Origin of the sequence: Cystobacter fuscus (assembly GCF_002305875.1) — a bacterium.
In the GTDB taxonomy this organism is placed as follows: domain Bacteria; phylum Myxococcota; class Myxococcia; order Myxococcales; family Myxococcaceae; genus Cystobacter; species Cystobacter fuscus_A.
This window is the reverse complement of the sequence record NZ_CP022098.1, coordinates 9,114,868-9,168,927: the sequence shown is the minus strand read 5'-3', so window position 1 is coordinate 9,168,927 and position 54,060 is coordinate 9,114,868. Positions and strand designations below refer to the sequence as shown.

The following is a 54,060-nucleotide window of genomic DNA, read 5'->3' as shown; positions in this document are numbered from 1 at the left end:
TCCCTTCACGGTGAATCTGGCGACGCGCACGAGCGAGGGCAGGGCGGCGCTGGAGGAGCCAGGGCTGGACACGGCGATCTTCCGGCTGACGCGGGCGCGCGCGCGGGCGATGGTGAAGGCCCTGCGGCGCGCGGGGACGACGCCCCTCTTCTTCCTGGACGAGCCGGGATGGGCGGCCTTCTCGCGTGCCGATCCCTGGCACCAGCGGGCCTCGCATGAGCTGCGGCTGCTGGTGGAGACGCTTCAGCGCGAGGGCGCGCTGGTGGGGGTGCACTGCTGCGGCAACACGGACTGGGCGAGCCTGCTGGACGCGGGGCTGGACGTGTTGTCGTTGGACGTCCGGTTGTCGCTGGACGCGGTGCTGGAGGAGACGGGCCCCCTGGCGCGCTTCCTGGACTCGGGGGCGACGCTGAGCCTGGGCATCATCCCCACGGACCTCGCGTCCACCTACGACGTGGGGGAGCTGGTGGACGCGGTCGAGGTGTCACTCGAGGCGGCGCTGCCTCCGGGTCATTCGCTCGAACAGATGGGCGGCCAGATGTTGCTGACGCCCGCGTGCGGCCTGGCCCTGCGCACCGGGGTGGAGGCCGAACGTGTCCTCGAACAGCTCGCGGAGGCGCGGCGTCGGCTCCTGGACGCGAGGGCGGCCCGGCCGTCACCGATCCGCCCCTCGCTCGTGAGCTGAGCTTCAGCGTCCGAGCTGCAGCTCGCGCTCGGCCTGGACCCAGTCCTCGTCATGGTGGCCGTGCTCCCCGCCGCGCGCGAGGAACAGCTCGTAGGCCCGGCGGGAGATCTGCTCCGCGGAGGGGCGACTACGGGTCGGGGCGGGAGCGGCCTGCACCGCGGGGGTCTCCTTCTTCGCGGGGGCGGCTTGCGCCACGGGGGCCACGTTCGTGATGGGCGTCGCGGCGGGGGGCGGGGCCTCCGGCTTCTTGGAGGAGGACTTGTTGGAGTTGTTCGTCTTGGCCTGTGCGCGTGCCATGGGAATCCTCGGGTCGAAAAACGGCTGCCGACAGCATTGGCAGCTCTTCGTGCGCGAGGCATCGATCCCTGGAACGATCGTCATCGATGCGACACGCTCGAGCCGTGCTTGTCGGCTAACCGACAGAGCGGCTCAGGCCGGGAGCACGCCGGCCTCGAGCGCGGCCTCGAGTGCCTTGTGCATGGCGGTGCTCATGCCGAGCGAGGAGGCTTCTTCGGGGGTGCACCAGCGCAGCTCGCGGAAGGCGGGAGCGCGCGTGGGGTGGTTCGAGCCCGTCACGCGCAACAGGCGGAGGGTGAGGCTGCGGTGGGTGAGCTGGCGGCGCACGGTGCCGAGCGCGGCCTCCACCCGCACCGGCGTGCCGAGCGCCTGGGTGAGCTTGCCAGCGGACTCCGAGTCGGGCGTGTCCGCTTCGATCTCCGCGGCGGGCAATTCCCACAAGCCACCGAAGAGTCCCTTCTCTTCTCTCCGGGCGAGCAGGAGTCGACCCTCGTGCGCCCAGACGGCCAGGGCGAGTGTCATCCGTTTGGGGGGGGCGCGCACCTTGGCCGGGGGCAGCTCGTTCACGCGGCCGTGACGCCAGGCGAGACAGTCCTCGCGCACGGGGCACAGGAGGCACAGTGGGTTGTCCGGCCGGCAGACGGTGGCGCCGTGTTCCATGAGGGCCTGGTTGAAGTCTCCGGGCCGCTCGGGGGAGACGAGCTCGGTGGCGAGCGCCCACAGCCGGGCCTCGCGCACGCGGTCTCCCGGGAGGCCCTCCACCTCGAAGAGGCGCGAGAAGACGCGGGCCACGTTGCCATCCACCAGGGGCGCGGGCTCGCCGAAGGCGATGGAGGCCACGGCCCCCGCGGTGTAGCGGCCAAAGCCTCTCAGGGTGAGCAGCTCGGCGGCGGTGGAGGGCAGCTTGCCGCCGTAGCGCGCCACCACGTCCTGGGCGGCCAGGTGCAGGTTGCGCGCGCGCGAGTAGTAGCCGAGCCCCCGCCACGCGGCGAGCACGTCCGGCAGCGGCGCGGTGGCGAGCGCCGCCACGGTGGGGAAGCGCTGGAGGAACCTCTCCCAGTAGGGGATGACGGTGGCCACCTGCGTCTGCTGCAGCATCACCTCGCTGAGCCAGATGGCGTAGGGATCGCGCGTGCGGCGCCAGGGCAGGTCGCGCTTCTGCCGGTCGTACCAGGCGAGCAGGCCCTCGCGCAGGGCTTCGCGGCGCAAGGGCTCGATGAGGAGTGGGGTGGGGGAGGGCGCGCGCTTGCGGGAGGGGCTCATGGGCGCCGGGCGGGATTGGCGATGCGGCGGGCCACGCGATCGAAGAGCCCGGGCACGAGCCGGTTGGCGAGCACCATGACGCGGCCGGGAAGGGTGAGCACCGTCTCGCGGCTGCCCCGGCGGCTGGCGCGCACGAGCGCTCGGGCGACGGTCTCCGCGCTCATGGCATTGAGGGGGATGGTGTCCTGGGCCCAGCCCTCGGCGTTGAGGCGCGCGTCGCGGAACTCCGTCTCGGTGAGACCCGGCGACACGAGCAGCACGCGGATGCCCTCGGTGGCGAGCTCGGCGCGCAGCGACTCGGTGAGCAGGTTCACCGCCGCCTTGGACGAGCCATAGCCGCCGAGCAGGGGCAGGCCACGGTGGCCCAGCACGGAGCTGACATTGATGACCTGCGAGCCGGGGGCGCGCCGGCGCAGCAGCGGCAGGGCGGCGCGGGTGACACGCACCAGGCCGAAGAAGTTCACCTCGAACACCTGGCGCAGCTGCGCCTCGCTGAAGCCCTCGACGGGGCCGTAGAGCCCGAGCCCCGCGTTGTTGACGAGGATGTCCAGCCCGCCGAAGGCCGTCTCCGTCTCGCGCACGAGACGGGCCACGTCCTCCTCACGGGTGATGTCGCAGCACACGGGGAGGGCTCGGACGCCGAGTGCTTCCGCCTCACGCGCGGTGTCGCGAAGGGCCGACTCACGACGCGCGGCGAGCACCAGGTGGGCGCTCTGGGCCGCGTAGACCCGGGCCACCGCCCGGCCGATGCCACTGGAGGCGCCGGTGATGAGGACCACCTTGCCTCGAAAGTCCTGGGTTGCCATGGGGCGCACCTTAACGACTCGTTGAAGGCGGAGAAGGACCTGCCGGGGTGTGCCTGCTCGCCTGTCCTTCTTCTTGGATCAGCGAGGCCTTGGTCTAGGATGCCCAGCGTCCATGCCGCGCGCGTCCTTCACCAACGACTTCTCCTGGTCCAAGAGCCGTCACGAGAAACTCCAGGAGTGCTCCCGGGCGTACTACCTCTATTACTACCGCTCCTGGGGTGGGTGGGAGGCGGGGGCGCCGCCGGAGGTGCGCGAGCTGTACCTGCTCAAGAAGCTGGGCAATCGTTACACGTGGGCGGGCAACATCGTGCACGACGCCCTCAAGGACGCGCTGCTCAACTGGCGCGCGGGGCTCCCGGTGGAGCCGGCGAAGGTGGAGGAGCGGGCGCTCTCGCGCATGCGTGAGGAGTTCCGCCTCTCGCGCGGCAAGGCGTACCGGACCCAGAAGGGCCGCAAGACGTTCAGCGGCCTGATGGAGCACGAGTACGACGAGCCCGTTGCGGACGAGGCCTGGAAGCAGAACGCGGAGACGGTGCGCTCGGCGATCGCCTGGTTCTTCCAGTCGCGCTGGCCGGCACTGGCGCGCTCGCTCAAGCCCGCGCAGTGGCTGGAGGTGGACGCGGGCGCGGACTTCTCCTCCTTCACGCTGGATGGGGTGAAGGTCTTCGCCATTCCGGACTTCGCCTACACGGACGCGGACGGCTTCACGGTGGTGGTGGACTGGAAGACGGGCAAGGCGCGCGAGGGGTACGACGAGCAGGTGCTGGGCTATGCGCTCTACGTGTCCCAGCGCTACCGGGTGCCGCTGGAGAAGGTGCGCGCCTCGCTCGTGTACCTCAACGATGGCCTGGAGCATCAGGTGCAGGTGGACCAGGACGCCATGGAGGGCTTCCGCACCCGCTTCACGCAGAGCGTGGCGCGCATGCGCTCGCTGCTGGCGGAGCCGGCCACCAACACGCCCAGGGAGGAGTCCGCCTTTCCCCAGGCGGAGGACGCCGCCACGTGTGCCCGGTGCGTCTTCCGCCGCCCCTGTGGACGCGAGGCGGCGGTGCGCGCGGCGTAGCGGGGCGGGGGCTTAACGGCCCACCGACAGCCGCCGTACGACCACGCCCGCCGCGTTCATGCCGAACACGGAGGTGACGAAGGCCACGCTGCCGTCGATCTGCGTACGGCGCTCGCAGGTGTGGAAGTCATTGTCGTTGGGGCACACGCAGGAAAAGCCGTCGTCCGCGTCGTAGCGCAGGGACAGCGGCTGGCGCCGCGTCTCGATGGAGTAGACGGCGGTGATGCCCGTGGGCCGGTCCGTGTTCACGCCGTACTTGCGCTTGAGCAGCTTGCGGATGTCCTTGGCGAACGGATCCATGTGCGTCTCGCACAGGTCCTCCACGCGGATGGCGGTGGGATCCAGGCGGCCCGCGGCGCCCATGGAGCTGACCACGGGGATGCCCAGGCTCACGCAGCGGTGGAGCAGGTGCAGCTTGGCCTTCACGTTGTCGATGGCGTCCACCACGTAGTCATAGCTGCCCGGGGAGAGGAGCTGATCGGCCAGCTCGTCCCGGTAGAACTCGCGCAGGGGCCGCACGTCGGCGTCGGGGTTGATCTCCTTGCAGCGCTGGGCCATCAGCTCCGCCTTGGGCTTGCCCACCGTCCTCACGGTGGCGTGCAGCTGCCGGTTGGAGTTGGTGACGCACACGGTGTCGAAGTCGACGAGGGTGAGCTGGCCCACGCCGCTGCGCACGATGCCCTCGGCGGCGTAGCTGCCCACGCCACCCAGGCCGAACACCACCACGCGAGCCTTGGACAGGCGCTCCATGGCCGGGTCCCCCAGCAGGCGGCCGGTGCGATCGAAGCGCCGGTGCAGCTTGAAGGGCTTGGGCTCGGGCGCCTCGGGCGGCACGGTGGGGGCGGGGAGGGTCTCGGGGGCAGGGGGCTGCGGTTCCATGGGGCCTCTATAGCGCGACCGCCTCCCTACAGCGAAGGGGTGGGGAAGGCTTCCCGGAAGAAGCGGCGGGCGTTCTCGGTCGTCCGCTGGGCGAGCACCTCCACCGGCTCGCCGAGCACGCGCGCCATGCCCTCGATGATCCGGGGCAGGTAGCCCGGCTCCGAGCGCTGCCCCCGGTGGGGGGTGGGGGCCTGGTCCGGGGCATCCGTCTCGACCATGAGCCGCTCGGGGGGAATCACCCGCAGGGCGTCCAGGGGCTTGCGCGCCTCGGCCCAGGTGACGGGGCCCGCGAACGAGAAGTGGCAGCCCTTCTGGATGTAGAAGCGCGCCAGGTCCACGCCGCCGCCGTAGCTGTGCATGAGGATGCCGGCCTCGGGCAGGGGCTCGTGCTTGAGCAGCTCGATGAGCGCGGGGTGGGCGCGAAAGCAGTGCATCAGCACGGGCAGCCCGTGCTTGCGCGCGAGCTCCAGGTGCCGCCGCAGCACCGTCACCTGCCGCTCCATCGGGGCACCCGCGGCCGAGGGCCCATCCAACCCGCACTCGCCCACGGCGATGGCGCCGCCGAGCCCGAGCAGTGCGTCCAGGCGCTCCAGGTGGACCTCGTCCTCCTCGGGCGGCAGGTGCGGCAGCATCTGCGGATGGATGCCGAGTCCTATCTGGAGGCGGGGTTCGCTGCGTGACATCTCCCGCAGGGGCTCCCAGTTCTCCGGGCCCACTCCGGGCACGAGGATGCCGTGCAGGCCGGCGGCCCAGGCCCGGGCGATGACTTCGCTCCGGTCCGGATCGAAACGTGACGCGTCGAGATGGCAGTGGGTGTCAATCATCGGAAAGGTCCGTGAGGCATCTGCCCGCTGGCGTTCACCCGCAGACAGCGGCTCGAAAGCCGAAGCCGGTTGCACCTGGCCACTACGCCAAGAGCACCTATCCATGCAGCGGTTTTTGAGAGGACTCGGAAATGGCCAAGCGATATGTCGTCGGTGCGCTCATGGGAGCGCTGATGCTGGTGGTGACAGGATGTCCGTCAGGAGATGACAACCCGGTACCTCCGCCCGGGGACGCGGGTACGCAGCAGCCCGATGACGCGGGTACGACGCCGCCGCCGGGCGACGCGGGTACACAGCAGCCAGACGATGGGGGCACGCAGCAGCCAGGCGACATGACGCTCAACGAGGGCGAGGCCTGCACCACCACCGCGAGCTGCATGGCGGGCCTGTACTGTGCCGAGAGCAAGTGCGCGCCGCTGCACATTGCGGTGACGGTCGGACCAGTGGGCTCGGCGCAGACTCCGTCCTATGCGGTGGTCGTGCCCTTCAACAAGGCCGTCTCGCCGACGCGGCTGAGCGAGGATTCCGCGACCACGAACAAGTTCCCCCGCTGGAATCCCGCGGGCTCGGCGGTGGCCTTCGTGGAGATCGCCGCCGACAACACCGTGTCGCTCGTCTCGCGTGGCATTCCCTTCTCGGCGGCCCAGGCGGCGACCCCGCTCGCCACCGGCGCCGCGGACGCGGCCAACACCACGGACTTCCGCTACATGGAGTGGGAGCCGTCCAGCACCATCGCCTGGAGCCAGTCCTCCGCCACCGCCACCACGGGCATCTGGACCTACGGCGGCTCGGGTCCCGCCGTGTCGACCACTCAAACGGGCGTCTTCCCCTCGTGGGCGTCCGATGGCGCCAGCTTCGTCTACAGCGCGAATGGCCTCGGCCTGTTGAAGCGGGTGCTGGGTGAGACCAGCAGCAGTTCGGTGTCCGGGGTCTCCACGACTGCCGAGCAGCCGTTGCACAACAAGGCCAATGGCGTCGTGCTGTACCTCGATGCCAAGGGTCAGGAGGAGGCGAGCATCCTCACTCCGTTGACCGGGCTCTACACCATCAACACCGCGGCGGCCGCTTCCACGCCGAACGAGATCGCGCTGGCACGTGACGAAGGTGCCGCGAGCGCCACCGGCCAGCTCAAGTCGTACATCGCCAACCACACCTGGGCGCCGGGTGGCACGCATGTCGCCTACGTCCGCGTGTTCTACTTCAAGCCTCTCGTGGGTGACGCCTACCTGTGCAGTGGCGCCAATTGCGGCGGACAGCAGGGCAACGTCGTCTACGTGCGGCGCATCGACCCGGCCACGGGGGCCCCGGCTGGCGACGAGCTGAAGTTCGCCGATGAAGCCACCCTCCCGTCCTTCTCTCCGGACGGGCAGTTCCTCGCCTACGTCTCGGGCGCGCAGCTCAAGGTGCAGAAGATCGATCCGGCGGCCACGACCGCCGAGACGATCAAGGTCGGCACGCTCATCAGCCACAACTGGAGTGGCGAGAATCATCGCGTGCTGAGCAACCGCGGCGACGACCACCGTCCGCGCTGGCAGCCCCGCTAGTTCTCCGCTTCCTCGCGGTGGACACTTCCGGCACCCGCGTCCTGGCGACCCCAGGGGGCGGGTGTCGTGTTTTGAAGGAGAACCTCCCTTGCCTCCGGGCTGCGGCCGGCGTACGCAGGCGGCCCCTTCGCCGCTTCACGGCCACTCATTCCGGGAGGTAGCTGAAATGAAACGTCATGCCGCGCTGTGTCTGCTGATGCTGTCGGGCTGCGCGACCGTCACGGCCTCGCGCTCCAACCAGGCCACGTGCATGTCGGGCAGTCCGGAGTCCCAGACGGGTGAAGGTGGCCAGCCCGGGCCGGTGCGTCTGGAGACGCCCGCGGGGACCTTCCTCGTCCATCCCAACAACGCCGAGGACTTCGGCAAGCTGCTCGCGGGTGAGCCCACCGAGCATCAGTACTTCTCCGTCACGGATCTGCCCTGAGGGGCGTCCGCCGGTCCGCCCTGGGGCGGGAGAGACTCAGCGCGACAGGACGATACGCCGCCCCAGCACCCGCTCCATCTGCGGCGAGGTGACGAGCTTGAGCACCTCGAGGCTGTCGCCCGCCGCCGTGTCGTAGGCCGCCGCGATGAGGTCTCCCAGCGTGAGTTTCGCGGCCGTCGCCTTGCGCTGTGCCGTGCGGCGCATCGTCGGCATGACTCGCCGTCCCTGCCGTTGAACCGCGCCGCGCTTCTGGGTCGTCGTCCTGGCCATGCTCCATCCTCCTTGCTTTGCCCCGTGTTCGATTCCCCGGGGGTCACAAGGTTTCATGCATGCCAGGTGCCAGGCCCTTGCCTACTGGCCACCCACGGGATTTCAAGGGTTTGGAGTCAACGATCGTCTCGTCCTGAGGGCGGGATTCCAAAATTCGTTCACCAATCCCATGGGAATGGCTCGTTTCGTCGAGTCTTTTCATCCACACCCCCGGGGTCCGTGGGGTAAGGCGGACCCATGAACGTCCAGGTGCTCTTCCACGACAACTGCTTCGACGGGGCCGCGAGCGCGGCGGTCTTCAGCCGGTTCTACCGGGAGCGCATCCGCGCCGACGTGCGCTTCAGCTACCGGGGGCTGTCCCATCAGGCGGGGGGAGCGGCCATCGATCCGGCGGTCTTCACGGGCGAGGAAAACGCCATCGTGGACTTCCGCTACAGCCAGGATGCCCGGCTCACCTGGTGGTTCGACCACCACGTCTCCGCCTTCCAGCAGCCGGGGGACGAGGCCCATTTCCGCGCCGACACCGGGGGCCGCAAGTTCCATGACGCGCACCGCAAGAGCTGCACCGTCTACCTGGCGGACGTGGCTCGCGAGCGCTTCGGGTGGGATCCCTCGCCCCTGAAGGAGCTGCTGCACTGGGCGGAGATCATCGATGGGGCGCAGTTTCCCACGCCCCAGATGGCGGTGGCGCTGGAGGAGCCGGCCCTGCGCATCATGACGGTGCTGGAGGCCACCAAGGACGCGGCGCTCATCCCCCAGGTCATCGAGCGGATGCAGACCGAGTCGCTCGCGGCCATCGCCGCCTCGCCGCTCATCGCCGGGCCGCTCGCGCCGCTGCTCGAGCGTCACCAGCGCCACATCGAGCTGGTGCGCGCGCGTGCCCGCTACGAGCGCGGCGTGGTGTCCTTCGATCTCGCGGACGACGGGGTGGACAGCCTCAACAAGTTCATCGCCTACGCCCTCTACCCCGAGGCCCGCTACACGCTGTGGGTGGGGCAGGGGGCCTCGCGCGCCAAGGTGTCGCTCGGCTCCAACCCCTGGCGCCCCGAGACGCGCACGCACGACCTGGCGGCCATCGCCTCGCGCTACGGCGGCGGAGGGCACCCCGTGGTGTCCGCCATCAGCTTCAAGCCCGCGGAACTGCCCCGCGCTCGCGCCGCCTTCCAGGAGATCCTCTCCGAGCTGTCCACTTGAGGGAGGGCGGGCGGCCGGGCGTGTGGGCCGCAGACCTCTTCCCGGGGTCGGGGCGATGCCGTAGCCTGCGCGTCCCCATGTCCTGGCGCGGTCCGCTCGCCCTCTGTCTCCTGCTCCTCGGTGCCTGTCAGCGGACGTCCGCTCCGGCGCCCTCGCCCGTGTCCGATGCGGGCGTGGTCGAGGCCCCCACCACCGCCGCGCCTGCTTCCTCGCTCGCCGAGCCCCTGCTTCCGTGCAAGGCGGACGGGGGGATGCCGCTCGACGCGGCCCTGGGCTACCTCGAGGGCGGCAAGTACGCCGAGGCCCTCTCCTGCGCCGCCCAGGCCTCCGCGCTGGATCCGGACGACGCCACGGCCCACGCCGCGAGGGGCAATGCCCTGGCGGCCCTCGAGCGCACCGCGGAGGCCCAGGTGGCCTATGCGCGAGCGCTGGCGCTCAATCCCGGCCATCTGGACGCCCTGCTCGGCGCGGCCCACCTGTATGCCGTCCAGCTTCCCTCCAGCCGGGAGTTCGACGAGCTGGGGGCGCTCTACGCCGAGCGGGGCCTGTCCCAGGTGGACGAGGTGCCGGAGATGCTTCCCCAGTTCGCGCTCGTGGCGGCCATGGCGCTCAACGACTTGGGGCAGGCCGGCGAGGCGCTCCAGCGCGCCCAGCTCGTGCTCGCGCGCGAGCCCCACCACCCCGAGGCCTCCTACGAGAAGGCCCTGGCCCTCTTCGAGTTGTGCCGCTTCCGCGAGGCGCGCACGGCCTTCACCGGCCTGTTGAATGATCCGGCGCACGGGGCGCACGCGCACTACCACCTCGGGCTGCTGCTGGAGCGCGAGGGCAAGTGGAAGCAGGCGCGCGAGCACTTCGACAAGGCGCGCGCGCTCGCTCCGCGCGACTTCCCCGATCCGCCCCTGCCCACCGAGGCCGAGTTCCGCGAGGAGGTGGCGCGCACGGTGGCGGCGCTGCCCAAGGACATGCGCGAGGACCTGGCTGGAGTCCCGGTGCGCGCCGAGGAGCTGCCCGCGGACGATGATCTGCTCTCGGGCGAGCCGCCCCTGTCGCCGGCGATTCTCGGCCTCTTTCGTGGCCCGCCCCTGAACGAGCCGTGTGATGGTACGGAAACGCCCTGCCGTTCGGTGGCGCTCTATCGACTCAACCTCGCCCGCGCGGTGCGCACTCGGGAGGAACTACGGGAACAAATCAAGGTGACGCTGCTTCACGAGGTGGGACACCTCCGGGGCGAGGACGACCAGGAGCTGGCCGCCCGGGGCCTGGAGTGACGCGCGACATGGCCCGCTCCCCGCTTCCCACCGTGCGCGTGAGCCTCAAGGGCGCCAAGACGCTGCGCCGGGGCTCTCCCTGGGTGTACCGCACCGAGCTGGTGGAGCTGCCCGACACGCAGGACAAGGGCGCGGTGGTGTCCGTGGTGGACCCGCAGGGCAACCCCGTGGGCCAGGCCTTCTACGCCCAGCACTCGCCGCTCGCGCTGCGGCTGCTCACGCGCAAGGGTCCCGCCGAGGAGAAGGTGGACGAGGCCTTCCTGCGCCACCGTCTGGAGCTGGCGCTCGCGCGGCGCGCGCCGCTCAAGGGCCGCGACGGCCTGCGCCTGGTGCACGGCGAGGCGGACCTGTTGCCCGGGCTCTTCGTGGACCGCTATGGCGCGGGCTTGTCGCTGCAGACGCTCTCCGAGGGCATGGACGCGCGCAAGGAGTGGGTGGCGCGCACCCTGGCCGAGCTCACCGGGGCGACGCACGTGGTGTGCCGCGACGACGCCAGCGGCCGGGACTTCGAGGGCCTGCCGCGCGAGGTGCGGCTGCTGCACGGCGAGGGCGAGGCGCGCTTCGGCTACCACGAGGGGGAGAACCTCTTCGAGGTGAACCTGCTCGGGGACATGAAGACGGGGGCCTTCCTGGATCAGGTGGACAACCACCTGCGCGCGGGCCAGCTCGCGCGGGGCGCGGCGCTCGACTTGTTCAGCTACCACGGCGGGTTCGCGCTGGCGCTCAGCCGCTCGTGTGACTCGGTGGTGGCGGTGGAGCAGGACGCGGGGGCCGCCGCGCGCGCGCGGGAGAACGTGGCGCGCAACGGGCGCACCAACGTCACCGTGGAGAACGCCAACGCCTTCGACGTGCTGCGCCGCTACTCCGAGTCCAGCCAGCGCTTCGACACGGTGGTGGTGGATCCTCCGGGGCTCGCCAAGCGGCGCGAGGGCCTGGCCACCGCGCTGCGCGCCTACCACGAGCTCAACCTGCGCGCGCTCAAGTGCCTGCGCCCCGAGGGGCTGCTCGTCACCTGCTCGTGCTCGGGCAAGCTCGGGCGCGAGGACTTCGAGGAGATGGTGCTCTCGGCCGCCGCGGATGCGAAGCGGCCGGTGCAGATCCTCGAGCGCCGGGGCGCGGGGTTGGATCACCCGGTGCTCGGGGGCCTCACGGAGACCGAGTACCTCAAGGTGCTCATCCTCCGCGTGCTGTGAGCGCCCCCGGGGAGGGGCCCGCGCTACAGGCCCATCTCCGCGCGCAGGCGCTTGACCTGCTTGAAGTACTCGGCGCGTGGGAAGGGGACGTTGAGGATGTGGAAGTCCTTCTTGGACAGGCCCACGCAGCCGAAGCAGTAGTTGCAGTCGGAGAGGTTGCGGCAGAGCACCAGGTAGGCGCTGTTGGTGCAGTTCTCGCTCTGCTGGCAGTAGGCGCAGTGGTGGCACTGCTTGCAGTCCACGCTGTGCGAGCAGTTGTGGCACAGCACGCACCGGGTGCAGTGCGTGCACTGGTAGCAGCTGTCGCAGTCGTGGCAGAACATGCAGTTGGCGCACCGCTCGCAGCCCTCGCAGGCGTAGGAGCCCGGGTTGCCGGGGTCCGCCGCCATCTGCCGGGTGAGCTGCTGGAACTGGTCCAGGAACTCGCGCTTGCCCAGTGCGGCCACCACCTCACGTGCCCGGGATTCCGCGAGCGCGTCTGGCACGCCTCCCCGCGACCCATTGTCCTTCACCACGGATGCTCCTTTCCTCGCGCGTCCTCGCCACCGGGGGAGGGCTCCAACCGGGCGAGCCCCCGGAGATCGATGTCATGCGCCACCCGGCGCACCTCCACTGTGCCCGGAAAACCTCGACTGCTCACCGCCACCACGTACCGGTTGCCCACCAACAGGCTCGCCTCCGCCAGGGTTCTCGCCGCGTCGTAGCGTACGAAGCCCACCGCTTCCTTGTCCTTCCAGAAGATGGGGGCGGTGGGATCATTCTGCTCCCGGTCCCTGGCCTCCTCGGCCGCGGCGAGGATGGCCTGCCCCAGCTTGTCCCCCAGCGAGGTGTCCACGATGCGCACCTTCACCTCGCGATCCTCTCCACGCGAGTAGCTGCGCTCGGCCTCGCTGACGGACACGTCGCCGTAGCGCCCCGTGGAGCCCGCGTCCCGGGCGCGTGGCAGTCCCTCCAGCTCCTCGGGCAGGAAGCGCTGGAGCGCTTCGAAGTGCACGCACGGAAAGGAGGCCGGGGCGTCCTCGGCCAGGCCGTCCGCGACTCCGGGTGTCGGCTTTCCACCGTTGGTGCAGGCGGGGCCCGACACGATCGCGAGCAGGAGCAGGGGGCGGAGGAGAGAATAGTCGCGCACGGGAGAATCAAAGGGTATCCCCGTTCCGCGCGCAATGGACCTCTCGAAGCTCAATGCCCCGCAGCGTGAAGCCGTGGTCACCACCGAGGGCCCCCTCCTGGTGCTGGCCGGAGCGGGAAGCGGGAAGACCCGCGTCATCACCCACCGCATCGTCCACCTGCTCGACAAGCGGCCCAATGGGCTGCTCGCCCGCAACATCCTCGCGGTGACCTTCACCAACAAGGCCGCCGCGGAGATGAAGGAGCGCCTGGTCCACATGGCCGGGCCCCGGGCGCAGAACGTGCTCGTGTGCACCTTCCATGCCTTCGGCGCGGAGATGCTGCGCGAGGACATCCACCGGCTGGGCTGGCCCAAGAAGTTCTCCATCGCGGACCAGGGAGACCAGGCGGCCATCATCAAGCGCGCCATGCGCGAGCGGCGCATCGATGATCGCACGTTCGATGCGCGCAAGGTGCTGGGCCTCATCTCCAAGGCGAAGAACGCGGGCAAGGTGCCCGAGCCGCTGGGGGAGGGGATGGGGGACGACTACGATCTCATCGCCCACATGGTCTACGAGGCGTACCAGCTCGGGCTCAAGGCCCAGGGCTCGGTGGACTTCGACGATCTGCTCATCCTGCCCTCGCGGCTGCTGCGCGAGCACGAGGATCTGCGCCAGAAGTACACCTCGCGCTTCCGCTACATCCTGGTGGACGAGTTCCAGGACACCAACCAGGCGCAGTTGGACCTGCTCAAGCTGCTGGTGAGCGGGGAGACGCGCAACGTGTGCGCGGTGGGCGACGACGACCAGTGCATCTACAGCTGGCGCGGCGCCGAGGTGCGCAACATCCTGAGCTACGACAAGTACTTCCCGGGCGGGAAGGAAGTGCGGCTCGAGCAGAACTACCGCTCCACGCAGGTGGTGCTGGACGCGGCCAACGCCGTCATCGCGCAGAACCCCGAGCGCAAGGCCAAGCAGATGTGGAGCGAGCGCAAGGGCGGCGCGCGCATCCAGGTGGTGACGGCGCCCACGGAGGAGGAAGAGGCGCGCTACGTGGCGCAGGAGATCTCCCGGCTCGTCGCCGGGGGCATTCCCCCGGATGAGATCGCCGTGCTCTACCGGGTCAACGGCCAGTCGCGTCCCGTCGAGGAGATGCTGCGCGAGAAGGGCCTACGCTACGAGGTGCTCTCGGGCAGCGAGTTCTTCGATCGGCGCGAGGTGAAGGACGTCGTCGCCTACTTCAAGCTCATCGCCAACCCGCGCGACGAGACGTCGCTCCTGCGCATCATCAACGTGCCGGCGCGAGGCATCGGCGACGTCACCATGGAGCGGCTGGTGGCTCACGCGCGACGCGACAGCGTGACGCTCTGGGGCGCCATGGAGCGCGCGGAGGGCTACGAGGATCTGCCCGCGGGCGCGGGAGCCAAGGTCACGGAGTTCATCAAGCTCGTCGAGCGCTACCGCGAGAGCTACGAGCACGGCAAGCTCGCCCAGGTGACGCGCCAGCTCCTGGAGGAGATCGGCTACCGGGACGACGCCAAGTCGCTGACGACCTCGCAGGCGGCGGCGGAGCGCAAGCTGCAGTCCATCGACTTCGTCCTCAACTCGCTCGAGGCCTTCGAGAAGCGCGAGGGCCCCAAGGCGAGCCTGCTCACCTACCTCAACCGGCTGAGCCTCGACACCCGCCAGGAAGAGGAGGAGGTGCCCGGCGCCAACAAGGCCATCACCCTGATGACCCTCCATGCCTCCAAGGGTCTGGAGTACCGGGTGGTCTTCTTCATCGGCATGGAGGAGGAGCTCATGCCCCACAAGGGCATGCAGGGCGAGGCCCAGAACCTCGAGGAGGAACGTCGGCTCTGCTACGTGGGCATCACCCGGGCCAAGGAGATGCTCTACCTCACGCGCTCCGCCATGCGCGTCAAGCGCGGCAAGGAGGTACCCCGCACCCCCTCGCGCTTCCTGGAGGACATCCCCGAGTCCCTCGTGGAGGTGGTGGATCTTGACGCACCGCGCAAGGGCCCGCCCACCGCCGAGGAGAAGAACTTCTTCGCCAACCTCAAGGAGCGCTTCAAGGCGCCGGGGGCGGGCGGGGGAGGGGCCCCTCGGCCGGCGTCTCCCGCGGGGGGGGCGCCGGGAGCGGGCGACCCTGCTCCGGGAACGGCGCGCGTGGTGCGCTGAAGCGCAGTGCGACCTTGACTTGCCCCCCCGCCCCCTCTAAGACGGTCGGCCTTTCCGGGCCCACCTGGAAGTACCCAGGGTCGACCCGCGGTTGCTTAGGCTCAGGCGCCCAAGAGGCGCCCACCCAAGTTTTGGAGTGCAAACAATGTCGCAGAGGACCTACAGCGCGAAGCCGGCGGACATCAAGCGCCAGTGGCACGTCATCGACGTGAACGACAAGGTGCTTGGCCGCGCGGCCAGCCAGATCGCTACCCTTCTCAAGGGCAAGCACAAGGCGATGTACACCCCGTCGATCGACACGGGTGATCATGTCATCGTGATCAACGCCGAGAAGGTGAAGGTCACGGGCACGAAGGAGCAGGACAAGATGTACTACCGGCACCCGCGTGCCGGTTTCCCGGGTGCCCTCAAGAGCACCAACCTCGCCAAGCTGCGGGCGCGCCACCCCGAGGACGTCATCATCAACGCCGTGCGCCGCATGCTGCCGCGCAACGCGCTGGGCCGTCAGATGATGACCAAGCTCAAGGTCTACGCCGGCAACACCCACCCGCACGCCGCCCAGCAGCCGGTCGCGCGCGAGGTCGAGGCGTAAGGGCTCCTTCCTTCCACACTTTTCCGCACCTTTAGAGAAGAGACGACATGGCTACCGCCACTGAGAAGGGTTTTTACGGTACGGGCCGCCGCAAGGAGGCCACCGCGCGCGTGTGGATCCGCCCGGGCACCGGCGTTGTGATCATCAACGGCCGCGACATCAACGTGTACTTCGGCCGCGAGACCTCCAAGATGGTGCTCAACCAGCCCCTGGACGTGCTCGAGCAGAAGGGCAAGATCGACATCGAGGTGAACGTGCGCGGCGGAGGTCTGAGTGGTCAGGCCGGCGCCATCCGTCACGGCCTCGCCCGCGCGCTGTGCAACTACAACCCGGACTTCCGTCCGCCGCTCAAGAAGGCCGGCTTCCTCACGCGTGATGCCCGCGCCGTCGAGCGCAAGAAGTACGGTCAGCCGGGCGCGCGTCGCCGGTTCCAGTTCTCCAAGCGCTAAGCCCTCGGGTTTCGCTGGAGTGCACGCGGCGGAGGTCCTCCTCGGAGGCCTCCGCCGTTGTCTTTGCGGGCCCGCCCGGCCGAGCAGTCGAGCCCGTGGGGGCGGGCGGGGCTCCTCAAGTGCGTGGGCGAACGTGTAGCATCGGCCACATCCATGGAACTCAACGAAATCCTCCAGATTGCGCTCCGCGGCGGTGCCTCCGACATCCACCTCAAGGCGGGCCTGCCGCCCATGTTCCGTGTCGACGGCTCGTTGATGCCCCTCAAGGACGGCAAGCGCCTGCCGCCCGAGGAGGTCGCGCGCATGGCCTTCGGCATCATGAACGAGTTCCAGAAGGAGAAGTTCAAGCAGAGCAACGAGGTGGACCTGGCGTACGGAGTGCCGGGGCTCGGGCGCTTCCGCGTGAACGTCTTCCAGCAGCGCGGCACCGTGGGCGCCGTGTTGCGCGTCATCCCCTTCAAGGTGATGACCATCAAGGATCTGCTCCTGCCGCCCATCCTGGAGAAGATCTGCCTGGAGGAGCGCGGGCTGGTGCTCGTCACCGGCACCACGGGCTCGGGCAAGAGCACCACGCTCGCGGGGATGATCGATCACATCAACGCGACCGAGACCAACCACATCATGACGATCGAGGATCCGATCGAGTTCCTCATCCGCGACAAGCGCTCCATCGTGAACCAGCGCGAGGTGGGCGTGGACACGATGTCCTTCGCCCAGGCGCTCAAGAGCGCGCTGCGCCAGGATCCGGACGTCATCCTCGTGGGCGAGATGCGTGACCACGAGACGATTGAAACGGCGCTCTCGGCGGCGGAGACGGGCCACCTGGTGATGTCCACGCTGCACACGCTGGACGCCACGGAGACCATCAACCGCATCGTGTCGGCCTTCCCGCCCTACCAGCAGAAGCAGGTGCGCATCCAGCTTGCGAGCGTGCTCAAGGCGGTGGTGAGCCAGCGTCTGGTGCCGCGCGCGGACGGCAAGGGCCGCGTGGCCGCGGTGGAGGTGCTGCGCTGCACCGCGCGCGTGAAGGAGATGATCGAGGACAAGGACCGCACCAAGGAGATCTCCGACGCCATCTCCCAGGGCACCGACAGCTACGGCATGCAGACCTTCGATCAGTCGCTCATGTCACTGGTGAAGCAGGGGCTCGTCACCTACGAGGAGGCCCACCGGCAGGCCACCAACCCGGATGACTTCGCGCTGCGCTTCTCCGGCATCAGCGCCACCTCGGACTCGAAGTGGGACAACTTCGAGGGCGGGGGCGCGCGTGCCGTGCCGGGCACGGCGGGCTTCGGCCAGAACACCCAGCCGGCCCCGGTGCCGCCCGCCACGCCCTCCCGTCCCACGCCCGTTTCTCGCGCGGGGGTTCCCTCCGTCCAGGGCACTCCGCAGCGTCCGTCCGCTCCCGCCGCGATGGGCTCCCGGACGTCGATTCCCACCGTCCAGGGCACGCCCGCCCGGCCTGCTCCAGCGCCCGCTCCGGCGCCCGCCCCCGCGGCTCCGGCGGCGGACGACGACTTCCAGATCGAGCGCTTCTGACGCGCCGACGGGGACGGGAGGCCGGCTCGCGCTTCAGGCCTCCTCGTCGCCGAGCTGGGCCCGGAGCCGGGACAGGCGCTGGGGGCCGACGAGCCCCTCGCGCGCGAGCACCTGCAGGAAGTCCACGGTGGCGCGCAGGCCCGCCTCCATCTCGGCCTCGGGCTTGCCCTCGATCTCCGCCTCGTAGAGCGCCTCGATGTGCTCGGGGTTGATGGGGGTGGGGCCCTCGTCCCACGCCCCGTTGATGAGCGCCCGGGCCAGGCGCGCCCGGACGTTGCGCTCCGCCTCGTCGCGCGCCGAGCGCTCGAAGCCGATGATGAGCGCATCCACCTGCTCCCGGGTGAGCGCGGCCAGGGCGGGCACCTCGCCGAGCGTCTCCTGGACGTAGGTGCTGTCGAACATCTCCACCTCCTGCTCGTAGCCGAAGGCCTCCTCCATGAGGATGGAGGCGAGGAAGGCGTCCGTCTCGGTGTCGCTCGCGCCCTCGGCCTTGAGGGCCTCGCGCGCCCGGGCGGTGGCGGCGGAGAGGGTGGGGTCCTCGGCGATGGCGCGCGTGGCGGCGTAGGCGGCGAGGAAGACGACGGCGGCCTCGGCATCCGAGGACAGGTGGCGCCGGCCCGAGGTGCCCATCAACGTGGCGCGTTGCTCGGGGTGGTCGGCGGCGGTCTGGGCGAACAGCCGCTCCTCGGGTCCGAGCGGGGCGCCATCCTTCTCCTTCTGGAGCGTCTCGCGGGCGGCTTCGGGGCTGAGGTAGCGGGCGATGAGGGGGTGCATGCCGCGCCTGTTAGCACATGCTAGACAAGCGTCGATGGACTCCGAGGATGCCACGGACGCGGAAGTCGGACGCGCGACGGACGCCTGCCTGCGGCTGCTCAAGGCGCGTGCGCGCAGCCGGCAGGAGCTGCTCGTGGCGCTCGAGCGCAAGGGGTACGCCGAGGCGGTGCGTGAGCGGGCGCTCGCCCGGGTGGAGGGCTGGGGTTATCTGAACGACGAGCGCTTCGCCCGGGACCAGGCCGAGCGGCTGCTGGGTGGGGGGAGGTACGGCCCCGAGGAGGTGCGGCGGCGGCTGGAGGCCCACGGCGTGAGCCCGGAGGCGGCGGGCGCGGCGGTGGCCACGGCCAGTGGAGCGCTGGAGTTCGACGCGGAACAGGCCGCGCGCCAGGTGTTGGAGCAGCGGGGGCTGTCGGGTCGGGAGCTGGATGCCCGGGAGAAGGCCCGGGCGGGCCGCCTCCTGTTCAGCCGGGGCTTCTCCGAGGACATCGTCCAGCGGGTGCTCGGTGACGCGATGCTGGAACCTTCGGGGCCGGACGACTAGCTTGTCCCCCTCCATGCGTCTTCTTCGAGCCGTCTGTCTGTCCGCCGTCCTGTGCACCGTCCCGGGTTGCGCCGCCCTCTCCACCGGCCAGGTGGGAGAGCCCGACTACGCCGCGGTCGCCGAGTCCAACCTCCGCCTGGGCGACGAGGCCCTCGAGCGCAAGGACTTCCTCCAGGCCGAGAAGTACTACGAGCATGTGCGCACCAAGTTCCCCTACCTCGAGGTGGCCAACGAGGCGGAGCTGAGGCTGGCGGATCTCGACTTCGCCCAGGAGCGCTACGCCGAGGCGCGCGAGAAGTTCCAGACCTTCATCAAGCTGCACCCCACGCACCCCAAGGTGGACTACGCCGCGTACCGCACGGCACGCACCCACTTCGAGGATGCTCCCTCGGAGTTCTTCCTCGTGCCTCCGGGGGCGGAGAAGGACCAGACCGAGGTCCAGGCGGCGTTCTCCTCGCTCAACGCGTTCATCCGCCAGTTTCCGAACTCGCAGTACGTGGCGCCGGCGAAGGAGGCGCTCGACACGACGCGCCTGCGGCTGGCCCGGCACGAGCTGTACGTGGCGTCCTTCTACGCGCGGCGCGAGCGGTGGAAGGCGGTGGCGCAGCGGCTGGAGACCCTGCTGAAGAACTACCCGGGCACGCCGCTGGATGAGCGGGCCCTGTTCGATCTGCACGCGGCCTACGTGCGGCTGACGAATGCCGCCGAGGCCCAGCGCACCCTGCAGCGGGTCATCGAGATGCTCCCGGGGACGCCCGCCGCCGAGCGTGCCCGGAGGATGCTCGGCTCGTGAGGAGCACGGAGGACTGGAGCCGGGCGGGCGGAGTGATCATCGCCCTGCTGGCCGCGGGGGTCTCGGTCCTGGTGTTGATGCCGCGCATGTTGGGGCTGGCGACCGGGCCGGAGGTGGAGGTCATCACCTGGCTCAAGCGCACCGAGAGTGACGGCCTGACGCTGCGCGTGCCCGGGGTGGCCGAGCCGCTCCAGGGCCAGGTGCACCACTTCGCGCGCATCACGGTGGACGTGGCGCCGGGGGGCGAGCGCGCCGTGGCCTGGGCGACCCTGGACTTCAAGGGCCGGCTGGGCCGCACCGAGGTCAGCTCCCTGGGCGTGGAGCGGGTGCCCTTCGTGCGCCGCTCGCGGGAGTGGGTGCCGGAGAACCTGGCCGCGCCCCGGCTCGCGGCGGTGGTGGGCGTGCTGGAGGCGCGGCGCAGGGCCCTGGAAGCGGGCGAGCCCGAGGCGCTGCGCTCCCTGCTTCTGCCGGGCGCTCCGGCGGACATGGGGGGAGGGGAGGAGCTGGAGCGCATCTTGAGCCTGAGCAAGCGCCGCTACCGGGTGGAGGCCTGGTACGTGCGACTGGAGCGGGACGACGCGCTGGCCAGCGAGCTGTGGCGCCTGGAGGGCGACCTTCCCTCCCAGCCCGTGGACGACAAGGGGCAGCGCCAGCTCTCTTTGATTCGGCGTGAGGAGGAATTCTTTTTTTCGCCCGGTCTCATGTAGGCTAGGCGCCGTTTCTCACTGGGCTCTCGGGACTGGGCGGGTGGCTGGACGGGAGAGGGCCATGGCAGCACTACTCACCATCGAGGTCGCAGCTCCGTGAGCACTCCGACTCCGGGAAAGACGTACGCGCTCAAGTTCATCTCCGGCAAGTACCAGGGAGGCGAGTTCCCGCTGAAGGCCGGCAAGCAGATCGTCATCGGCCGCTCCAGCGAACTCGACATGGTGCTCGTCGAGGACATGGTGTCGCGCAAGCACGCGCGCATCTCGGTGAACGGCGCGGGGCAGATCTCCATCGAGGACCTGGGCTCGACCAACGGCACGTTCGTCAATGGCGAGAAGGTGAAGCAGTCGACGCTCAAGGAAGGCGACCGCATCCTCATCGGCACCTCCATCCTCAAGCTCATCCACCAGGGCGTGGGCGCGGGCGAGGTCGACGACGCCGTGGCCAAGCAGCGGCTCGAGGAGGTCGCGGTGCAGGCGGCGCGCACCTCGACGAAGGCCTCGTCCATGACGGGGAAGATCGAGGAGATTCCGCTGCCCGACCTGCTCCAGCTCTTCCACACGTCCAAGAAGAACGGCGTGCTGGTGGTGGGCAGCCAGCAGCAGGGGAAGATCTACCTGCGCCAGGGCCGCGTGTACTACGCGGTCATCGACGAGAACCACAACCTGGGGCCGCAGAAGAGCTTCAACCGCATCATCACCTGGGAGCAGGGTGACTTCGAGCTGCGGCCGGCGGACCCGCAGGAGTTCATGGTGGAGATGGACTCGTCCACCGAGGCGCTGCTGATGGACGCGCTGCGGCAGTTGGACGAGTACAAGCGCATCCAGAAGGACTTGCCCGCCATGAGTGCCCGGCTGACCCTGGCCGCGCCCATGACGGCGCCCCTGCGCGAGCTGACGCCGGAGCTCCTGGACGTGCTGCAACTGGTGCACAACCACGGCTCGCTCGCCGAGGTGCTCAACCACGCGCAGCAGGACGACGTGGTGGCGGCCGAGACGGTGTTGCAACTCATCAAGCGCGAGTACGTGCGCGCGAGCTGACGGGAGTCCGTGTGTCCGAGGAGCAGAAGCCGCGCCGGTTGACGGAGCTGTCCCACTGCGCGGGGTGCGCGGCCAAGCTGCCGGCGGCGGACCTGTCGCGGGTGCTGGGCAAGTTGAAGCCCACGAAGGACTCGAAGGCGCTGGTGGGCTTCAACACCCACGACGACGCGGCCGTGTACCGGATGGCGCCGGGCCTGGCGCTGGTGAGCACGGTGGACTTCTTCCCGCCGGTGGTGGACGACCCGTACGACTTCGGGGCCATCGCCGCGGCGAACGCGCTCTCGGACATCTACGCCATGGGCGGCAAGCCCCTGTTCGCCCTCAACCTGGTGGGCTTTCCCGACGACAGGCCCCTGGAGGAGCTGTCGCGCATCCTCGCGGGCGGCCAGGCCAAGGCGGACGAGGCGGGCATCCCCATCCTGGGCGGGCACTCCATCAAGGATCCCGAGCCCAAGTACGGCCTCGCGGTGACGGGCAGCGTGCACCCGAAGAAGGTGCTGACCAACGCCGGGGCGAAGCCCGGGGACGTGCTGCTGCTCACCAAGCCCCTGGGCACGGGCATCGCCACCACGGCCATCAAGCGGGGGCTGGCCTCCGCGGAGCTCACCCAGCGCGTGGTGGCGCAGATGTCCACGCTCAACCGCAAGCCGGGCGAGGTGTTCGCCTCGGGCAAGTTCAAGGTGAATGCCCTCACGGACGTGACGGGCTTCGGCCTCTTGGGTCACCTCCTGGAGATGATGACGGGCGCCAAGACCCGGGGCTTCCTGGACCTGGAGCGCATCCCCATCCTCGCGGAGGTGCCCGCGCTGGCGCAGCAGGGCGTGGTGCCCGGGGGCACGAAGTCCAACCTCGCCCACGTGGGCAAGAAGGTGCGCTTCCCCAAGGGCCTGCCCCAGGACATCCAGTGGGTGCTCGCCGACGCGCAGACCAACGGCGGCCTGCTGGCCTCGGTTCCCGCGCGGGACGCGGCCAAGGCCTTCCGGGCGCTGGAGCGGGCGGGGGTGGACGTGGCCCTCATCGGTGAGGTGGGCGAGGGTCGCCCCGGTATCGAGGTCGTCGGCTGATTAGGAGCGGGCGAGCGGGTGCCCGGGGCGGATTCGCCGCGGTGCGCCGACTCGGGTAGCATCCCGCGCCGGCATGACGTCCCGTCTCCGCGTCCTCGTCCCTTGCCTCGCGTTCCTCCTCGCTCCCCTGGCCTCGCGCGCGGCCGAGCGTCCCGCGCGCATCGTGGTGGATCCGGGCCACGGGGGCGCCCAGGACGGGGCGACCAGTCCCACGGGCGTGCTCGAGAAGGACATCGCCCTGCAGATCGCCCAGCGCGTGCGCGAGCACCTGGAGAAGGAGCTCGGCGCGCAGGTGCTGATGACGCGCGACGAGGACGTGTCGCTGCCCCTGCCCGAGCGGGTGGAGTTCGCCAACAAGCAGCGGCCGGATCTCTTCCTGTCCATCCACTGCAATGCCATGCCCACCAAGCGCACCCGCGCGCGTGTGCAGGGGCTGGAGACGTACTTCCTCTCGGCCAGCGCCTCCAACGCCACCGCGCGCGCGGCCGCGGACCGGGAGAACGCCGAGGCCCCCGCGGCTCGCGCCTCGCGGGGTGACTCCACGCTCGCCTTCATCCTGGATGATCTCGCGCGCACCGAGACGCACCAGGACTCCTCGCGCCTGGCCTACGCCATCCACCCGAAGCTCATCGCGGCTTCTGGGGGCTCGGACCGGGGCGTGTTGCAGGCGCCCTTCTACGTCCTCAATGGCGTCGAGGCGCCCGCCGTCCTCATCGAGGTGGGCTACCTGTCGCACCCCGAGGAGGGCAGCCGTCTGACGCGCGCCGACTACCAGGAGAAGCTCGCCATCGCCATCTCCGGGGGGGTGAAGGCCTTCCTCGCCGAGGTGCGCAAGCGCGATGCCCCCCGGTCCCCCGCGGTGGCCGCTCCCACCGCGCCCTGACCCGGGGCGGCCATTCCCCCCGGACAAGCGGGCCGGGCGTCTGCTAGAGAGCGGCGCCGTTCCCCGTTGCGAGGAGTCTCCCCATGCGGTCCTTCAATCGAGGCGCGTTGGATCTGCGCCCCGTCACCCTCACCCCTGGCATCACCCTGCACGCCGAGGGCTCGACCCAGGTGGAGTTCGGCCACACGCGCGTGCTCGTCACGTGCTCGGTGGAGGATCGGGTGCCGCCGCACCTGATGGGCAAGGGCTCCGGCTGGGTGACGGCCGAGTACGGCATGCTGCCGCGCTCCACGCACACCCGCACCCAGCGCGAGGCCGCCAAGGGCAAGCAGACCGGACGCACGCTGGAGATCCAGCGGCTCATCGGCCGCGCCCTGCGTGCCTCGGTGGACCTGCCGGGCCTGGGCGTGCGCACCTTCACCCTGGACTGTGACGTGCTCCAGGCGGACGGCGGCACCCGCACCGCCTCCATCACCGGGGCCTACGTGGCCCTGGCGCTCGCCCTGCGCAAGCTGCACAAGAGCGGGGTGATGAAGACCATGCCCAAGCTCCTGCCCCTGGCCGCGGTGTCCGTGGGCGTGGTCAACGGCGAGGTGCGCGTGGACCTGGACTACGAGGAGGACTCCTCGGCCGACGTGGACCTGAACCTGGTGGCCACCGGGGACGGCCGCATCGTCGAGGTGCAGGGCACCGCCGAGCACAAGATGTTCGACCGCAAGACGCTGGACGTCATGCTGGACGCGGGACTGGCCGCCATCCGCCAGCTCACCGAGGCGCAGGCGAAGGTCCTGGGAGTCTGAGCGCATGAAGACCCGTCTGCTCTTCGCCACCACCAATCAGGGCAAGCTGCGCGAGCTGCGCGGCCTCGTGGGCGACGCCGTGGAGGTGGTCTCCCTCAAGGACCTGCCCCCCATCCCCGAGCCCGTGGAGGATGGCGCCACGTTCGAGGAGAACGCCCGGAAGAAGGCCCGCGCCTACGCGGAGGCCAGCGGGCTGCCCGTCCTGGCGGATGACTCGGGGCTGTGCGTGGATGCCCTGGGCGGCCGTCCCGGTGTGCACTCGGCGCGCTACGCCGAGGGGGATGATCGCGCGCGCTACGAGAAGCTGCTCGCGGAGCTGTCCGGGGTTCCCGACGAGCGGCGCACCGCGGCCTTCGTCTGCGCGCTGTGCCTGGCGCTTCCCGGCTCGGAGACGTCCTTCGTGGAGGTGGGCCGCTGCGAGGGCCGGATCGGCCACGCGCCCAGAGGCTCGCACGGCTTCGGGTATGATCCGGTCTTCGAGCTGCCGGGAGGGCGTGCCCTGGCGGAGCTGACGTCGGAGGAGAAGGCCACGGTGTCGCACCGGGGCGCGGCCTTCTCGAAGATGAAGCCCCGTCTGCTGGCGCTGGCCGGAAGCGGAACCGTCGGAAGGTGAGCAGGCGTCAGGAAGGTTGTCCTTGCGCGTCCGGTGCGGATGCAGCAAGAATAGGCACCTTCATCGGGGCGTAGCGCAGCCTGGTAGCGCACCTGCCTTGGGCGCAGGGGGTCGGAGGTTCGAATCCTCTCGCCCCGATATCGTTGGGTCATACGGCTTGGGTGCCAGTAGCTCAGCTGGATAGAGCATCGGCCTTCTAAGCCGAGGGTCGTGGGTTCGAGTCCCGCCTGGCGCGTACCTCTAGGGGTTGGAGTTCCTGGGATGAGTTCCCTCGGATTCCAACCCCTTCTTTTTTCTCCTCCTGTCAGGGATTCAGGGGGAGGGGAGACGGCGCGCCGCGCGGGTTCGAGCCAACGGGCTGGTGCGGCCTTTGAGGTTCTGGTTCGCGTGCGCCTCGGCCGGCTGCTGCGTGCAGCTCATGACTGCTCAGGTGATGCCCGGAGCCTGCTTGTCCCAGTTCAACACCCTCTCAGGGCGAACATGCTCCATGTGCTGTGGTGCAATCATGGCTCGTCGCGGCTCGCGATGAGCAGTGACAAGACAATCCGCTCAATCCCTCTAGCGGTTACCTGGCGAGTAGTCGACCGCAGTTCCTTCTTGACTGCACTGGGGGCAAGTTATCTGCTGAGATTTGGTGCCATCAGTAGGCTTTATGTGCATCCGGCTCGACGAGCAGAGGGCTTCGGGTGCATCACCCGCGAACGTTCGTGACGGATCATGAGTTCCTCATCCATTACCCTGAAGACCGCCGATGACATCGCCAAGATGCGGCGGGTTGGCTTGATTGTCGCGGACGTTCTCGATGCTGTCGAGGCCGCCTGTCGCCCGGGTGTGTCCACATGGGAGCTCAACGAGGTTGCCAACGAGGTGATGACCAAGGCTGGAGCGACCTCGGCGTTCCTGGGATACGCGCCGCATGGCGCGCCCCCGTACCCCGGAGTGCTCTGCACCTCGGTGAATGAGGTGGTGGTCCACGGCATCCCGAGGAAGGACGTGATCCTCAAGGATGGGGACATCATTGGGATCGACTTCGCTTGTTACAAGGAAGGCTTCTGCGCTGACTCGGCCCGGAGCATCGGGATTGGAACCATCAGCGAGGAGGCGCGCCGGCTGATTGAAGTGACGCGAGCGTCCTTGGACAAGGCCATCGCCGCTTGCGTCCATGGCAACCGCCTGGATGACATTGGCTGGGCCGTCCAGAGCCACGTCGAGAAGCATGGTTTCTCCGTGGTGAAGGAGTTCTGCGGGCACGGCATCGGGCGCTTCATGCACGAGTCTCCCTCGGTCCCCAACTTCGGCTCGCCCGGCCATGGACTCCGGCTCAAGCGGGGCATGGTGCTGGCGATCGAGCCGATGGTCAACGCGGGCAGGGAGGATATCGAGGTGCTCGGTGATGGGTGGACCGCCGTCACCCAGGATCGTCGGCTCGCCGCCCACGTCGAGCACTCCGTGGCCATCACGGGTCATGGTCCGGTGGTTCTCACGCGCCGCTGAGTGCTGCTTGGGCTCCCTCCCGCCGGCCTCGGTGGGGCGGGGAGCCTTGCTTGCGTTCGCGGTGGCGTGTTCCAGAGTCAAACACCTGCGGCTGTGTCAAACACCTGCGGCTTTCCTGCTGTGAGCCACATGGGTATGGCAGACAACACGAGCAGGGTTTCTCAAGTCAAGTGTCTCTGATCTACAAAGACAATGTCTTTCAGCGCTGGGTCAACACCCGGCACGAGGCCATCGGCAAGGTTTTTCGCAACATCTCTACTTCACCGAGACGGTGATGGAGAAGCTCGAGCGGAAGGCGGTGCCTGCCTTCAGCGGGTACAAGCGGGTGATGCTGAGCACCCGGTAGGTCTGCTTCCCGCAGGCAGTCGGTCGACGCCTCGGCCGAGGGGGTCCACCGCCTGCCATGAGTCGTGCTACTGGAGGGAGGGCCAGGAGCGGTGGGAACTGATGGACACACCGCTCCTGGTGGTGGGGGATGCCGACACCGGCTTTGGAGGCCGGGTCCCCACAAAGGGCTTGTGTTCGGCCGGTTTCCACGGTAGGGAAGCCCCGCGTTTCAGCACGGTTTTCGCCCGTGATGGCGGCCATAGCTCAACTGGTTAGAGCGCAGGACTGTGACTCCTGAGGTTACCGGTTCGATCCCGGTTGGCCGCCCACCTGAAACCCTCTTTCCCGCGCCTATAGCTCAACTGGATAGAGCATCGGCCTTCGAAGCCGAGGGTTGGGGGTTCAAGTCCCTCTGGGCGCACAGCAGCACCCCCTCGTCGAGGGTGCCGCCGCCGGGGACTGCTTCACTTCCACTTCAGACCTTGGCGTCGTTCGCCGCCGGAACACGGCAGCGCAGCTCGGCCTCGATCTCCAGCGCCGCGAGGTTCTCGCGCATCGCCCGGGCCCACTTCGCCTTGGGCTGCTCCATCAGCTTCTCGTGCGCCAGGTCGATGGTCTCGGCGAGCTCCTCGTCGCTGAGCTCCGAGGCCATCTTCCCCTTGTTGTTGCCGAACGCCACCACCACCGACGCGCTCTTGAGCTTCGCGGGCGGGGCCTCGCTCGTGCCCGCCTGCTCGGCGGCGGGGCGCGCCTTCACGGGCTCCGGAGTGGGCTCGGGCTCACGCGCGGGTTCCTTCTCCCTGGCCAGCTCCTGCACCGGCGCGGGCGTCGGCTCCTTCTCCTCGCGCACCTCGCGCGCGGAGGTGGGGAAGGACGCCTTGACCGGACCGGGCCTCGTGCCGAGCATCTCGTAGTTGGCCGGAGCCGCCGGGGCGGCGGGCTCGCTCGGGGCGTCGAACTCCTCGGCCGGCATCTCCTCGCGCACGTACAGTCCGCCGAAGGCCTCGGGGTACGCCTTGCGCAGCGCCGCCACACGCGCGCACTTCTCGATCATCGTCGTGGGAATCTTCGCCCACAGGGGCGTCTGCTGCACGTAGCCCGCGAAGTCCAGCCACACCACCACGGGCAGCTTCGCGTCGCGCACCACGCGCGCCCAGGCGCCCACCAGGCTGCCCTTGCGCTTGGCCGGGTTGAAGCGGTGCACCACCTCGCCCTTGCCCTGATCCACGATGATCTCATCCTCGGCGTACACCGCGCTCGCCTGGATGCCGCGGAAGTCCGGGAAGCGTTCGGCACGTGCCAGCATCCCCGCCTCCGAGGGCTGGAACTCGTGCCGGGACACCCAGTTGGGCCGCTCCCGGTTCCCCACGTTCTGTCGCCGGGCCACGCAGAAGGCCTCCTTGAGCAACGGGTCCAACCCGGAGCGCTTGCACTGTTCAATGAAGAGGGCGAACTCGTCGTCCCCGATGCCTCGGGGGCAGATGGTCCGCCGGATGAGCTCCACGCGCTCGGGGTTCCACTGTCCGGCCGTCGTATCCACCTTGTTGTGCGCTTCCATTCCGCTTCTTCTCCGCCTTCGAAAAGGGCGGACGACCACCGTCCGCCCGCGCTCGGGACTGATTCAACCCTGTAGCAAGGTCATTCTATCCGTCCGGCTATACGGATGTTCAGGCCCCTTTCGAGGGCGGCCGGAGGGCGGACAGGGGATCGCGGAGGGCTCGGGCGAGCGGGCGGGGGAGGCGAAAACGGGTGCGAAAAAAGAGTTTGACGTGGGCGGCGTGGAAACGTACAAGCCGTCCCCGTCGACGCGTGGTGACGAACCGCTCGGCGACGCAAGTAGGAAGGTCGGGAGCGTAGCTCAATTGGTAGAGCAATGGACTCTTAATCCATAGGTTGTGGGTTCGATTCCCTCCGCTCTCAACGACACGACGGGGCTCCCTCAGAGATGAGGGGGCCCCGTTTCTTTTCCCGCTCCCTGGATGGCCGGTGCCGGGTTCCGGGGTTGTTGGCCGGAGCGGGGGCACGGCAGCGCACCCGGGCGGGTGGCGGAACTGGTAGACGCGCCAGACTTAGGATCTGGTATCGCAAGGTGTGAGGGTTCGAGTCCCTCCTCGCCCACTCTGGCCCTTTCGCGTTGACCGGGCCTGTCCTATCTCCTAAACGCGGACCCCCACATCTCTTCACCCATCCGACACGTCGGCGCCCTCTGGGGGCCGGCGCGAGCGAGGCATCACATGAAGGTCCAGGTCGAGGAGCTCTCTCCCATCGAGAAGAAGCTCTCCATCGAGGTCGACACCGCCCGCGTGGCCGAGGAACTCACCCGCGCGTACTCCGCCCTGGGCAAGCAGGTGAAGCTGCCCGGCTTCCGGCAGGGCAAGGTGCCCCGGCGCATCCTCGAGCAGCGCTTCCGTGAGCGGGTGGAGGACGACGTCATCCAGCGCGTGGTGCAGAGCGCCTGGCTGGAGGCCGTGCGGGACCACAAGGTGGAGGCGGTGGCTCCTCCCCAGGTGCTGAACAACTCGGGCCTGAAGACCAACGCCCCCTTCACCTTCGAGGCCCGCGTCGAGGTCAAGCCCCAGGTGGAGGCCAAGGACTACCAGGGCCTGCCGCTCACGCGTGTGGACTCCCAGGTGACGGACGCCGAGGTGGACGAGCGCCTGGAGCAACTGCGCCAGAACATGGCGCGGCTCGATGCGGTCGAGGGCCGGGACGTCGCGCAGGCGGGCGACTTCGCCACCGTCGACTACGAGGCGCTCGTGGACGGCAAGGAGTTCCCCGGCAGCAAGGCCGAGGGCGTGACGGTGGAGCTGGCGCCCGGTGAGCTGGTGGAGTCCAACGTGGCGGCGCTCGAGGGCGCCAAGGTGGGCGAGACCCGGGAGCTGGACTACACCTTCCCGGCCGACTACCGCGTCGAGGACGTGAAGGGCAAGACGGCCCGCTTCAAGTTCCACGTGAAGGGGCTCAAGAAGAAGATCATCCCCGAGCTCAACGACGACTTCGCCAAGGAGGCGGGCGAGACGCAGTCGCTCGCGGAGCTGCGCACGAAGATCCGCACCGACCTGGAGCTCAACAAGAAGAACAAGGCGCAGGGTGAGGAGCGCGAGGCCCTCATCAAGGCGCTCGTCGAGCGCAACGCGTTCGAGGTGCCCCGTTCCATGGTGGAGCGCACCATCGATCAGATGCTCGAGCAGCGGCTGCGCGCCATGGCGCGCATGGGCATGGATCCGCGCCGGCTCAACCTGGACTTCGCGCGGCTGCGCGAGGAGCTGCGCGAGGAGGCCCTCCGGGAGGTGCGCGGGGCGCTGCTCTTCGAGTCCATCGCGCTCAAGGAGAACCTCAAGACGAGCGACGAGGACGTGGAGAAGAAGATCGCCGAGCTGGCCAAGGAGGCCAACCAGTCCATCGACGTCGTCCGCAAGTACTTCAAGGGGCCCGAGGAGCGGCAGGGGTTGAGCCTGCGACTCCGCGAAGAAAAGACGATTGAATTCCTCAAGGGCCAGGCGAAGTATTCCTAGGCGTCTTTTCGTTCCACGCTCCTTCCCGAGGTTGCCATGCCCTTCATGCCCGTTCCCTATGTCATCGAGCAGACCCACCGCGGAGAGCGCTCGTACGACATCTACAGCCGGCTCCTGAAGGACCGGATCGTCATGCTGGGGACGGAGATCGACGATGACGTGGCCAACGTCATCGTCTCCCAGCTCCTGTTCCTCGAGTCCGAGGATCCGGACAAGGACATCAACCTCTACGTCAACTCGCCCGGCGGGTCGGTGACGGCGGGCCTCGCCATCTATGACACGATGCAGTACGTGAAGCCCAACGTGTCCACCATCTGCGTGGGCCAGGCGGCCTCCATGGGCGCCGTGCTCCTGCTCGCCGGGGCGAAGGGCAAGCGCTACGCCCTGCCCAGCTCGCGCATCATGATCCACCAGCCTCTGGGCGGGGTGCGCGGGCAGGCCACGGACATCGAGATCCAGGCCAAGGAAATCCTCCGGATGCGCGCCAAGCTCAACGAGCTCATCGTCAAGCACACGGGGCAGCCCATCGAGCGTGTCGAAAAGGACACGGATCGCGACTACTTCATGGGCGCCGCCGAGGCCAAGGCCTACGGCATCATCGACGAGGTGCAGAACCCCCGGAAGATCCTCCTGCCCCCGGGCGAGCGCAAGTAGGACTCCTTCCAGGCAGTCACGAGCCGGGGCCGCGGGAATGACGTACCGCGTCTCCGGCTTTTGTTTCCCGGCGCCGGCGGTTCAAGGGCGTTAAGTATCCCACAGGTGCGTGGACGGCCCCCAAGGGGACTGACTAGATTGGTCGTGGGCAGGGGGAGCGGGCTGGTCGGTGAGAGCGCACCTCCAGGCGGTTTGCAGCGAGGGCTTACATGGCGGGCAAGAACGTGGAGAAGCGAGACAACCAATCCCTCTGCTGTTCGTTCTGCGGCAAGTCGCAGAAAGAGGTGAAGAAGCTCATCGCCGGGCCGACGGTCTACATCTGCGACGAGTGCATCGGCCTGTGCAACGACATCATCGCGGAGGAGATCGACCGCGAGGAGACCAAGGACACGAAGCTGCGCATCCCGCGGCCCAGTGAGATCAAGGCCATCCTCGACGAGTACGTGGTGGGTCAGGAGCGCGCCAAGAAGGCCCTCTCCGTGGCGGTGCACAACCACTACAAGCGCATCGAGTCCAAGGTCGCCATGGACGACGTGGAGCTGCAGAAGAGCAACATCCTCCTGCTCGGCCCCACCGGCAGCGGCAAGACGCTGCTGGCCCAGACGCTCGCGCGCATCCTCAACGTGCCCTTCACCATCGCCGACGCCACGTGCCTCACCGAGGCCGGCTACGTGGGCGAGGACGTCGAGAACATCATCGTCAACCTGCTCCAGGCGGCGGATCACGACATCGAGCGCGCCCAGCGCGGCATCGTCTACATCGACGAGATCGACAAGATCGCGCGCAAGTCGGAGAACCCCTCCATCACCCGCGACGTGTCGGGCGAGGGCGTGCAGCAGGCGCTCCTGAAGATCATCGAGGGCACCATCGCCAACGTGCCGCCCAAGGGGGGCCGCAAGCACCCGCAGCAGGAGTTCCTGCAGGTGGACACGACGAACATCCTCTTCATCTGCGGCGGCGCCTTCGGCGGCCTGGAGCAGGTGATCGAGCGGCGCCTGGGCGGGCGCAGCCTCGGCTTCGGCGCGGACATCCAGTCCAAGCGCCAGCGCAACCTCACCGAGCTGCTCAAGCACGTGGAGCCGGAGGACCTGCTCAAGTTCGGCATGATCCCCGAGTTCATCGGCCGCCTGCCCATCGTCACGGCGCTCGAGGAGCTGGATGAGCCGGCGCTCGTCAACATCCTCAGCCAGCCGAAGAACGCGCTGACCAAGCAGTACAAGAAGCTCTTCGATCTGGACGGCATCTCGCTGAAGTTCACGGACGGGGCGCTCAAGGCGATCTCCTCCGAGGCCATCCGCCGCAAGGCGGGCGCCCGCGGCCTGCGCTCCATCCTGGAGACGGCCATGCTGGACGTCATGTACGAGCTGCCCTCGCGCAAGACGGCCCGCGAGGTCGTCATCTCCGAGGAGGTCATCCTCAAGAAGAGCGAGCCGGTGGTGCTCCACTCCCAGGACAACAAGGAGAAGGAGCCCGAGCCGAAGAAGGAAAGCGCCTGACGGAGTCCTGGTGACTCCCCGAACGCCCCCGCCCCTCCCGCGCGCCCGCGTGGAAGAGCCGGGGGCGTTGTCTTGCCCGCGCCGTCACTGAAGGAGACCCGCCCGGAATGAACTACCCGCCCACGAGGACCGAGGCGGTGGTGGACACCCTGCACGGCGTGCCGGTGCCCGACCCCTATCGCTGGCTGGAGGACGAGCGCTCCCCGGAGGTCCAGGCGTGGATGCGCGCCCAGGACGCCTTCACCCGCGAGCACCTCGCCCGGGTGCCCGGCCGCGACGCCCTGCGCCGGCGCTTCACCGAGCTCTTCTACGTGGAGTCCCTGTCCGCGCCCGCCGTGCGCGGCGAGCGCTACTTCTATGTCCGCACCCACAAGGACAAGGAGAAGGCCGTCCTCTACTGGCGCGAGGGCGAGAAGGGCGAGGAGCGGGTGTTGCTGGATCCCAACACCTGGAGCACGGACGGCACGGTGTCGCTCGGCCTGTGGTCGCCCTCGTGGGACGGGCGCAAGCTGGCCTTCACCCGCAAGCCCAACGCCGCGGACGAGGCCATCCTCCATGTGCTGGACGTGGACTCGGGCACGTGGAGCGAGGTGGACGTCATCCCCGGGGCCAAGTACGCCTCGCCGAGCTGGACGCCGGACAGCGCGTCCTTCTACTACGCGTGGCTGCCCACGGACCCCTCCATCCCCGTGGCCGAGCGGCCCGGCTACACCGAGCTGCGTCTGCACCGCCTGGGCACGCCTCCGGACGCGGACCCCGTGGTGCACCCGCGCACCGGCGACCCCAAGACGTTCCTCAACGGCCACGTCAGCCGGGATGGCCAGTACCTCTTCGTCTACGTCACCCGCGGCTGGAGCGAGAACGACATCTGGTGGAAGCGGGTGGGGGAGAAGGACTTCCGCCTGCTCGTGAAGGGCGAGGGCGCCAAGTACTCGCTCGACGTCTGGCGCGACACCTTCTACGTCCTCACCGACGAGGGGGCTCCGCGCCAGCGCGTCTTCCGGGTGGAGCCGGAGCGGCCCGGGCGCGCGGACTGGAAGGAGCTTGTCCCGGAGGAGCCCGTGGCCTCGCTCCAGGGCCTCCACATCGTCGGGGGCCACCTGGCGCTGGAGTACCTCCAGGACGCCACCACCCGGGTGCGCCTGTTGACGCTCGGGGGCGAGCCCGTGTGCGACGTGGCCCTGCCGGGCGTGGGCGCCGCGAGCAACCTCTACGGCCTGGAAGACAGGGACGAGGCGTGGTTCGTCTTCAGCTCCTTCGTCACGCCCCCCCAGGTCTACAAGACGTTCGTGTCCACCGGACGCGTGGAGACCTGGGCCCGGGTGGAGCTGCCCCTCGAGCCCGAGCGCTACACCGTCGAGCAGGCCTTCTGCCGCTCCAAGGACGGCACGCGGGTGCCCGTGTTCCTCGTGCACCGCCGGGACCTGAAGCGCGATGGCGACCGGCCCGTGCTGCTCACCGGCTATGGGGGCTTCAACATCAGCCTCTTGCCGTCCTTCCGCGCCAGCATCTTCCCGTGGCTGGACGCGGGCGGGGTGTACGCGGTGGCCAACCTGCGCGGGGGTGGGGAGTACGGCACGGTCTGGCACGAGGCGGGCCGCCTGCACCGCAAGCAGAACGTCTTCGACGACTTCCACGCGGTGGCCGAGTTCCTCATCCACGAGCGCTATACCCGCCCGGGCCGCCTGGCCATCTCCGGGGGCAGCAACGGAGGCCTGCTGGTGGGGGCCGCCATGACCCAGCGCCCGGACCTGTTCGGCGCGGTGGTGTGCCAGGTGCCGTTGCTCGACATGGTGCGCTACCACCTGTTCGGCAGCGGCAAGACGTGGATCCCCGAATACGGCACCGCCGACAACTCCGCGGATTTCCAGGTGATTCACGCCTACTCGCCCTACCACCACGTGCGGCCGGGCACGGGGTACCCCGCCCTCCTGATGATGGCCGCGGACCACGATGATCGGGTGGATCCCCTGCATGCCAGGAAGTTCGTGGCCGCCGTGCAGGCGGCGTGCTCCCCGGCGCCCGCCCTGCTGCGCATCGAGGCCAACGCGGGCCATGGCGGCTCGGATCAAGTGGCCAAGGCGATCGAGTCCAGTGTGGACCTCTATGCCTTTCTCTCCAGCACCCTGGGCGTTACATGGGCCCCTTAATCATTCGGCGGAAAAAGGGCCTGGGGCCGCCAAAGCAGCGACCGGACACCCGGGGATGGCGGGGTGTTCCCTTGCTCGCAGGACAACGTTCCCCATCTTTCACGCAGGGAACGGCCGCTAGAATCGGCGTGTTATAGAAGCCGTCTTCACCCTGCCCGGACTCTGGGTGTCCGAGCGGGAAACTTTTACAGGGGCTTGCTGTCCAGGGTGGCAAGCAGGCAGGTGGCGAATACATGTTCTTCGGACGAGACGACAAGAAGGATGCCCAGAAGCGCGGCAGCACGATTCCGCTCCTCCCGCTGCGGGACATCATCGTCTTCCCGCACATGGTGGTCCCGCTGTTCGTCGGCCGCGAGAAGTCCATCGCGGCGCTGAAGGACGCGATGGCCCACAAGGGGCCCGATGACAAGGCCGTCATCCTGCTCGCCGCCCAGAAGAAGGCGAAGACGAACGATCCCACCGCCGATGACATCTTCCACTTCGGCACCATCGGCCACGTCATCCAGCTCCTGCCCCTGCCCGACGGCACCGTGAAGGTGCTCGTGGAGGGCGTGCGCCGCGCCAAGGTGAAGCGCTTCCAGCCCAACGACGCCTTCTTCATGGTCGAGGTCGAGGACGTCGAGGAGGTCAGCGAGAAGTCCGTGGAGCTCGAGGCGCTCGTGCGCAGCGTGCACTCGGTCTTCGAGGCCTTCGTCAAGCTCAACAAGCGCATCCCGCCCGAGATGCTCATGCAGGTGGCGAGCATCGATGACCCCGCGCGCCTGGCCGATACCATCGTCGCCCACCTGTCGCTCAAGCTGAACGACAAGCAGGCGCTGCTCGAGACCGAGAGCCCCGCCAAGCGGCTCGAGAAGCTCTACGAGCTGATGCAGGGCGAGATCGAGATCCTCCAGGTCGAGAAGAAGATCCGCACGCGCGTCAAGAAGCAGATGGAGAAGACCCAGAAGGAGTACTACCTGAATGAGCAGATGCAGGCCATTCAGAAGGAGCTGGGCGAGCGCGACGAGTTCAAGAACGAGATCCAGGAGATCGAGGAGAAGCTCAAGAACAAGCGCATGAGCAAGGAGGCCACGCTCAAGGTCAAGAAGGAGCTCAAGAAGCTCCGGATGATGAGCCCGATGAGCGCCGAGGCCACCGTCGTGCGCAACTACATCGACTGGATCATCAGCCTGCCCTGGTACGAGGAGACCCAGGACCGCCTGGACGTCGTCGAGGCCGAGCGCGTGCTCAACGAGGACCACTACGGCCTCAAGCGCCCCAAGGAGCGCATCCTCGAGTACCTGGCCGTGCAGCAGCTGGTGAAGAAGCTCAAGGGCCCCGTGCTCTGCTTCGTGGGGCCCCCGGGCGTCGGCAAGACGTCGCTCGCGCGCTCCATCGCCCGCGCCACCGGCCGCAAGTTCGTGCGCCTGTCGCTCGGCGGCGTGCGCGACGAGGCGGAGATCCGCGGCCACCGGCGCACGTACATCGGCGCCATGCCCGGCAAGCTCATCCAGTCGCTCAAGAAGGCGGGCAGCAACAACCCCGTCTTCCTGCTCGATGAGATCGACAAGATGTCCACCGACTTCCGCGGCGACCCGAGCGCGGCGCTGCTGGAGGTGCTGGACCCCGAGCAGAACCACAACTTCAACGACCACTACCTGGACCTCGACTACGACCTGTCCAAGGTGATGTTCATCTGCACCGCCAACACGATGCACAACATCCCCGGTCCCCTCCAGGACCGCATGGAGGTCATCCGCATCGCCGGCTACACCGAGCCGGAGAAGCTCAACATCGCGCGGCGCTACCTGCTGCCCAAGGAGCAGGAGGCCAACGGCGTCTCGGACCTGAAGATCGACTTCACCAACGAGGCGCTGCGCACCATCATCCACCGCTACACCCGCGAGTCCGGCGTGCGCTCGCTCGAGCGTGAGGTGGGTGGCGTGTACCGGAAGATCGCCCGGGACGTGCTCAAGAACGGCAAGCGCGACATCACCGTCGATCGCAAGCTGGTGATGAAGTACCTGGGCACTCCGCGCTTCCGCTACGGCATGGCCGAGCGCGAGGATCAGGTGGGCATCGTCACGGGCCTGGCCTGGACGGAGCTGGGCGGAGAGATCCTCACCACCGAGGCCACGGTGATGCCCGGCAAGGGCAAGCTCATCATCACCGGCAAGCTCGGCGAGGTGATGCAGGAGTCGGCCCAGGCCGCCATGTCCTACGTGCGCACGCGGGCGGACAAGTTCGGCATCGATCGCAAGATGTTCGAGAACTACGACATCCACGTGCACCTGCCCGAGGGCGCCATCCCCAAGGACGGCCCGTCCGCCGGCGTCACCATGTGCACCGCGCTCGTGTCCGCGCTCACCAAGGTCCAGGTGCGCCGCGACGTGGCCATGACGGGTGAAATCACCCTGCGCGGCCGCGTGCTGCCCATCGGTGGCCTCAAGGAGAAGACGCTCGCCGCGCACCGCGCCGGCATCAAGACCGTCCTCATCCCCAAGGCGAACAAGAAGGACCTCAAGGACATCCCCAAGAAGATCCGCGCCCAGCTGCGCATCGTCCCCGTGGAGTTCGTGGACGACGTGCTGCGCGAGGCCCTCGTCCTGGAGAAGCCCGAGGAGTTCGGTCGCAAGGAGCCGGCCAAGGTCACCGTGGAGCCCACGGCGGCGGTGTAAGGGCCCCGGCTTGAAGGTTGTGTAGTCCCCGCGGGCTCCAGGACTCGTCTCCTGGGGCCCGCGGTCTTTTCCACTCCCGTCCAGCGACGCGGTACAACCCCGGCTCCGTGGCTCCCCTCGCGCGCCCTCCTTCCTCCGCCCCGTTGCTCGCGCTGCTGCTCGTGGTCGCGGGCTGCGGCCGCTGTGGTTTCCAGCCCGAGCCGGGCGTCAAGGTGGTCGTCCCCTCGATGCCCACCACCCTCGACTGGAGCTACTCGGATCCCATCAACTGGGCCAACTACCCCGTCATGCTCGCCACCCAGCGCGGCCTCACCACGCTCGCGCCGGACCACTCCGTGCGGCCCGGGCTCGCCTCGAGCTGGGAGCGCTCCGTCAACGACTCGGGCCAGGAGGTCTACACCTTCCTCCTGCGCGAGGACGTGCGCTGGTCCGATGGCACCACGCCGCTCACCGCCCAGGACTTCGTCATGGGCTGGCACCGCGCCCTCCAGGGCCGCGAGCGCGGAGAGATGGCGGACCTCGCCGGCGCCGAGGAGGTGCTCGCCCTCCAGGAGCGGCGCGCCCCGGCCGAGCAGCTCCAGGCCGCGCTCGCTCGCACCGGCGTCGAGGCGATGGATGCTCACACCCTGCGCGTCACCCTGAGCCGGCCTCGGGGCTACTTCCTCTCGCGTCTGGCCAACGTCTACATCTTCTTTCCCGTGCCCTCGGCGGTGCTCGCGGGCCGCGGCGAGGAGGGCATCCGGGACTACTTCGATCGGCCCCGGGATGGACACCCGCTCGCGCTCGGCCCCTACCGCGTCGAGGCGTGGGATCGCGCCGGTGAGCGCGTGCGGCTCGTGCACAACCCGCACTCGGCCTTTCCTCCACCGCTCGGCCCCGGGGAGGAGATCGTCCCCGTGCTCACCTTGCTCAAGTCCGAGGTGGGTCCGGCCCTCTACGAGCGGGAGCGGGTGGACTTCGTCTTCGTCGACAGCGCCCTCGCGCTCCAGGGGAAGCCTCCGGCGGATCTCCAGCGCGAGCCGCTGCTCTCCACCTACTTCCTCGCCTTCAACACCGAGCGTGCTCCGCTGGATCGTCCCGAGGTGCGGCGCGCGATCTCCCAGGCCATCGATCGCGAGGCGCTCATGAAGGGTCTGTTGCCGCGGACCCGGCCCGGAAATGAGCTGCTGCCCCCGGAGCTGCCCGGTGCCGCCACGCCCGAGGAGGCGGCGCGGCTGCCCGACTTCGCGCCCGAGCGGGCCCGGGAGGTGCTGGCCGGGGGGCCCGGACTCGAGCGGCCCTTGCGGCTCGTCTACCGGGCGGGGGACTCCTTCGTGCCCGAGACGGCCATCGCCGAGCGCCTGGTCGCGCAGCTCTCCCGGGTGGGCATCCAGGTGACGCTGGATGCGCGCTCGGACTACTCCGCCGAGGTGGCCCGCCGCACGCCCGCGGGCCCTCGGGCCTATGATCTCTACCTGCGCCGCCTGGGCGCGGACTACGCGCACCCCAACACCTTCTTCACCCTCTTCGAGCGCAATGGTCTGCACCAGACGGGATGGGAGACGCAGCGCGGAGGCGAGCCCATGGCCCGCTTCGAGTCGCTGCTGGATCAGGCCGACGCCGAGGCCGACATCGCCCGGGCGCGCGAGCTGTACGCCCAGGCCCAGGCGCTCCTGCTCGACGAGATGGCGGTGATCGCGCCGCTCTACCATCCGGACCGCTACTTCCGGGTCCGCTCCTTCCTGCACGGCGTGGACGTGGACCCCTTCAACTTCCTGTCCCTGCGCGACCTGCGCCGGGCCGGGCCCCCCACGGAGGCGCGCTGAATCATGTCTCCCGTGTTCGTCCGCCTGGGCCGCCAACTGGTGCTCGTTCCCGTGGTGGCGCTCGCGTCCTACTTCCTCATGGCCGCGCTGCCCCTCACGAGCGAGGACGAGTCCAAGCGGCAGGTGCCACCCGAGGTGCTCGCCTCCTATCGCCGCGACCTCGGCCTGGGCGAGCCGCTTGGCTTCCTGCGGCCGTGGCAGAAGCTCGTGCGCGGCGAGCGGCTGGGCACGAGCGCCCAGGGTGTCACCGGGGATGAGCTGGCGTGGAAGCTGTCGGGCAGCGTGGGCGTGGGGTTGGTGGCGCTCGTGCTCGCGCTCGGGTGGGCCCTGGCCTACGCGCTGCTCCGGGCGAGGTGGCGCCGGGGCCGGCTCGCCGTGCTCTCCGACGTACTGCCCGCCATCGCCTTCGGCACGCCCGTCTTCATCCCCGCGCTGCTGCTCGCCCCCGAGGTGGTGGAGCGCGGCCACCTGCTGCCCGAGCTCTGCGCCGCGCTCGTCATCTCCGTGTGGCCCGGCATCTTCCTGGGCACCCTGGTGGTGGACGCGCTCGACACGGAGCTGGCGCGTGACTACGTGCGCACCGCGCTCGGCAAGGGCCTGTCTCCCCGCGTCGTGCTCTGGCGCCACGTGCTGCCCAACGTGCTGCCCGCCCTGTTGGATGCCGTGGGCCCCGTGGCCACCGCCCTGCTCGCCGGCTCCTTCGCCGCCGAGCGCGTCTTCGGCCTGCCCTACTTCGGTCAGCTCTACGTCCTCGCCGTGCTCCAGAAGCAGGTGGCCGTCGTGGTGGTGTCCACCACCGTGTTCGCCTCGCTGCTCGTCGTCGTCGGCCTGGCGGTGGAAGTCGTCCGCTTCCTCGTGGATCCCCGCGCCCGGGAGGTCTCCTCATGAGCCGCGTCCCCCCGAGGGCCTGGGTCGGGCTCGTGCTGCTCGTGGGCCTGGGGCTCGCGAGCTGGCTTGCCGGCCGGATGTTCCCCGAGGCCCTGTCCCACACCTGCCCCCTGGGCATGGATCCCTCCCACCCGGACCGGAGTGTGTGCGAGCTGGCATTCGGGGGCTTGTGGGTCTCCCTGGTGGTGGGCCTCGCGGCGGGGGCGGTGTCCACGGCGGTGGGGCTCGGGGTGGCGATGGCGGCCCGTGGCGCCGGGGGCTGGCTGGAGCATCAGATCCTGCGCGGGGTGGATGCCTTCTTCGCCCTGCCGGACGTGCTGGTGGTGATGGTGCTGCAACTGGCAGGGCAGTCCCTCCTGGACGCCGGGCAGGCGGGCGGGCTCGGCCCCTTCGGCCTGATGGTGGTGTCCCTGGCGCTGGTGGGGTGGGCGGGGCCGGCGCGCATGTTCCGCAACCGGCTCGCCACCCTGGAGGCCCAGGAGTTCGTCGCCGCCTCCCGGGCGCTCGGGGCGGGGCGGTGGCACCTCTCGCGCGTCCACCTCTGGCCGGCCCTGCGTCCCTTCGTCCTCGCCGTCTTCCTCAGCCGCCTGCCCACGGCGATCCTCACGGAATCCACCATCAGCTTCTTCGGCATCGCTCGGATGGAACCCATGTCGCTCGGCCGCTACCTCGGCACGAGCTATGCCGCGCTCATCTACGAAGGAGGCACACGCGTGGTGCTACCCGCGTGGATACTCCTGGTGTTGGTGGTGCTTGGCGCCTCTCTTGCTTCCCAGGGACTTGGGGCGGGAACGCGCCGCGTCTAGCCCGAGGGGGGGGAGGCGGTTCCGAAGGGCAGTGCCTAATGTGGAATCCCAGGCCCGGATGCATCCGTTGCCTATCAAATGAACTCTCTCACTTCAGCGAAGGTTGCCATGTCCATCGTCAACGAGGAGCTTCCCATCGCCACGGGTCACGCCCGGACCCGGGATGACGACAACCTCAAGCTGGAACAGGTCAAGGGCTCGGTCCTGATCGTCGAGGATGATCCGGCGCACCGCGAGCTGCTGGTGGAGCTGGTGAGCCAGTGGGGTTACGAGGCCCTGCCGGTGGGGAGCGCCGAGGAGGCCGAGTTCGCCGTGCGCAACAAGCGCATGGACGCGGCCATCGTGGACGTCTTCCTGCCCGGCCGCAGCGGCACCAACCTCATGGCCCGGCTGCGGGAGAAGTTCCCCCAGTCGGTGCTCATCGGGGTGAGTGCCATGAGCGACGCGTCCATGGCCCGCAAGTGCAAGGGCCTGGGCGCGGATCTGTTCATCGGCAAGCCCCTCAACCCGGAGAAGCTCGCCCAGGCGCTCCAGTCCCAGCACAAGAGCTGGCACTAGGCCCGCGCGGGCCCTGGCATGGGCCTGGGGGACGAATGGGTTGCGCTGAGAGGGGGAAGGGCGGAAACTTCCCTCTGTGCAGACACTCGTTCCTGGCCTCCTCGTGGCGATGCCACAACTGACGGACTCGAACTTCCGGCGCTCGGTGGTTCTCATGCTCGAGCATGGGGAAGCGGGCTCGATGGGCCTGGTCATCAACCGGGGGGCCTCCCTGACGTTGGGAGACCTGGCCAAGAACCAGTCCCTGGCGATCGCCCCCGAGCGCTCCCGGCAGCCCGTCTTCATGGGGGGCCCGGTGGAGAATCATCGGGGCTTCGTGCTGCACAACAACGAGCAGGTGACGGAGAAGCACGAGGTGGTGCCCGGGCTCTACCTGAGCCTCACCCTGGACACGCTCGGCCCCCTGCTCAAGGACCCGTCGTCCCACCTGCGCTTCTGCCTGGGGTATGCCAACTGGGGTCCCCACCAGTTGGAGAACGAGCTGGCCTCGGGGACCTGGCTCTTCGCCGAGGCCTCCGCTCGTCCGGTGCTCGAAGGCGACCCGGGTCTGCTATGGGACAGCACCCTGAAGAGCATGGGGGTGGATCCCGCCATGCTGCTCAAGGGGAAGGGACTGAACTGATGCTTGATCCGAATTTCATCCGCGAGCGGATTCTCGGCGCGCTGCCCGGCTCGGAAGTGGACGTGAACGACACCACCGGCACGGGCGACCACTTCGAGGCGCGCGTGGTGAGCCCGTCCTTCGCCGGCAAGTCCATGGTGGAGCAGCACCAACTGGTGTACGCGCCGCTGCAGCAGTGGTTGAAGTCCGGCGAGCTGCACGCGCTGGCGCTCAAGACCTATTCGCCCGAGCAGTGGAAGAAGCTCGGGTCCCGCTAACCAGGAGTGAGAGAGATGTCTCCGGAGCTCAAGGCCCGTTTCGACGCTGAAGTGAAGAACCACAAGATCGTGCTGTTCATGAAGGGCAACGCGCTCTTCCCCCAGTGCGGCTTCTCCGCGCGCGCGCTGCAGATTTTGCAGCAGCACGGCGAGGTGCACACGGTGGACGTGCTGGCCGACCCGGCGGTACGCCAGGGCATCAAGGACTACTCCAACTGGCCCACCATTCCGCAGGTGTTCATCCACGGGAAGTTCGTGGGTGGCTCGGACATCCTCATGGAGCTGGAGGAGCGCGGCGAGCTGGCGGACCTGGTGGCGGGCAAGGCCCCGGCCTGAGTCTCCCCGAGGCCCTCTCGTGCTGACGCGAGAGGGCCCGAGCACCCCCGTGACGCGCAGGTTCTGGACCCGACGTGGCCGCCCCCCGACTGAGTGAAGAGAAGCCCGAGGCGTTCGAGCCGGAGATGGCGGAGTCCTCGTCCGTGGGACCCCTGGGGCTCGTCTCGCCGCCGGAAGCGCGGGAGGAAGCACGCGAGGCCCCTTCGTGGGCGGAGCGGCTCCGGGCCTTCCGGGCGCGCCATGCGAAGGCGGAGTTGGCGCTGCTGTTCTTCGCGAGCTTCGCGTACGACATCCTCACGCTGCCGCGCATCGACAACCGCTTCACGCTCACCAAGCAGGGGCTGTTCCTCGCCGTGCTGGGGTGGTTGTTGTGGCTGGAGCTGCGCTGGCGCGAGGGCGCCGCGCCTCCAAAGGGCCTGTCCCGGGTGTGGCGCTTTCGCGAGGACGCGCTGCACTTGCTGCTCGGCGGCCTGCTGAGTCCCTACACGCTCTTCTATTTCAAGAGCGCCTCCGGGCTGACGTCGTTCCTGTTCCTCGCGAGCGTCTTCGGGGTGCTGGTGGCCAACGAGCTGCCGCGCTTCCGGGCGCGGGGGCCGGTGGTGCGCGTGGGGCTCTACGCCTTCTGCCTCACCTCGTACTTCGCGTACCTGCTGCCCGTGGTGCGTGGCTACTACAGCGGGATGTTGTTCCTGTGGGCCGCGGGCCTGTCCGCCGCGGTGATGGGCGCGCTCGCGGTGTTGGTGCACGGCCGGAAGCGCGAGGGCCGACATCCGTGGTGGCACATCCTCGTGCCGGGGTGGGGGGTGCAGGTGGTGCTGCTCGGCCTGTACGCGCTCAAGGCGATTCCCCCGGTGCCCTTGTCCCTGCTCTCGAGCGGCATCTACCACGACGTGCAGGTGGTGAAGGGGCCTTGGGGCCGCGACTACCGGCTGCTGCACGAGGGCGGTGGGTGGGAGCCCTGGGCGAGAGGGGATCAGGACTTCCGGGCGCGCCCGGGCGATCGGGTCTACTTCTTCGCCAGCATCTTCGCGCCCACGAGCTTCAAGCCCCAGTCTTCGGGAGACAAGGGCACGCGACTGCTGTTGCGCTGGGAGTACGACGATCCGAAGAAGGGCTGGACGGAGTTCCACACCTACGATGGGCTGTACCTGGGACAGGGCGGGAGGGATCGCGGCTTCCGCACGTTCGCGTACCTGACGGCGCCCCGGCCTGGCGACTGGCGCGTCTCCCTGGAGACCGAGGATGGGCGGGAGGTGGGCCGCCTGTCCTTCACCGTCACGCCCGATACCTCCACGCAGGAGCGCGAGTTCAAGGTGACGGCGGGCTGAGACTCAGGCCGGGTGGGGCGCCTCCGCCCTCAGCAGGGCGAGCTGTCCCAGGAGCACGGGGACGGCGGTCTCCACCCGGAGGATGCGCGGCCCGAGCGAGAAGGGGCGGAAGCCGTGCCGCGCCAGGAGGTCGGCCTCGAAGGGTACCCAGCCGCCATCGGGTCCCACGGCGAGCACCACGCGCGGCGCGGCCTGGACGCCCACCCGGGTGAGGGGCTCGGGCGCGGGCGGGTGGGGCAGGAGGCGGAGCGCCTCGGTGCCGAAGAGCGTGTCGAGCTCGTCCTCGACGAAGGGACGGAAGCGCTCGCGCACGAGCACCTCGGGCAGCCGGGTGTCGCGTGCCTGCTCGAGCCCCTGGAGGAGGAGCTCCGCGACGAAGTCCCCGGCGAGCACCTTGGAGTCGAAGTAGCTCTTCTCCACGCGGGCGGCGTTGACGAGCACGACGCGGTCCACGCCGAGCTGGGCCACGGCGGGCAGCACGCGCTTGAGGGCCTTGGGGCGGGGAATGGCGAGCACCAGGTCCACGCCCGCTCGGGGAGGAGGCGGCTCGGTGAGGGTGACGCGCAGGCGGAGCAGGCCGGGGGAGTTTTCCAGCACCTCGCCAGTGCCCACGAGCCCTCCGAGCTGGCCCACCCGGAGTGACTCGCCGGGCTCGGCGCGGAGCACCTCGCGGGCGTGCTGGGCGCGGCGGCCCGTCATCTGGACGGTGCCGTCGGGGAGGAAATCCGAGTCGTGGAGGAGGAGCAGGTTCACGGGTTCTTGTCCTACCTTGCCGCGAGTCCCGGGGGCCGATAAAGCGCGGGGGTGCGTTCTCTCTGTCTGCGGTGCCTCCGTCCCCAGGCCACGTGCTACTGCGCGCGCGTGCCCCGGGTGGACTCGCGCACCCACGTCGTCTTCCTCCAGCACCCCCGCGAGCGGCGGGTGGCCATCGGTACCGCCCGCATGGCGCACCTGTCCCTGCCCAACTCCGAGCTGCACGTGGGCGTGGACTTCTCCGGCCACGCCCGGCTCACCGAGCTCGCCGCCCGCCCCGAGCGCGTCGCCGTCCTCTTCCCCGGCGAGGAGGCCATGTCCCTCGAGGAGGCGAGGGCGAATCCCCCCGAGACGCTCATCGTGGTGGATGGCACCTGGCCGCTCGCGCGCAAGCTGGTGAAAACGAATCCGCTGCTCGCGGGCCTGCCGCGCATCGGCTTCGTCCCGCGCCGCCCGAGCAACTACCGCATCCGCGCCGAGCCGGCCGACCACTGCGTCTCCACCATCGAGGCCGTGGTGGAGGTGCTGGGCCTGCTCGAGGGCGGCCAGGAGCGCTTCGACACCCTGCTCGGCGCCTTCGACTTCATGGTGGACACGCAGCTCGAGCGTCAGTCGACGCGCGAGGGCCCGGGGCGCAAGCGCCTCTACAAGGCCCCCTGGCGTCCGCCCCTGGAGCTGCGCTCCATCTCCGAGGACTTCGAGCACCTGGTGCTCCTCTACGCCGAGGCCAACGCGCACCCCCAGGAGGAGAACCTCCCCTCGGAGCTGGTGCACCTGGTGGCGGTGCGTCCCTCCACTGGCGAGCGTCTGGAGGCGGTGCTCGCGCCGCGCCAGCCGCTCGCGCGCAGCACGTCCCTGCACGTGGAGCTGCCCGAGGCGGAGCTGCTCGCGGGCGAGTCCGTGGAGTTGGGCCTCGCGCGCTTCCAGGCCTTCCTGCGCCCGGGGGACAAGCTGGCGGTGTGGACGACGTTCGCGTTGGAGCTGCTGCGGCGCGACGGCTTCCCCGTGCCCGAGGCGGTGAACGTGCGGCTCGCGAGCGCGCGGGCGCTCAAGCAGAAGACGGGAGGGGTGGAGCAGGCGGCGGAGCTGCTGGGGGCGCCTCGGTGCGAGCCCTGGGCCCGGGGGCGCGCCGGTCGGCGCATCGCGGCCCTGGAGGCGGTGGTCCGTGCCCTGGCGGAGCGGGGCCGGGCCACCGAGCCCCCCGTCCGGCGGTCCATGGCACCGGGCCATGTCCAGCCGGAACGGGGTGGGGGGAACTAGCTCACGTGGGGTCCGGCCGCGGCGTCTTGGGGCCGCTGGCGGGCAGCGACGGCTTGGCGATGTAGCTCGAGGGCAGCTCGCCGGTGAGCGCGTCGAGGAAGGCGACGATGTTCTGGGTCTCGGCCGCGGAGAGCTGCTTGCCGAGCTGGTGCTGGGCCATGAGCTTCACGGCCGTCTGCAGATCGGAGATGGAGCCGTCGTGGAAGTAGGGCCCCGTGCGCGCGACGTTGCGCAGGGTGGGCACGCGGAAGACCATCCGGTCCGTCTCGCGCTTCGTCACGTCGTAGCGGCCCTGATCCTTGGTGGGGTAGGGGATGATGACGCCGAGCTTCACCAGCGAGCCGCCCAGGGCGGGGCCGTAGTGGCACTGCTGGCAGCCCTGGTCCAGGAACGTCTTGAGGCCGGCCTTCTCCGCGTGGGTGAGCGCCTGCTCGTCCCCGGCGAGGTACTTGTCGAAGCGCGAGGGGGTGACGAGCTGCCGCTCGAAGGCGCCAATGGCCTTGGCCAGGTTGTCGTACGTGACGGGGTCTTCCTGTCCGGGGAAGGTCTTCTGGAAGGCGGTGACGTAGCCGGGAATGGACTTGAGCGTCTCGACGACGTGCTCGGCGCTGGGCATCGCCATTTCCACGGGGTTGAGGATGGGGCCCTTGGCCTGATCCTCCAGGGTGGCGGCGCGGCCGTCCCAGAACTGGGTGAGGTGGGCACCGGAGTTGTACACCGTGGGCGAGTTGCGTCCGCCGAGCTGGCCCTTGTGGCCGGTGGAGAAGGACTTGCCGTCCACGCCGAACCGGTTCAGGTCGTGGCAGCTGTTGCAGGAGAGCTGCTGGTTCTTCGACAGGCGGGTGTCGAAGTACAGCATCCGGCCCAGCTCCACCTTCTCCGCGGTGATGGGGTTCTTCGCGTCCTCGAACCGGCCAGGCAGCGCCTTGAACGCGGTGAGCTGCGCGCGGTGGATGATGACGTTCTGGGCGGCGGAGGTCAGCGCCTCCACGGAGGGCTGCGCCGGCTGCGCGAAGGCGGAGGCCCCGGCGGTGGCGGTGACGACGAGGAGAGGACGAACGAGGGTCTTGAAGGTCATGGAGTCTGCTCTCACTGAGCTTCGCGGCCGGGAACTCCTGTCGGAGCAAGGTGGGGGACGCCGGAAGCGAGCGTGAAACTAGCAGTCTCCTGGGCAGCGAGGGAACCCACGGAGGGCCTCGCATCCCGGCCAGCCAGGCAGGCGGCTAGTCGCCGAACACCGTCACGCAGTACTTCGCGTAGAGGCCGAGGATGTTCTCGAACTTGTGGTCCACGTGGGTGATGCGGGTGATGTTGGCCTTGCGGGCCGCGTCCGAGGCGGTGGCGTCTCCGGTGGTGACGATGCCCAGGATGGACGTCACGCAGCCCTCGGCGCTCTTGCTGCCCAGCCGCGCCTGCTCGTTGATGAACTCGCGCGCCGACGTGGACGCGTAGAGCGACGTGGTCCCGATGACGGGGCGGCCCATGAACGCCACGCCCGCGCAACCCGATAGGGCCGTGACTCCCAGGGTCAACAGGGCCAGGGCGGACTGTTTGTTCATCAGGTGCATGGGTCCTCGCTCGGTCCAGAGGCGGCCGTGCCGCAGCATCTAACCCGCGAGTGACGCGGAGGCAAATTCCAGGTGCCTCAGGACCTCGCCCCACCCTCGACGGGCAGCGGACGCGCGCGCCACGCCGAGGAATCCGGGGTTTGGCGGCCGGAGCGGCCCAGGCGTTTGCCCAACCACGCAATTCCGTAACACACCGCGAGCAGGGTGATGCCCACGAGCAGCGTGGCCGGCAGTCCCAGCGTGGGGCCCACGCGGCCGGCGAGTCCCGCGGTGCCTGCCCAGCCGTACACCACGGGCAGGTGCAGCACGTAGAGCCACAGGGACGCGCGGCCCAGCGGCGCCAGGGGCCGGGTGAGCAACTGGGGCAGCAAGCTGATGGCGCCGAGCACCAGGAGGCCCTCGCCCACGCGGAAGGCGACGAGCCACGCGCTGGTGGGGCTCCAGTCCGCGGTCAGGCGCGAGGTCAGCCCCAGCAGGCCCGCGCCCAGCGCGCCCAGCGCCAGGCCCTGGGGCCACCCCGGCCGCAGCGCTCGCGACAGGTGGGCGGTGAGCGCTCCGGCGAAGAAGAAGCCCGCCCAGGGAAAGAGCGGAAAACGCGAGCCCGGCATGCCCACCGCCTGCCGCAGCTCGATGGGCCCCGGCTCGGCGGCGCCCCAGGCCCAGGTGCTCGCCAGCGGAATGCCCACCGCCAGCACGGCCAGGGCGATGGCCCGGGTCCAGGTGCCGCGCGCGAGGGCGAGCACCACGGCGCCCACTCCCAGGCTCACGCCGATGCACTGCAGGGCATCGAAGGCGAAGAGGCGCTCGCGCAACTCCTCGCCCCAGCCGAGCCAGTGCACGGTGGCCCAGCCCGGCCAGTGCACGAAGTAGCCGAGGAAGAGCAGCAGCAGCGCCCGCCGCAGCCGGCGGCCCAGCGTCTGGCCCGCGCGCTCCCGGGAGGAGCCGAGCGCCGCCACCACCGCGAAGCCCGCCACCAGCAGGAACAGGGGCGCGGTGATGCCACGCAGCGTCCAGTACTGTTGCACCCACGGGTGGGCGCGCATCTCCGGGGCGAGCAGGGCGTCCAGCGTGTGCCCGAGCACCATGGCCACCACGGCCAGGCCGCGGGCCGCGTCGAGCCCGGGATGACGGGGCGAGGGCGTACGCAGATCGAAGAGCGAGGTGCCAGGTCGGGTCACGGCGCCCGATCATAGAGGCAAGTTCCCCTCACGTCTCGAAAACCGCGGCCCTTCCTCCCTCTCCAGGCTGGCGTGGGCTCATTCGCGATGGTGTCATGGCGCGAATGCGCCTGTTCGTGAGTCGACCCGCCGTGCTGACCGTGTTGCTGACCGTGTTGGTGTTCGCGCCGCTTCCGGCCTGGAGTCAGTGGGACGAGCCATCCACGGTGGATCCCTGGTTGTCCTCGGACAAGGCGGCGCACTTCGGGGTGAGCGCGGGGCTGGCGGTGGCGGGCTACGCGGGGGGGGCGTTCCTCTTCGCGGCGCCCGAGGCTCGCTGGCTCACGGGCGCGGGGCTGTCGCTCGGCGTGGGGGTGGCCAAGGAGTTCTTCGACGCGGGGCGGGGGAGCATCTTCTCCTGGAAGGATCTCACCTGGGACGTGCTGGGGATGGCCACCGGGTTGACGCTGTCCTGGGCCGTGGATCGGCTCTTCTTCCAGCGCGACGGAGCGGGGCGGGGCGCGGCCATGGGGCCTGTCCGGGAGCCTGCCCTCCGGGTGGACGGGGCAGGGCTCCCGGCAAGGATGAGCTTCACCCTGGCCGTGTCACCCGGTGGGCGGGGCCATCCCCAAGGAGGGCCGGGTAATGGTAGGACAGTGCCCGTGGTGTTGTTCCTGATGGGAGGTTGGTAGATGAAGCGCAATCGGCTCTGGCTGGGCATGGGACTCTTGTCCCTGGGTGCCCTCTCCACTTCTTGCAGCAAGGAGGCCCCCGCGCCCCAGGCCGCGCCGGCCCCCACCGCCGCGCCAAAGGCCGCGCCGGCTCCCACCGCCGCGGCGCCGGAGCCCCCGCCGCAGATGGCCTACGCGAAGCTCGTCTCCTTCTTCCGCCCCTCCGCCTCCCAGGCCGCCGCGGCGAAGAAGGACTCCCCGGAGCGCATCGCCCTGGGGCGCATGCTCTTCTTCGAGCCGCGCCTGTCGAAGAACCACGACATCTCCTGCAACACCTGCCATGACCTGGCCTCCTTCGGCGTGGACGGCAAGGCCACGTCCCCGGGACACAAGGGCCAGATGGGCAACCGCAACTCGCCCACCGTCTTCCACGCCGCTGGCCACATCGCCCAGTTCTGGGACGGCCGCGCCGCCACCCTGGAGGAGCAGGCCGCAGGGCCGATGCTCAACCCGGCGGAGATGGCCATGCCCAGCGAGAAGCACGTGCTGGCCACGCTCAACTCCATCCCCCAATACGTGAAGTCCTTCAAGACGGCCTTCCCGGGGGACAAGAAGCCCGTGAGCGTCACCAACGTCGCGCGCTCCCTGGCCGCCTTCGAGCGCGAGCTGCTCACCACCTCGCGCTTCGACAAGTACCTCGCCGGAGACGAGCAGGCCCTGAGCGAGCAGGAGCGGCGCGGGCTCAACCTCTTCGCCGGCTCCGGCTGCACCACGTGCCACAACGGCCCCTCCGTGGGCGGCACCTCCTTCCAGAAGCTCGGCCTCATCGAGGACTACCCCACCGAGGACAAGGGCCGCTTCGACGTGACGCAGGACGAGGAGGACATGCACAAGTTCCGCGTGCCCACCCTGCGCAACGTGGAGAAGACCGGCCCCTGGTTCCATGACGGCTCGGTCAAGGAACTGGCCACCGCGGTGCGCCTCATGGGCAAGCACCAGCTCGGCATGACCCTGAGCGACTCCGAGGTGGACGACATCGTCGCCTTCCTCAAGAGCCTCACCGGGGAGCTGCCCGGGCCCGAGCTGCTCGCGCCCCCGGCCCTGCCGCCCAGCACCGCCAGCACCCCCAAGCCGGATCCCACCTAAAGACTCGCCTCTTGGGCCGGGGGGCATTAGGAAGGCGGCGCCATGCTCACTCTGCTCTTCAAGGCCCACTCCGGGCTGCGCTACCTGGTCCTCCTCGTCGGGCTCGTCGCCCTCGCCTACTTCGTCTACGGGTTCGCCACGAAGCGTCCCGTGGACAAGAAGGTGCGCATCCTCGGCTCCAGCTTCGCCGGCCTGCTCGACACGCAGATCCTCCTGGGCCTCGTGCTGCTGGGCGCCGGCTGGCCCTTCCGTCCCATCCTCTGGGGCCACCTGACGCTCATGCTGCTGGCGGCCGTGCTGGCCCACGTCCTGCTCGTCATCAACCGCAAGCGGCCCCAGCCCGGCTTCCTCCTGCCGCTCATCGCCGTGGGGGGCGCCCTGCTGCTCGTCGTCGGGGGCATCCTCGCCATTGGCCGCGGCGTGTTCGCCTCCACCTCCCTCGGTGGATGACACGATTCTTCCCTCTCGTAGGATGTCACATCCCGTGCGGGACTGTGCACCCGGGGGCCATTGCCTTCCGCTCTGGCTCCGGATGAGTTGATACTTCCCGCGGGTGGCCAGGAGTACGCTCGGCAAGCGCTCCGCGCGGAGAGTGGACCCACCTGTTGGACGAAGGGGTGTTCCCCATGGGTAACGAATCCGATACTGGTGCCCCGTTGATGCTCGGCTCGGAAGAGGAGTTGCAGGCGCGTCTGGCCCTCACGGGACCAGGGGATGTGGCGCGTGGCATCTTCATGAACAGTCTGTTGGATCTGCTGCGCCAGTTCGGAGACGAGGTGCTGCTGCATCAGTGTCTCGCGCTGGGCGGCGAGCAGCGCTTCCTGGAGTTCTTCAACTACCCCCTGAGCACCTGGCTGAAGATGGCCTACCCCGCGGCGCGGCGCATGAGCGAGAAGTACGGGGACTTCTCGGCGGCCATGTGGGAGATGGGCTATCAGGCCTCCAAGGCCTTCTACGCCTCGAGCGCCGGAAAGGTGCTGGTGCTGCTGGCGCGCAATGATCCCCTGCGGCTGCTCAACAACATGCCCTCGACCACGCACGCGGTGCTGGGCGACAACACGGGCATCGATCAGATGAAGCGCACGGGCCAGTCACACGGCGTGCTCTCCTACAAACGCGACCTGGTGCCCCGCCCGTTCAACGAGGGCGCGCTGCACGCGTCGCTCGAGGCCGTGGGCGCCAAGGACGTGTCGGTGCATGCCCGCGCGCTGGGCGCCTACGATACGGACTACGAGCTGTCCTGGTCGTGACCAGGGGCAGGCACACCGCATGGCCGACAAGCGCCGTTTCGATCTCTTCGCCCGGTTCCTCGTCGAGCGCTTCCCCGCCCCGCGGATCTTCGACATCGCCGGAGGACAGGGCCGTCTGAACGAGGCCCTGTCACGGCTGGGCCGCACCGTCACCACGTTCGACTCGAGGCACAAGCACCTGCCCGTGCGCTACGAGCAGCGGATGTTCACGCTCGACGAGCCGTGTGAGTGCGACCTGCTGGTGGGCATGCACCCGGACGGGGCCACGCGCATCATCATCGAGTACGCGGCCAGGCACCGGCTGCCCTTCGCCGTGGTGCCGTGCTGCTCGGACAACGGCATGCCCTACAACCCCTGGCGGCGCTACCTGGCGGACCTGGCGCGCGAGCAGGGCTTTCCCACCGTGGAGGAGCACGCGCTGCCCATGGACGGCCGCGCCCGGATCGTCCTCGGCGACTTCGGTTCCTCACCCCGGGAACCAGGCACTGGCCCTCAGTAGTCCGCCCACCACCCGGCGCGCCGTGGCCACGCGCCGTCGGGGCGTCGGCCCTCCCCGTGCCTCCCCCGTCCAGTCGAAGTCCCGCAGCCGGGCGAGGAAGTCCTGGCGCACGCAGCCCTCCAGGCTGAAGACGTGCACGTCCTCCGTCCACCGTCGCACCAGGCGCAAATCCCTCGAGAATTCCTCCCAGTCCAGCGGCGGCACCTCGATGAGGCCCGGCACGTCCACGCCGCCCCCGGTGACGCCCAGGCCCACGGCGCGCGCCTGGGGGCCATAGCTCTCCAGGAGCCCCGGGCCGTGGGGGCGCACGAAGCTCGTGTAGAGCATCAACACCTCGCGGTCGGCGGCCACGTCGAGCACCCCGGTGAGCCGCTGCAGCAGCGTGGAGCGCGCCTGGCGATCGTCCACGATGAAGGGCAACTGGTAGCTGTCCACCCGGTAGCCATCGCCCCGGATGCGCTCCATCAGCGCGTGGTAGCTCGCCCGGGCCTCGCGCAGCAGCCCTCCCCGCGCGAGCCGGGGCAGGAGCGCCGGCAGCAGGCGCCAGCGGCTGTCCAACGCGCGTCGCAGGTCGCGGATGTCCGGCTCGATGTCCAGGCCCACGCCGTCCCAGAGGAGGCCCTCGGTGAGCGTCCAGGCGCGCCAGTCCGCGTAGCGCCCGGCGGCCTGGGCCGCGTTGCCCTGGTGGAACCAGTAGCCCTGGTCCTTGGGCAGGAGCTGCCAGGCGATGACGGGCACGCCCGCCGCGTTCAACCGCCGCACCACCTCCGCGCGCTCGGGGCCCAGGTCGAGCACCCCGAGGCTCACGCTGGCGCGCAGCGCCTGGAGGTGCTCGATGACGGACGGGGTGGCGAAGAGCGCCGTGAGCGGCCCGGCCTCGAGCTCGCAGAAGAAGGTGAGGCGGGCGGGGCCGGGCGTCGTCACGGAGAATGCGCTCCGGGGCCTCAGCCGCGCGCGGCGCGGGCCAGTTGGACCTTGGTGGTCTTGGGCGCCTGGGTGGCCTTGGGCTCCTCGGACTCGCCCTTCATCCAGCTCTTCATCTCCGGGACGATCTTCTTGCTCCAGTTGCGGCTGGCGCGCACCTGCATGAAGGCCACCACCAGCGCGTCCACCATGCCGGAGAGCTGCTCGGTGAGGTAGAGCCGCTCGAGCAGCTGATCATCCTCCTCCTCCGTCATGAGCTCCGGCAGCTTCGCCGCGCGGATGTCGAGGAACTCCGCGTCCAGCGTCACCTCGTACACCTTCTCGCCGTGGGTGAAGCGCAGCCGGGCCTGGTGCACGAGCAGCCCGCGGTCCAGCGAGTGGCGCACGTTCTCGGAGTAGGGCGCGAGCGTGCCCTTGGCCATCATCTCCGTCACGTCCCCGTTGACGCCGCGAAGCGTGCAGCGGCCCATGTAGAGCACCTCCAGCCCCGTGCCCTCGAAGTCCACGAGCGCGCCGCCCGACTCCGAGCGCCACAACAGCCAGGTGAGGAACTCGCGGCCGAGATAGGCCCGGCCCCGCAGGAGCTGTTCCCGGGCCTTGTCGCGCTCGACCTGGGCCTCGTCCCGCGTCTCCTCCTCGGTGGCGCCCCCGTCGACGCCCGTGTCTCCCCGCATGAACGCCGCTTCGATTCGTGCCTGCTCACGCGTCGCCATGGCTCACCTCGTTGCTCTCGATCTCGCTCTGGGAAATCTCCATGCCGATGAGCTCCGGGGTGGGGACCAGGTTCTCGTCGGAGATGCCGGCCTCGGCCGCGAGCGACACGGGCACGAGTGGCTGGAGCTTCACGTCGAAGGACTCCTCGATGGCGAAGAGGATCTCCTCCACCGTCTTGCGCGAGGAAGCCCAGAGCTGCACCTGGTTCGTCTTCAGGTTCCAGCTCACGTCGTGCACCTTGGTGAAGGGCACGGCGCGCTGGCGCAGCATGTGCTTGATGGAAGCGCGGTTCTCGCTCTTCTCGCCGCGGGTGGGGGGCCGGCCGTTCTCCTTCTCGAAGGCCTTCTCCCACTTGCTCAGCTCCGCCTTGAGCACCGGCGCGGGCACCTTCACGGTGTCCACGCGGTAGCCGAACAGCGCGTACTCGCCATAGAG

General features: G+C 69.4%; 56 protein-coding genes and 6 tRNA genes (2 of these 62 cut by a window edge). 45 read left to right on the top strand and 17 right to left on the bottom strand.

Annotation, left to right across the window (positions count from 1 at the left end; genetic code table 11):
* Positions 1-685 carry the 3' portion of a hypothetical protein gene (locus tag CYFUS_RS37110; RefSeq protein WP_095989499.1) on the top strand. 407 nt of this gene lie to the left of the window's left edge, so the window shows 685 of its 1,092 coding nt (coding positions 408-1,092); the start codon falls outside the window, past its left edge; its stop codon occupies positions 683-685.
* 3 nt (positions 686-688) lie between these two features.
* Here CYFUS_RS37110 and CYFUS_RS37105 read toward each other — a convergent pair whose 3' ends face one another.
* From CYFUS_RS37105 to CYFUS_RS37095, 3 genes are all read right to left on the bottom strand, one after another.
* Positions 689-982 (bottom strand): DUF2934 domain-containing protein, encoded by a 294-nt coding sequence (locus CYFUS_RS37105; protein ID WP_095989498.1) that lies wholly within the window; start codon positions 980-982, stop codon positions 689-691.
* Between the two features lie 132 nt (positions 983-1,114).
* Complete coding sequence (mutY, locus tag CYFUS_RS37100; RefSeq protein WP_198316269.1) at positions 1,115-2,245, bottom strand: A/G-specific adenine glycosylase; 1,131 nt, start codon at positions 2,243-2,245, stop codon at positions 1,115-1,117.
* A complete protein-coding gene (locus tag CYFUS_RS37095) occupies positions 2,242-3,051 on the bottom strand; it encodes an SDR family oxidoreductase (protein ID WP_095989497.1) in 810 nt (269 codons plus the stop codon). The genes mutY and CYFUS_RS37095 overlap by 4 nt, the downstream gene beginning before the upstream one ends.
* Positions 3,052-3,163: 112 nt before the next feature.
* Here CYFUS_RS37095 and CYFUS_RS37090 point away from each other — a divergent pair, with 112 nt between their 5' ends.
* Positions 3,164-4,114: a PD-(D/E)XK nuclease family protein gene (locus CYFUS_RS37090; RefSeq protein ID WP_095989496.1), complete on the top strand. Its 951-nt coding sequence runs from the start codon at positions 3,164-3,166 to the stop codon at positions 4,112-4,114.
* Between the two features lie 12 nt (positions 4,115-4,126).
* Here CYFUS_RS37090 and CYFUS_RS37085 read toward each other — a convergent pair whose 3' ends face one another.
* Both CYFUS_RS37085 and CYFUS_RS37080 read right to left on the bottom strand, forming a co-directional pair.
* Positions 4,127-4,993, bottom strand: coding sequence for a tRNA threonylcarbamoyladenosine dehydratase (locus CYFUS_RS37085; protein ID WP_095989495.1), 867 nt, complete (start codon positions 4,991-4,993; stop codon positions 4,127-4,129).
* Between the two features lie 26 nt (positions 4,994-5,019).
* Positions 5,020-5,817 (bottom strand): TatD family hydrolase, encoded by a 798-nt coding sequence (locus tag CYFUS_RS37080; protein WP_095989494.1) that lies wholly within the window; start codon positions 5,815-5,817, stop codon positions 5,020-5,022.
* 131 nt (positions 5,818-5,948) lie between these two features.
* On the opposite strand from CYFUS_RS37080, the gene CYFUS_RS37075 reads away from it, so the two are divergent.
* Both CYFUS_RS37075 and CYFUS_RS37070 read left to right on the top strand, forming a co-directional pair.
* Positions 5,949-7,361, top strand: coding sequence for a PD40 domain-containing protein (locus CYFUS_RS37075; RefSeq protein WP_157758876.1), 1,413 nt, complete (start codon positions 5,949-5,951; stop codon positions 7,359-7,361).
* 166 nt (positions 7,362-7,527) lie between these two features.
* Entirely contained in the window at positions 7,528-7,785 is a 258-nt protein-coding gene (locus CYFUS_RS37070) for a hypothetical protein (protein WP_095989492.1), read from the top strand.
* Between the two features lie 36 nt (positions 7,786-7,821).
* Here the strand turns inward: CYFUS_RS37070 and CYFUS_RS37065 are convergent, their stop codons facing one another.
* Positions 7,822-8,055 carry a hypothetical protein gene (locus CYFUS_RS37065; RefSeq protein WP_095989491.1) on the bottom strand — a complete coding sequence of 78 codons (234 nt, stop codon included), beginning with the start codon at positions 8,053-8,055 and terminating at the stop codon, positions 7,822-7,824.
* A gap of 237 nt (positions 8,056-8,292) precedes the next feature.
* On the opposite strand from CYFUS_RS37065, the gene CYFUS_RS37060 reads away from it, so the two are divergent.
* The 3 genes from CYFUS_RS37060 to CYFUS_RS37050 all read left to right on the top strand — a co-directional run bounded on the left by CYFUS_RS37060 (position 8,293) and on the right by CYFUS_RS37050 (position 11,710).
* Entirely contained in the window at positions 8,293-9,249 is a 957-nt protein-coding gene (locus tag CYFUS_RS37060; RefSeq protein WP_095989490.1) for a hypothetical protein, read from the top strand.
* Positions 9,250-9,326: 77 nt separating this feature from the next.
* The gene (locus tag CYFUS_RS37055) at positions 9,327-10,517 is read left to right on the top strand and encodes a metallopeptidase family protein (protein ID WP_095989489.1); all 1,191 of its coding nucleotides are present in this window, start codon (positions 9,327-9,329) and stop codon (positions 10,515-10,517) included.
* A gap of 8 nt (positions 10,518-10,525) precedes the next feature.
* On the top strand, positions 10,526-11,710 hold the full coding sequence (locus CYFUS_RS37050) for a class I SAM-dependent rRNA methyltransferase (RefSeq protein ID WP_095992459.1): 1,185 nt from the start codon (positions 10,526-10,528) through the stop codon (positions 11,708-11,710).
* A 23-nt stretch (positions 11,711-11,733) separates the two neighbouring features.
* On the opposite strand, the gene CYFUS_RS37045 is transcribed toward CYFUS_RS37050, so the two are convergent.
* Together CYFUS_RS37045 and CYFUS_RS37040 are read right to left on the bottom strand one after the other, a co-directional pair.
* Positions 11,734-12,225 (bottom strand): caib/baif family protein, encoded by a 492-nt coding sequence (locus CYFUS_RS37045; protein ID WP_198316268.1) that lies wholly within the window; start codon positions 12,223-12,225, stop codon positions 11,734-11,736.
* Positions 12,219-12,839: a hypothetical protein gene (locus CYFUS_RS37040; RefSeq protein ID WP_198316267.1), complete on the bottom strand. Its 621-nt coding sequence runs from the start codon at positions 12,837-12,839 to the stop codon at positions 12,219-12,221. The genes CYFUS_RS37045 and CYFUS_RS37040 overlap by 7 nt, the downstream gene beginning before the upstream one ends.
* Before the next feature lie 34 nt (positions 12,840-12,873).
* On the opposite strand from CYFUS_RS37040, the gene CYFUS_RS37035 reads away from it, so the two are divergent.
* The 4 genes from CYFUS_RS37035 (at position 12,874) to CYFUS_RS37020 (ending at position 17,574) form a co-directional block, all read left to right on the top strand.
* Positions 12,874-14,994 carry an ATP-dependent helicase gene (locus tag CYFUS_RS37035; protein ID WP_095989488.1) on the top strand — a complete coding sequence of 707 codons (2,121 nt, stop codon included), beginning with the start codon at positions 12,874-12,876 and terminating at the stop codon, positions 14,992-14,994.
* Between the two features lie 145 nt (positions 14,995-15,139).
* The gene (rplM, locus tag CYFUS_RS37030; protein WP_095989487.1) at positions 15,140-15,586 is read left to right on the top strand and encodes a 50S ribosomal protein L13; all 447 of its coding nucleotides are present in this window, start codon (positions 15,140-15,142) and stop codon (positions 15,584-15,586) included.
* 47 nt (positions 15,587-15,633) lie between these two features.
* Positions 15,634-16,035, top strand: a complete 402-nt coding sequence (rpsI, locus tag CYFUS_RS37025) for a 30S ribosomal protein S9 (protein WP_071897240.1) — start codon at positions 15,634-15,636, stop codon at positions 16,033-16,035.
* A gap of 153 nt (positions 16,036-16,188) precedes the next feature.
* On the top strand, positions 16,189-17,574 hold the full coding sequence (locus CYFUS_RS37020; RefSeq protein ID WP_095989486.1) for a type IV pilus twitching motility protein PilT: 1,386 nt from the start codon (positions 16,189-16,191) through the stop codon (positions 17,572-17,574).
* 33 nt (positions 17,575-17,607) lie between these two features.
* Here the strand turns inward: CYFUS_RS37020 and CYFUS_RS37015 are convergent, their stop codons facing one another.
* Positions 17,608-18,348: a hypothetical protein gene (locus CYFUS_RS37015; RefSeq protein WP_095989485.1), complete on the bottom strand. Its 741-nt coding sequence runs from the start codon at positions 18,346-18,348 to the stop codon at positions 17,608-17,610.
* 34 nt (positions 18,349-18,382) lie between these two features.
* Between CYFUS_RS37015 and CYFUS_RS37010 the strand changes: the two genes are divergently transcribed.
* The 13 genes from CYFUS_RS37010 (at position 18,383) to CYFUS_RS36950 (ending at position 27,032) form a co-directional block, all read left to right on the top strand.
* Positions 18,383-18,889, top strand: coding sequence for a regulatory protein RecX (locus CYFUS_RS37010; protein WP_095989484.1), 507 nt, complete (start codon positions 18,383-18,385; stop codon positions 18,887-18,889).
* A gap of 13 nt (positions 18,890-18,902) precedes the next feature.
* Complete coding sequence (locus CYFUS_RS37005; protein ID WP_095992456.1) at positions 18,903-19,682, top strand: outer membrane protein assembly factor BamD; 780 nt, start codon at positions 18,903-18,905, stop codon at positions 19,680-19,682.
* Positions 19,679-20,389, top strand: coding sequence for a hypothetical protein (locus tag CYFUS_RS37000; RefSeq protein WP_095989483.1), 711 nt, complete (start codon positions 19,679-19,681; stop codon positions 20,387-20,389). Before CYFUS_RS37005 ends, CYFUS_RS37000 begins: the two co-directional genes overlap by 4 nt.
* A 96-nt stretch (positions 20,390-20,485) precedes the next feature.
* Complete coding sequence (locus CYFUS_RS36995) at positions 20,486-21,430, top strand: DUF4388 domain-containing protein (RefSeq protein WP_095989482.1); 945 nt, start codon at positions 20,486-20,488, stop codon at positions 21,428-21,430.
* A gap of 11 nt (positions 21,431-21,441) precedes the next feature.
* Positions 21,442-22,494 carry a selenide, water dikinase SelD gene (gene selD, locus CYFUS_RS36990; protein ID WP_095989481.1) on the top strand — a complete coding sequence of 351 codons (1,053 nt, stop codon included), beginning with the start codon at positions 21,442-21,444 and terminating at the stop codon, positions 22,492-22,494.
* A 73-nt stretch (positions 22,495-22,567) separates the two neighbouring features.
* Complete coding sequence (locus CYFUS_RS36985) at positions 22,568-23,377, top strand: N-acetylmuramoyl-L-alanine amidase family protein (RefSeq protein WP_095989480.1); 810 nt, start codon at positions 22,568-22,570, stop codon at positions 23,375-23,377.
* Between the two features lie 83 nt (positions 23,378-23,460).
* Positions 23,461-24,177 carry a ribonuclease PH gene (gene rph / locus CYFUS_RS36980; RefSeq protein ID WP_095989479.1) on the top strand — a complete coding sequence of 239 codons (717 nt, stop codon included), beginning with the start codon at positions 23,461-23,463 and terminating at the stop codon, positions 24,175-24,177.
* A gap of 4 nt (positions 24,178-24,181) precedes the next feature.
* Positions 24,182-24,790, top strand: coding sequence for an RdgB/HAM1 family non-canonical purine NTP pyrophosphatase (rdgB, locus tag CYFUS_RS36975; RefSeq protein WP_095989478.1), 609 nt, complete (start codon positions 24,182-24,184; stop codon positions 24,788-24,790).
* 64 nt (positions 24,791-24,854) lie between these two features.
* Positions 24,855-24,928 (top strand) — tRNA-Pro (locus CYFUS_RS36970).
* A 23-nt stretch (positions 24,929-24,951) separates the two neighbouring features.
* Positions 24,952-25,025 (top strand) — tRNA-Arg (locus CYFUS_RS36965).
* 482 nt (positions 25,026-25,507) lie between these two features.
* Positions 25,508-26,284: a type I methionyl aminopeptidase gene (gene map / locus CYFUS_RS36960; protein WP_095989477.1), complete on the top strand. Its 777-nt coding sequence runs from the start codon at positions 25,508-25,510 to the stop codon at positions 26,282-26,284.
* A gap of 580 nt (positions 26,285-26,864) precedes the next feature.
* Positions 26,865-26,938: transfer RNA gene (locus tag CYFUS_RS36955), tRNA-His, on the top strand.
* Between the two features lie 20 nt (positions 26,939-26,958).
* A tRNA-Arg gene (locus CYFUS_RS36950) sits at positions 26,959-27,032 on the top strand.
* A 54-nt stretch (positions 27,033-27,086) separates the two neighbouring features.
* Here CYFUS_RS36950 and bet read toward each other — a convergent pair.
* The gene (gene bet / locus CYFUS_RS36945) at positions 27,087-28,169 is read right to left on the bottom strand and encodes a phage recombination protein Bet (protein WP_095989476.1); all 1,083 of its coding nucleotides are present in this window, start codon (positions 28,167-28,169) and stop codon (positions 27,087-27,089) included.
* A gap of 289 nt (positions 28,170-28,458) precedes the next feature.
* Between bet and CYFUS_RS36940 the strand changes: the two genes are divergently transcribed.
* From CYFUS_RS36940 to CYFUS_RS36870, 15 genes are all read left to right on the top strand, one after another.
* Positions 28,459-28,531 (top strand) — tRNA-Lys (locus CYFUS_RS36940).
* Positions 28,532-28,647: 116 nt separating this feature from the next.
* A tRNA-Leu gene (locus tag CYFUS_RS36935) sits at positions 28,648-28,729 on the top strand.
* Between the two features lie 116 nt (positions 28,730-28,845).
* Positions 28,846-30,126, top strand: coding sequence for a trigger factor (gene tig / locus CYFUS_RS36930; protein ID WP_095989475.1), 1,281 nt, complete (start codon positions 28,846-28,848; stop codon positions 30,124-30,126).
* A 36-nt stretch (positions 30,127-30,162) separates the two neighbouring features.
* The gene (gene clpP, locus CYFUS_RS36925; RefSeq protein ID WP_095989474.1) at positions 30,163-30,780 is read left to right on the top strand and encodes an ATP-dependent Clp endopeptidase proteolytic subunit ClpP; all 618 of its coding nucleotides are present in this window, start codon (positions 30,163-30,165) and stop codon (positions 30,778-30,780) included.
* 209 nt (positions 30,781-30,989) lie between these two features.
* Positions 30,990-32,276, top strand: a complete 1,287-nt coding sequence (clpX, locus tag CYFUS_RS36920) for an ATP-dependent Clp protease ATP-binding subunit ClpX (RefSeq protein WP_071897261.1) — start codon at positions 30,990-30,992, stop codon at positions 32,274-32,276.
* Positions 32,277-32,383: 107 nt separating this feature from the next.
* Complete coding sequence (locus CYFUS_RS36915) at positions 32,384-34,426, top strand: prolyl oligopeptidase family serine peptidase (RefSeq protein WP_095989473.1); 2,043 nt, start codon at positions 32,384-32,386, stop codon at positions 34,424-34,426.
* A gap of 233 nt (positions 34,427-34,659) precedes the next feature.
* A complete protein-coding gene (lon, locus tag CYFUS_RS36910) occupies positions 34,660-37,083 on the top strand; it encodes an endopeptidase La (RefSeq protein ID WP_095989472.1) in 2,424 nt (807 codons plus the stop codon).
* A 107-nt stretch (positions 37,084-37,190) separates the two neighbouring features.
* Entirely contained in the window at positions 37,191-38,888 is a 1,698-nt protein-coding gene (locus CYFUS_RS36905; RefSeq protein WP_095989471.1) for a peptide ABC transporter substrate-binding protein, read from the top strand.
* Between the two features lie 3 nt (positions 38,889-38,891).
* The gene (locus CYFUS_RS36900; RefSeq protein WP_095989470.1) at positions 38,892-39,776 is read left to right on the top strand and encodes an ABC transporter permease subunit; all 885 of its coding nucleotides are present in this window, start codon (positions 38,892-38,894) and stop codon (positions 39,774-39,776) included.
* Positions 39,773-40,582 carry an ABC transporter permease gene (locus CYFUS_RS36895; RefSeq protein ID WP_095989469.1) on the top strand — a complete coding sequence of 270 codons (810 nt, stop codon included), beginning with the start codon at positions 39,773-39,775 and terminating at the stop codon, positions 40,580-40,582. The genes CYFUS_RS36900 and CYFUS_RS36895 overlap by 4 nt, the downstream gene beginning before the upstream one ends.
* A gap of 108 nt (positions 40,583-40,690) precedes the next feature.
* On the top strand, positions 40,691-41,140 hold the full coding sequence (locus tag CYFUS_RS36890) for a response regulator (protein WP_095989468.1): 450 nt from the start codon (positions 40,691-40,693) through the stop codon (positions 41,138-41,140).
* A gap of 76 nt (positions 41,141-41,216) precedes the next feature.
* The gene (locus CYFUS_RS36885; protein WP_095989467.1) at positions 41,217-41,762 is read left to right on the top strand and encodes a YqgE/AlgH family protein; all 546 of its coding nucleotides are present in this window, start codon (positions 41,217-41,219) and stop codon (positions 41,760-41,762) included.
* On the top strand, positions 41,762-42,019 hold the full coding sequence (locus CYFUS_RS36880; protein WP_002624860.1) for a BolA family protein: 258 nt from the start codon (positions 41,762-41,764) through the stop codon (positions 42,017-42,019). The genes CYFUS_RS36885 and CYFUS_RS36880 overlap by 1 nt, the downstream gene beginning before the upstream one ends.
* A 15-nt stretch (positions 42,020-42,034) precedes the next feature.
* A complete protein-coding gene (grxD, locus tag CYFUS_RS36875) occupies positions 42,035-42,355 on the top strand; it encodes a Grx4 family monothiol glutaredoxin (RefSeq protein ID WP_095989466.1) in 321 nt (106 codons plus the stop codon).
* Positions 42,356-42,429: 74 nt separating this feature from the next.
* The gene (locus CYFUS_RS36870; RefSeq protein WP_095989465.1) at positions 42,430-43,683 is read left to right on the top strand and encodes a DUF2914 domain-containing protein; all 1,254 of its coding nucleotides are present in this window, start codon (positions 42,430-42,432) and stop codon (positions 43,681-43,683) included.
* A 3-nt stretch (positions 43,684-43,686) separates the two neighbouring features.
* On the opposite strand, the gene CYFUS_RS36865 is transcribed toward CYFUS_RS36870, so the two are convergent.
* Complete coding sequence (locus CYFUS_RS36865) at positions 43,687-44,436, bottom strand: 16S rRNA (uracil(1498)-N(3))-methyltransferase (protein ID WP_095989464.1); 750 nt, start codon at positions 44,434-44,436, stop codon at positions 43,687-43,689.
* 51 nt (positions 44,437-44,487) lie between these two features.
* Between CYFUS_RS36865 and CYFUS_RS36860 the strand changes: the two genes are divergently transcribed.
* Positions 44,488-45,696: a tRNA-uridine aminocarboxypropyltransferase gene (locus CYFUS_RS36860; RefSeq protein ID WP_095989463.1), complete on the top strand. Its 1,209-nt coding sequence runs from the start codon at positions 44,488-44,490 to the stop codon at positions 45,694-45,696.
* 1 nt (position 45,697) lies between these two features.
* Here CYFUS_RS36860 and CYFUS_RS36855 read toward each other — a convergent pair whose 3' ends face one another.
* The 3 genes from CYFUS_RS36855 to CYFUS_RS36845 all read right to left on the bottom strand — a co-directional run bounded on the left by CYFUS_RS36855 (position 45,698) and on the right by CYFUS_RS36845 (position 48,442).
* Positions 45,698-46,774: a cytochrome-c peroxidase gene (locus CYFUS_RS36855; protein WP_095989462.1), complete on the bottom strand. Its 1,077-nt coding sequence runs from the start codon at positions 46,772-46,774 to the stop codon at positions 45,698-45,700.
* A gap of 145 nt (positions 46,775-46,919) precedes the next feature.
* Positions 46,920-47,255, bottom strand: coding sequence for a TRL-like family protein (locus tag CYFUS_RS36850; RefSeq protein ID WP_157758875.1), 336 nt, complete (start codon positions 47,253-47,255; stop codon positions 46,920-46,922).
* Between the two features lie 86 nt (positions 47,256-47,341).
* A complete protein-coding gene (locus tag CYFUS_RS36845; protein ID WP_095989460.1) occupies positions 47,342-48,442 on the bottom strand; it encodes an acyltransferase family protein in 1,101 nt (366 codons plus the stop codon).
* A gap of 116 nt (positions 48,443-48,558) precedes the next feature.
* Here CYFUS_RS36845 and CYFUS_RS51995 point away from each other — a divergent pair, with 116 nt between their 5' ends.
* The 5 genes from CYFUS_RS51995 (at position 48,559) to CYFUS_RS36820 (ending at position 51,987) form a co-directional block, all read left to right on the top strand.
* Positions 48,559-49,113 carry a YfiM family protein gene (locus CYFUS_RS51995; RefSeq protein WP_198316266.1) on the top strand — a complete coding sequence of 185 codons (555 nt, stop codon included), beginning with the start codon at positions 48,559-48,561 and terminating at the stop codon, positions 49,111-49,113.
* Positions 49,114-50,238, top strand: a complete 1,125-nt coding sequence (locus tag CYFUS_RS36835; RefSeq protein ID WP_095989459.1) for a cytochrome-c peroxidase — start codon at positions 49,114-49,116, stop codon at positions 50,236-50,238.
* Between the two features lie 42 nt (positions 50,239-50,280).
* A complete protein-coding gene (locus CYFUS_RS36830) occupies positions 50,281-50,688 on the top strand; it encodes a hypothetical protein (protein ID WP_095989458.1) in 408 nt (135 codons plus the stop codon).
* A gap of 176 nt (positions 50,689-50,864) precedes the next feature.
* On the top strand, positions 50,865-51,488 hold the full coding sequence (locus CYFUS_RS36825) for a TIGR02265 family protein (RefSeq protein WP_095989457.1): 624 nt from the start codon (positions 50,865-50,867) through the stop codon (positions 51,486-51,488).
* 19 nt (positions 51,489-51,507) lie between these two features.
* On the top strand, positions 51,508-51,987 hold the full coding sequence (locus CYFUS_RS36820; protein ID WP_095989456.1) for a hypothetical protein: 480 nt from the start codon (positions 51,508-51,510) through the stop codon (positions 51,985-51,987).
* Here the strand turns inward: CYFUS_RS36820 and CYFUS_RS36815 are convergent.
* The 3 genes in view from CYFUS_RS36815 to rdgC are tightly spaced (at most 20 nt apart) and all read right to left on the bottom strand, a layout consistent with a single transcriptional unit that may run on beyond the window.
* Positions 51,955-52,911, bottom strand: coding sequence for a hypothetical protein (locus CYFUS_RS36815; protein ID WP_095989455.1), 957 nt, complete (start codon positions 52,909-52,911; stop codon positions 51,955-51,957). The genes CYFUS_RS36820 and CYFUS_RS36815 overlap by 33 nt on opposite strands.
* Positions 52,912-52,931: 20 nt before the next feature.
* Positions 52,932-53,624, bottom strand: coding sequence for a hypothetical protein (locus CYFUS_RS36810; RefSeq protein WP_095989454.1), 693 nt, complete (start codon positions 53,622-53,624; stop codon positions 52,932-52,934).
* Positions 53,611-54,060, bottom strand: partial view of a recombination-associated protein RdgC gene (gene rdgC, locus CYFUS_RS36805; protein WP_095992455.1) — the 3' portion only. It continues 210 nt past the right edge of the window; only the last 450 of its 660 coding nucleotides appear in the window; its start codon lies beyond the right edge, outside the window; the stop codon is at positions 53,611-53,613. Before rdgC ends, CYFUS_RS36810 begins: the two co-directional genes overlap by 14 nt.

Bases quoted from the DNA above. Each gene is read 5' to 3' on its own strand.
- CYFUS_RS37105 (WP_095989498.1), bottom strand. From the start codon at position 982: ATGGCACGCGCACAGGCCAAGACGAACAACTCCAACAAGTCCTCCTCC.
- mutY (WP_198316269.1), bottom strand. From the start codon at position 2,245: ATGAGCCCCTCCCGCAAGCGCGCGCCCTCCCCCACCCCACTCCTCATC.
- CYFUS_RS37095 (WP_095989497.1), bottom strand. From the start codon at position 3,051: ATGGCAACCCAGGACTTTCGAGGCAAGGTGGTCCTCATCACCGGCGCC.
- CYFUS_RS37090 (WP_095989496.1), top strand. From the start codon at position 3,164: ATGCCGCGCGCGTCCTTCACCAACGACTTCTCCTGGTCCAAGAGCCGT.
- CYFUS_RS37085 (WP_095989495.1), bottom strand. From the start codon at position 4,993: ATGGAACCGCAGCCCCCTGCCCCCGAGACCCTCCCCGCCCCCACCGTG.
- CYFUS_RS37080 (WP_095989494.1), bottom strand. From the start codon at position 5,817: ATGATTGACACCCACTGCCATCTCGACGCGTCACGTTTCGATCCGGAC.
- CYFUS_RS37075 (WP_157758876.1), top strand. From the start codon at position 5,949: ATGGCCAAGCGATATGTCGTCGGTGCGCTCATGGGAGCGCTGATGCTG.
- CYFUS_RS37070 (WP_095989492.1), top strand. From the start codon at position 7,528: ATGAAACGTCATGCCGCGCTGTGTCTGCTGATGCTGTCGGGCTGCGCG.
- CYFUS_RS37065 (WP_095989491.1), bottom strand. From the start codon at position 8,055: ATGGCCAGGACGACGACCCAGAAGCGCGGCGCGGTTCAACGGCAGGGA.
- CYFUS_RS37060 (WP_095989490.1), top strand. From the start codon at position 8,293: ATGAACGTCCAGGTGCTCTTCCACGACAACTGCTTCGACGGGGCCGCG.
- CYFUS_RS37055 (WP_095989489.1), top strand. From the start codon at position 9,327: ATGTCCTGGCGCGGTCCGCTCGCCCTCTGTCTCCTGCTCCTCGGTGCC.
- CYFUS_RS37050 (WP_095992459.1), top strand. From the start codon at position 10,526: ATGGCCCGCTCCCCGCTTCCCACCGTGCGCGTGAGCCTCAAGGGCGCC.
- CYFUS_RS37035 (WP_095989488.1), top strand. From the start codon at position 12,874: ATGGACCTCTCGAAGCTCAATGCCCCGCAGCGTGAAGCCGTGGTCACC.
- rplM (WP_095989487.1), top strand. From the start codon at position 15,140: ATGTCGCAGAGGACCTACAGCGCGAAGCCGGCGGACATCAAGCGCCAG.
- rpsI (WP_071897240.1), top strand. From the start codon at position 15,634: ATGGCTACCGCCACTGAGAAGGGTTTTTACGGTACGGGCCGCCGCAAG.
- CYFUS_RS37020 (WP_095989486.1), top strand. From the start codon at position 16,189: ATGGAACTCAACGAAATCCTCCAGATTGCGCTCCGCGGCGGTGCCTCC.
- CYFUS_RS37015 (WP_095989485.1), bottom strand. From the start codon at position 18,348: ATGCACCCCCTCATCGCCCGCTACCTCAGCCCCGAAGCCGCCCGCGAG.
- CYFUS_RS37010 (WP_095989484.1), top strand. From the start codon at position 18,383: ATGGACTCCGAGGATGCCACGGACGCGGAAGTCGGACGCGCGACGGAC.
- CYFUS_RS37005 (WP_095992456.1), top strand. From the start codon at position 18,903: ATGCGTCTTCTTCGAGCCGTCTGTCTGTCCGCCGTCCTGTGCACCGTC.
- CYFUS_RS36985 (WP_095989480.1), top strand. From the start codon at position 22,568: ATGACGTCCCGTCTCCGCGTCCTCGTCCCTTGCCTCGCGTTCCTCCTC.
- rph (WP_095989479.1), top strand. From the start codon at position 23,461: ATGCGGTCCTTCAATCGAGGCGCGTTGGATCTGCGCCCCGTCACCCTC.
- rdgB (WP_095989478.1), top strand. From the start codon at position 24,182: ATGAAGACCCGTCTGCTCTTCGCCACCACCAATCAGGGCAAGCTGCGC.
- map (WP_095989477.1), top strand. From the start codon at position 25,508: ATGAGTTCCTCATCCATTACCCTGAAGACCGCCGATGACATCGCCAAG.
- bet (WP_095989476.1), bottom strand. From the start codon at position 28,169: ATGGAAGCGCACAACAAGGTGGATACGACGGCCGGACAGTGGAACCCC.
- tig (WP_095989475.1), top strand. From the start codon at position 28,846: ATGAAGGTCCAGGTCGAGGAGCTCTCTCCCATCGAGAAGAAGCTCTCC.
- clpP (WP_095989474.1), top strand. From the start codon at position 30,163: ATGCCCTTCATGCCCGTTCCCTATGTCATCGAGCAGACCCACCGCGGA.
- clpX (WP_071897261.1), top strand. From the start codon at position 30,990: ATGGCGGGCAAGAACGTGGAGAAGCGAGACAACCAATCCCTCTGCTGT.
- CYFUS_RS36915 (WP_095989473.1), top strand. From the start codon at position 32,384: ATGAACTACCCGCCCACGAGGACCGAGGCGGTGGTGGACACCCTGCAC.
- lon (WP_095989472.1), top strand. From the start codon at position 34,660: ATGTTCTTCGGACGAGACGACAAGAAGGATGCCCAGAAGCGCGGCAGC.
- CYFUS_RS36900 (WP_095989470.1), top strand. From the start codon at position 38,892: ATGTCTCCCGTGTTCGTCCGCCTGGGCCGCCAACTGGTGCTCGTTCCC.
- CYFUS_RS36895 (WP_095989469.1), top strand. From the start codon at position 39,773: ATGAGCCGCGTCCCCCCGAGGGCCTGGGTCGGGCTCGTGCTGCTCGTG.
- CYFUS_RS36890 (WP_095989468.1), top strand. From the start codon at position 40,691: ATGTCCATCGTCAACGAGGAGCTTCCCATCGCCACGGGTCACGCCCGG.
- CYFUS_RS36880 (WP_002624860.1), top strand. From the start codon at position 41,762: ATGCTTGATCCGAATTTCATCCGCGAGCGGATTCTCGGCGCGCTGCCC.
- grxD (WP_095989466.1), top strand. From the start codon at position 42,035: ATGTCTCCGGAGCTCAAGGCCCGTTTCGACGCTGAAGTGAAGAACCAC.
- CYFUS_RS36855 (WP_095989462.1), bottom strand. From the start codon at position 46,774: ATGACCTTCAAGACCCTCGTTCGTCCTCTCCTCGTCGTCACCGCCACC.
- CYFUS_RS36850 (WP_157758875.1), bottom strand. From the start codon at position 47,255: ATGAACAAACAGTCCGCCCTGGCCCTGTTGACCCTGGGAGTCACGGCC.
- CYFUS_RS36835 (WP_095989459.1), top strand. From the start codon at position 49,114: ATGAAGCGCAATCGGCTCTGGCTGGGCATGGGACTCTTGTCCCTGGGT.
- CYFUS_RS36830 (WP_095989458.1), top strand. From the start codon at position 50,281: ATGCTCACTCTGCTCTTCAAGGCCCACTCCGGGCTGCGCTACCTGGTC.
- CYFUS_RS36825 (WP_095989457.1), top strand. From the start codon at position 50,865: ATGGGTAACGAATCCGATACTGGTGCCCCGTTGATGCTCGGCTCGGAA.
- CYFUS_RS36820 (WP_095989456.1), top strand. From the start codon at position 51,508: ATGGCCGACAAGCGCCGTTTCGATCTCTTCGCCCGGTTCCTCGTCGAG.
- CYFUS_RS36810 (WP_095989454.1), bottom strand. From the start codon at position 53,624: ATGGCGACGCGTGAGCAGGCACGAATCGAAGCGGCGTTCATGCGGGGA.